This is a genomic window from Novosphingobium acidiphilum DSM 19966, from assembly GCF_000429005.1.
Lineage (GTDB): Bacteria > Pseudomonadota > Alphaproteobacteria > Sphingomonadales > Sphingomonadaceae > Novosphingobium > Novosphingobium acidiphilum.
Window position 1 is genome coordinate 1 of record NZ_AUBA01000018.1, and the last position, 56,806, is coordinate 56,806.

General features: G+C 63.9%; 57 protein-coding genes and 3 riboswitches (1 of these 60 cut by a window edge). Of the genes, 34 read left to right on the forward strand and 23 right to left on the reverse strand.

What is annotated here, in order from left to right:
• A partial coding sequence (locus G404_RS19170; protein ID WP_036521545.1) for an IS256 family transposase occupies window positions 1-301 on the forward strand: 301 nt, incomplete at its 5' end.
• Between the two features lie 115 nt (window positions 302-416).
• Here G404_RS19170 and G404_RS0114295 read toward each other — a convergent pair.
• Entirely contained in the window at window positions 417-1,352 is a 936-nt protein-coding gene (locus G404_RS0114295; protein ID WP_156906309.1) for a hypothetical protein, read from the reverse strand.
• Between the two features lie 407 nt (window positions 1,353-1,759).
• Between G404_RS0114295 and G404_RS0114300 the strand changes: the two genes are divergently transcribed.
• Both G404_RS0114300 and G404_RS0114305 read left to right on the forward strand, forming a co-directional pair.
• A complete protein-coding gene (locus tag G404_RS0114300; protein WP_156906310.1) occupies window positions 1,760-2,629 on the forward strand; it encodes a hypothetical protein in 870 nt (289 codons plus the stop codon).
• Window positions 2,626-3,600, forward strand: a complete 975-nt coding sequence (locus tag G404_RS0114305) for a class I SAM-dependent methyltransferase (protein WP_156906311.1) — start codon at window positions 2,626-2,628, stop codon at window positions 3,598-3,600. Before G404_RS0114300 ends, G404_RS0114305 begins: the two co-directional genes overlap by 4 nt.
• Before the next feature lie 6 nt (window positions 3,601-3,606).
• Here the strand turns inward: G404_RS0114305 and era are convergent, their stop codons facing one another.
• The 3 genes from era to lepB all read right to left on the reverse strand — a co-directional run bounded on the left by era (window position 3,607) and on the right by lepB (window position 6,164).
• Entirely contained in the window at window positions 3,607-4,527 is a 921-nt protein-coding gene (gene era / locus G404_RS0114310; protein ID WP_028641698.1) for a GTPase Era, read from the reverse strand.
• A gap of 63 nt (window positions 4,528-4,590) precedes the next feature.
• A complete protein-coding gene (gene rnc, locus G404_RS0114315) occupies window positions 4,591-5,310 on the reverse strand; it encodes a ribonuclease III (protein WP_245584542.1) in 720 nt (239 codons plus the stop codon).
• Window positions 5,265-6,164 (reverse strand): signal peptidase I, encoded by a 900-nt coding sequence (lepB, locus tag G404_RS0114320; RefSeq protein ID WP_156906312.1) that lies wholly within the window; start codon window positions 6,162-6,164, stop codon window positions 5,265-5,267. Before lepB ends, rnc begins: the two co-directional genes overlap by 46 nt.
• A gap of 196 nt (window positions 6,165-6,360) precedes the next feature.
• Here lepB and pgi point away from each other — a divergent pair, with 196 nt between their 5' ends.
• The 4 genes from pgi to G404_RS0114340 all read left to right on the forward strand — a co-directional run bounded on the left by pgi (window position 6,361) and on the right by G404_RS0114340 (window position 11,098).
• Window positions 6,361-7,878, forward strand: a complete 1,518-nt coding sequence (pgi, locus tag G404_RS0114325) for a glucose-6-phosphate isomerase (protein WP_028641701.1) — start codon at window positions 6,361-6,363, stop codon at window positions 7,876-7,878.
• A gap of 47 nt (window positions 7,879-7,925) precedes the next feature.
• A complete protein-coding gene (gene gorA, locus G404_RS0114330; protein ID WP_028641702.1) occupies window positions 7,926-9,290 on the forward strand; it encodes a glutathione-disulfide reductase in 1,365 nt (454 codons plus the stop codon).
• A 67-nt stretch (window positions 9,291-9,357) separates the two neighbouring features.
• Window positions 9,358-10,080 (forward strand): SDR family oxidoreductase, encoded by a 723-nt coding sequence (locus tag G404_RS0114335; protein ID WP_028641703.1) that lies wholly within the window; start codon window positions 9,358-9,360, stop codon window positions 10,078-10,080.
• Window position 10,081: 1 nt separating this feature from the next.
• Window positions 10,082-11,098 (forward strand): NAD-dependent epimerase/dehydratase family protein, encoded by a 1,017-nt coding sequence (locus G404_RS0114340; RefSeq protein WP_028641704.1) that lies wholly within the window; start codon window positions 10,082-10,084, stop codon window positions 11,096-11,098.
• A gap of 205 nt (window positions 11,099-11,303) precedes the next feature.
• Here the strand turns inward: G404_RS0114340 and G404_RS0114345 are convergent, their stop codons facing one another.
• From G404_RS0114345 to crtY, 8 genes are all read right to left on the reverse strand, one after another.
• Window positions 11,304-11,720, reverse strand: coding sequence for a DUF190 domain-containing protein (locus G404_RS0114345; RefSeq protein ID WP_028641705.1), 417 nt, complete (start codon window positions 11,718-11,720; stop codon window positions 11,304-11,306).
• The gene (locus G404_RS19175; protein WP_051280737.1) at window positions 11,720-13,117 is read right to left on the reverse strand and encodes a voltage-gated chloride channel family protein; all 1,398 of its coding nucleotides are present in this window, start codon (window positions 13,115-13,117) and stop codon (window positions 11,720-11,722) included. The genes G404_RS0114345 and G404_RS19175 overlap by 1 nt, the downstream gene beginning before the upstream one ends.
• A gap of 23 nt (window positions 13,118-13,140) precedes the next feature.
• Window positions 13,141-13,217: riboswitch (Fluoride riboswitch) on the reverse strand.
• A 264-nt stretch (window positions 13,218-13,481) separates the two neighbouring features.
• Window positions 13,482-14,237, reverse strand: coding sequence for a molybdopterin-binding protein (locus tag G404_RS0114355; protein ID WP_028641706.1), 756 nt, complete (start codon window positions 14,235-14,237; stop codon window positions 13,482-13,484).
• Window positions 14,234-15,043, reverse strand: coding sequence for a cytochrome b/b6 domain-containing protein (locus G404_RS0114360; RefSeq protein WP_036521578.1), 810 nt, complete (start codon window positions 15,041-15,043; stop codon window positions 14,234-14,236). Before G404_RS0114360 ends, G404_RS0114355 begins: the two co-directional genes overlap by 4 nt.
• A 64-nt stretch (window positions 15,044-15,107) precedes the next feature.
• Window positions 15,108-16,061: a phytoene/squalene synthase family protein gene (locus tag G404_RS0114365; RefSeq protein WP_028641708.1), complete on the reverse strand. Its 954-nt coding sequence runs from the start codon at window positions 16,059-16,061 to the stop codon at window positions 15,108-15,110.
• A 6-nt stretch (window positions 16,062-16,067) separates the two neighbouring features.
• Window positions 16,068-16,649, reverse strand: coding sequence for an LOG family protein (locus G404_RS0114370; protein WP_028641709.1), 582 nt, complete (start codon window positions 16,647-16,649; stop codon window positions 16,068-16,070).
• On the reverse strand, window positions 16,646-18,124 hold the full coding sequence (locus G404_RS0114375; RefSeq protein ID WP_028641710.1) for a phytoene desaturase: 1,479 nt from the start codon (window positions 18,122-18,124) through the stop codon (window positions 16,646-16,648). The genes G404_RS0114370 and G404_RS0114375 overlap by 4 nt, the downstream gene beginning before the upstream one ends.
• Before the next feature lie 30 nt (window positions 18,125-18,154).
• Window positions 18,155-19,336: a lycopene beta-cyclase CrtY gene (gene crtY, locus G404_RS0114380; protein WP_028641711.1), complete on the reverse strand. Its 1,182-nt coding sequence runs from the start codon at window positions 19,334-19,336 to the stop codon at window positions 18,155-18,157.
• A gap of 263 nt (window positions 19,337-19,599) precedes the next feature.
• Between crtY and G404_RS0114385 the strand changes: the two genes are divergently transcribed.
• Window positions 19,600-21,105, forward strand: a complete 1,506-nt coding sequence (locus G404_RS0114385) for a flavin-containing monooxygenase (protein WP_028641712.1) — start codon at window positions 19,600-19,602, stop codon at window positions 21,103-21,105.
• Window positions 21,106-21,168: 63 nt separating this feature from the next.
• Here G404_RS0114385 and G404_RS0114390 read toward each other — a convergent pair whose 3' ends face one another.
• The 4 genes from G404_RS0114390 to G404_RS0114405 form a co-directional block, all read right to left on the reverse strand.
• On the reverse strand, window positions 21,169-21,456 hold the full coding sequence (locus tag G404_RS0114390; RefSeq protein ID WP_028641713.1) for a hypothetical protein: 288 nt from the start codon (window positions 21,454-21,456) through the stop codon (window positions 21,169-21,171).
• 262 nt (window positions 21,457-21,718) lie between these two features.
• Complete coding sequence (locus tag G404_RS0114395; protein WP_028641714.1) at window positions 21,719-22,156, reverse strand: cupin domain-containing protein; 438 nt, start codon at window positions 22,154-22,156, stop codon at window positions 21,719-21,721.
• Window positions 22,149-22,985 (reverse strand): 2,3,4,5-tetrahydropyridine-2,6-dicarboxylate N-succinyltransferase, encoded by an 837-nt coding sequence (gene dapD / locus G404_RS0114400; protein WP_028641715.1) that lies wholly within the window; start codon window positions 22,983-22,985, stop codon window positions 22,149-22,151. Before dapD ends, G404_RS0114395 begins: the two co-directional genes overlap by 8 nt.
• 37 nt (window positions 22,986-23,022) lie before the next feature.
• Window positions 23,023-23,712 carry a pyrimidine 5'-nucleotidase gene (locus G404_RS0114405; protein ID WP_028641716.1) on the reverse strand — a complete coding sequence of 230 codons (690 nt, stop codon included), beginning with the start codon at window positions 23,710-23,712 and terminating at the stop codon, window positions 23,023-23,025.
• A 54-nt stretch (window positions 23,713-23,766) separates the two neighbouring features.
• Between G404_RS0114405 and G404_RS0114410 the strand changes: the two genes are divergently transcribed.
• The 3 genes from G404_RS0114410 (at window position 23,767) to folP (ending at window position 27,065) form a co-directional block, all read left to right on the forward strand.
• Window positions 23,767-24,378: a ribonuclease HII gene (locus G404_RS0114410; RefSeq protein ID WP_028641717.1), complete on the forward strand. Its 612-nt coding sequence runs from the start codon at window positions 23,767-23,769 to the stop codon at window positions 24,376-24,378.
• Between the two features lie 440 nt (window positions 24,379-24,818).
• Complete coding sequence (locus G404_RS0114420) at window positions 24,819-25,946, forward strand: site-specific DNA-methyltransferase (protein WP_028641718.1); 1,128 nt, start codon at window positions 24,819-24,821, stop codon at window positions 25,944-25,946.
• A 6-nt stretch (window positions 25,947-25,952) separates the two neighbouring features.
• A complete protein-coding gene (gene folP / locus G404_RS0114425) occupies window positions 25,953-27,065 on the forward strand; it encodes a dihydropteroate synthase (RefSeq protein ID WP_028641719.1) in 1,113 nt (370 codons plus the stop codon).
• A gap of 13 nt (window positions 27,066-27,078) precedes the next feature.
• On the opposite strand, the gene G404_RS0114430 is transcribed toward folP, so the two are convergent.
• Window positions 27,079-28,497 (reverse strand): sigma-54-dependent transcriptional regulator, encoded by a 1,419-nt coding sequence (locus G404_RS0114430; RefSeq protein ID WP_028641720.1) that lies wholly within the window; start codon window positions 28,495-28,497, stop codon window positions 27,079-27,081.
• Between the two features lie 227 nt (window positions 28,498-28,724).
• Here G404_RS0114430 and G404_RS20130 point away from each other — a divergent pair, with 227 nt between their 5' ends.
• The 11 genes from G404_RS20130 to G404_RS0114485 all read left to right on the forward strand — a co-directional run bounded on the left by G404_RS20130 (window position 28,725) and on the right by G404_RS0114485 (window position 39,915).
• Entirely contained in the window at window positions 28,725-28,847 is a 123-nt protein-coding gene (locus G404_RS20130) for an aa3-type cytochrome c oxidase subunit IV (RefSeq protein ID WP_084601363.1), read from the forward strand.
• Between the two features lie 8 nt (window positions 28,848-28,855).
• Entirely contained in the window at window positions 28,856-29,986 is a 1,131-nt protein-coding gene (locus G404_RS0114440; protein WP_028641721.1) for an NAD(P) transhydrogenase subunit alpha, read from the forward strand.
• Window positions 29,987-30,002: 16 nt separating this feature from the next.
• Window positions 30,003-30,287, forward strand: a complete 285-nt coding sequence (locus G404_RS0114445) for an NAD(P) transhydrogenase subunit alpha part 2 (protein ID WP_028641722.1) — start codon at window positions 30,003-30,005, stop codon at window positions 30,285-30,287.
• The gene (locus G404_RS0114450) at window positions 30,287-31,696 is read left to right on the forward strand and encodes an NAD(P)(+) transhydrogenase (Re/Si-specific) subunit beta (protein WP_028641723.1); all 1,410 of its coding nucleotides are present in this window, start codon (window positions 30,287-30,289) and stop codon (window positions 31,694-31,696) included. The genes G404_RS0114445 and G404_RS0114450 overlap by 1 nt, the downstream gene beginning before the upstream one ends.
• Before the next feature lie 7 nt (window positions 31,697-31,703).
• Window positions 31,704-32,873 (forward strand): deoxyguanosinetriphosphate triphosphohydrolase, encoded by a 1,170-nt coding sequence (locus G404_RS0114455; RefSeq protein WP_028641724.1) that lies wholly within the window; start codon window positions 31,704-31,706, stop codon window positions 32,871-32,873.
• Window positions 32,866-33,570, forward strand: coding sequence for an NAD(P)H-binding protein (locus G404_RS0114460; protein WP_051280739.1), 705 nt, complete (start codon window positions 32,866-32,868; stop codon window positions 33,568-33,570). Before G404_RS0114455 ends, G404_RS0114460 begins: the two co-directional genes overlap by 8 nt.
• Window positions 33,571-33,602: 32 nt before the next feature.
• Window positions 33,603-33,720, forward strand: a riboswitch (glycine riboswitch).
• A riboswitch (glycine riboswitch) is annotated at window positions 33,721-33,845 on the forward strand.
• Window positions 33,846-33,878: 33 nt separating this feature from the next.
• Window positions 33,879-35,039, forward strand: a complete 1,161-nt coding sequence (gcvT, locus tag G404_RS0114465; protein WP_028641726.1) for a glycine cleavage system aminomethyltransferase GcvT — start codon at window positions 33,879-33,881, stop codon at window positions 35,037-35,039.
• Window positions 35,039-35,410 carry a glycine cleavage system protein GcvH gene (gene gcvH / locus G404_RS0114470; protein WP_028641727.1) on the forward strand — a complete coding sequence of 124 codons (372 nt, stop codon included), beginning with the start codon at window positions 35,039-35,041 and terminating at the stop codon, window positions 35,408-35,410. Before gcvT ends, gcvH begins: the two co-directional genes overlap by 1 nt.
• The gene (gcvPA, locus tag G404_RS0114475) at window positions 35,410-36,768 is read left to right on the forward strand and encodes an aminomethyl-transferring glycine dehydrogenase subunit GcvPA (RefSeq protein ID WP_028641728.1); all 1,359 of its coding nucleotides are present in this window, start codon (window positions 35,410-35,412) and stop codon (window positions 36,766-36,768) included. The genes gcvH and gcvPA overlap by 1 nt, the downstream gene beginning before the upstream one ends.
• Window positions 36,765-38,291 (forward strand): aminomethyl-transferring glycine dehydrogenase subunit GcvPB, encoded by a 1,527-nt coding sequence (gene gcvPB, locus G404_RS0114480; protein WP_028641729.1) that lies wholly within the window; start codon window positions 36,765-36,767, stop codon window positions 38,289-38,291. Before gcvPA ends, gcvPB begins: the two co-directional genes overlap by 4 nt.
• Window positions 38,292-38,367: 76 nt before the next feature.
• On the forward strand, window positions 38,368-39,915 hold the full coding sequence (locus G404_RS0114485) for a long-chain-fatty-acid--CoA ligase (protein WP_028641730.1): 1,548 nt from the start codon (window positions 38,368-38,370) through the stop codon (window positions 39,913-39,915).
• Here G404_RS0114485 and G404_RS0114490 read toward each other — a convergent pair.
• From G404_RS0114490 to G404_RS0114505, 4 genes are all read right to left on the reverse strand, one after another.
• The gene (locus G404_RS0114490; protein WP_028641731.1) at window positions 39,912-41,861 is read right to left on the reverse strand and encodes an alpha/beta hydrolase family protein; all 1,950 of its coding nucleotides are present in this window, start codon (window positions 41,859-41,861) and stop codon (window positions 39,912-39,914) included. The two genes, G404_RS0114485 and G404_RS0114490, sit on opposite strands and share 4 nt — an antisense overlap.
• Before the next feature lie 69 nt (window positions 41,862-41,930).
• Window positions 41,931-42,890 (reverse strand): DMT family transporter, encoded by a 960-nt coding sequence (locus tag G404_RS0114495; RefSeq protein WP_051280741.1) that lies wholly within the window; start codon window positions 42,888-42,890, stop codon window positions 41,931-41,933.
• 69 nt (window positions 42,891-42,959) lie between these two features.
• Window positions 42,960-44,480, reverse strand: a complete 1,521-nt coding sequence (locus G404_RS0114500; protein WP_028641733.1) for a TadA family conjugal transfer-associated ATPase — start codon at window positions 44,478-44,480, stop codon at window positions 42,960-42,962.
• A 183-nt stretch (window positions 44,481-44,663) separates the two neighbouring features.
• On the reverse strand, window positions 44,664-46,241 hold the full coding sequence (locus G404_RS0114505; protein ID WP_245584540.1) for a hypothetical protein: 1,578 nt from the start codon (window positions 46,239-46,241) through the stop codon (window positions 44,664-44,666).
• A gap of 69 nt (window positions 46,242-46,310) precedes the next feature.
• Here G404_RS0114505 and G404_RS19180 point away from each other — a divergent pair, with 69 nt between their 5' ends.
• From G404_RS19180 to G404_RS0114560, 10 genes are all read left to right on the forward strand, one after another.
• Window positions 46,311-46,658 carry a hypothetical protein gene (locus G404_RS19180; protein WP_036521552.1) on the forward strand — a complete coding sequence of 116 codons (348 nt, stop codon included), beginning with the start codon at window positions 46,311-46,313 and terminating at the stop codon, window positions 46,656-46,658.
• Between the two features lie 131 nt (window positions 46,659-46,789).
• Window positions 46,790-48,238 carry a glucose-6-phosphate dehydrogenase gene (gene zwf, locus G404_RS0114515; RefSeq protein WP_028641736.1) on the forward strand — a complete coding sequence of 483 codons (1,449 nt, stop codon included), beginning with the start codon at window positions 46,790-46,792 and terminating at the stop codon, window positions 48,236-48,238.
• Window positions 48,231-48,842 (forward strand): 6-phosphogluconolactonase, encoded by a 612-nt coding sequence (locus G404_RS0114520; RefSeq protein ID WP_028641737.1) that lies wholly within the window; start codon window positions 48,231-48,233, stop codon window positions 48,840-48,842. Before zwf ends, G404_RS0114520 begins: the two co-directional genes overlap by 8 nt.
• A complete protein-coding gene (gene edd / locus G404_RS0114525; protein WP_028641738.1) occupies window positions 48,842-50,662 on the forward strand; it encodes a phosphogluconate dehydratase in 1,821 nt (606 codons plus the stop codon). Before G404_RS0114520 ends, edd begins: the two co-directional genes overlap by 1 nt.
• Before the next feature lie 27 nt (window positions 50,663-50,689).
• The gene (locus tag G404_RS0114530; RefSeq protein ID WP_028641739.1) at window positions 50,690-51,658 is read left to right on the forward strand and encodes a glucokinase; all 969 of its coding nucleotides are present in this window, start codon (window positions 50,690-50,692) and stop codon (window positions 51,656-51,658) included.
• Between the two features lie 69 nt (window positions 51,659-51,727).
• Window positions 51,728-52,510 carry an enoyl-CoA hydratase-related protein gene (locus tag G404_RS0114535; protein WP_028641740.1) on the forward strand — a complete coding sequence of 261 codons (783 nt, stop codon included), beginning with the start codon at window positions 51,728-51,730 and terminating at the stop codon, window positions 52,508-52,510.
• A gap of 204 nt (window positions 52,511-52,714) precedes the next feature.
• Window positions 52,715-53,014, forward strand: a complete 300-nt coding sequence (locus G404_RS0114545; RefSeq protein ID WP_028641741.1) for a hypothetical protein — start codon at window positions 52,715-52,717, stop codon at window positions 53,012-53,014.
• Between the two features lie 210 nt (window positions 53,015-53,224).
• Window positions 53,225-53,665 carry a response regulator gene (locus G404_RS0114550; protein WP_051280743.1) on the forward strand — a complete coding sequence of 147 codons (441 nt, stop codon included), beginning with the start codon at window positions 53,225-53,227 and terminating at the stop codon, window positions 53,663-53,665.
• A 50-nt stretch (window positions 53,666-53,715) separates the two neighbouring features.
• Complete coding sequence (locus G404_RS0114555; protein WP_028641743.1) at window positions 53,716-54,087, forward strand: tRNA-binding protein; 372 nt, start codon at window positions 53,716-53,718, stop codon at window positions 54,085-54,087.
• Between the two features lie 2 nt (window positions 54,088-54,089).
• A complete protein-coding gene (locus tag G404_RS0114560; protein WP_028641744.1) occupies window positions 54,090-54,527 on the forward strand; it encodes a DUF488 domain-containing protein in 438 nt (145 codons plus the stop codon).
• A gap of 99 nt (window positions 54,528-54,626) precedes the next feature.
• Here the strand turns inward: G404_RS0114560 and aroB are convergent, their stop codons facing one another.
• Entirely contained in the window at window positions 54,627-55,748 is a 1,122-nt protein-coding gene (aroB, locus tag G404_RS0114565; protein WP_245584541.1) for a 3-dehydroquinate synthase, read from the reverse strand.
• Window positions 55,739-56,308, reverse strand: coding sequence for a shikimate kinase (locus G404_RS0114570; protein WP_028641746.1), 570 nt, complete (start codon window positions 56,306-56,308; stop codon window positions 55,739-55,741). The genes aroB and G404_RS0114570 overlap by 10 nt, the downstream gene beginning before the upstream one ends.
• 74 nt (window positions 56,309-56,382) lie before the next feature.
• On the opposite strand from G404_RS0114570, the gene G404_RS19185 reads away from it, so the two are divergent.
• On the forward strand, window positions 56,383-56,562 hold the full coding sequence (locus G404_RS19185) for a hypothetical protein (RefSeq protein WP_036521556.1): 180 nt from the start codon (window positions 56,383-56,385) through the stop codon (window positions 56,560-56,562).
• A protein-coding gene (locus G404_RS0114580; protein WP_028641747.1) for a hypothetical protein crosses the window boundary here: on the forward strand, window positions 56,562-56,806 show its 5' portion. It continues 1,660 nt past the right edge of the window; 245 of the gene's 1,905 nt are visible here — the first part of the coding sequence; it begins with the start codon at window positions 56,562-56,564; its stop codon lies beyond the right edge, outside the window. The genes G404_RS19185 and G404_RS0114580 overlap by 1 nt, the downstream gene beginning before the upstream one ends.

Below are 56,806 nucleotides of genomic sequence, written 5' to 3' on the forward strand. Positions count from 1 at the left end.
CGCCATCGGCCAGAGCTGGCGGCGGGCATGGCAGGAAGTCATTCCATTCTTTGCATTTCCTGGGGATGTCCGCCGGATTATTTACACCACGAACGCCATCGAAGCCCTAAATTCCAAGCTGCGCAGGGCTGTTCGTGCCAGGGGGCATTTCCCCAACGATGAGGCCGCAGCCAAGCTGCTCTATCTCATCCTGAACCGATCGGAGAAAGAGTGGGTGATGCCAGCACGAGAATGGACTATGGCTAAAGCTCAATTCGCCGTCATGTTCGGCGATCGTTTCGTTCGGGCCATGGCGGCCTGATGTTCAACCGCCACCCCGCACACGAAATTCCTGACACTGCCGCGACTTTGGCCCCTGGCGTGATGCGATAGGAATAATCGCATCACGCCAGGCCACCGCAGGCAAACACCGTTGGCTACTTTTTCCCATCACGCGCCAGCAGATGGGCCAGCGCATACATGACCGCATGCGCGACGAGATTAAGACCGGACGCTGCCGCAAACAGCCCGCCGACTACCCCTGGCGCCAGCGCCATGCGTGCGCCCAGATTGATGGCGAGGCCGGCAAAGAACAGATCCTTGGCCGGCAGCAGCGGCAGACGCGAAATCGCCATCTGCAGCGCCAGAAACGTGACCCAGTTCTGCCACGCCACGGCTGGCACCGCGACGTGCCATTGCAGCGCCTGCAACACCAGAAACGTGCCCAGCCGCAGCAGATGCAGTGCGCCCACTGCCACGCACTGCCCCAGCGGCAGCGTCAGCAGCCATTTGCGGAACAACGCCGCCACTGCCATCAGGGCCAGCACGCTGCCACCGGTGAACAGCGCACCGCGGCGCAGCAATTGCGCATCGGCCGCCGCCAGCTTGTCGGCCTGCAGGGCGATCACCGCAACCAGGATCAGGCAGGTCGCCAGATTTCCCGCGATGGCTGACAGCACATTGACATCGCGCACAGTGCTGACAATCGCGCGGGGTTCCAGCCGGGTATGGGTTCGCGCCCAGGCATACAGCACTGTCTCGCCCGAATAATCGATCACCGCCTCGTTGAACACCCGTTTGCGGATCAGCACCGGCATGATCGCATAACCGGTCTTCCAAACCAGATTGTAGATCAGCCCCTCAAACAGCGGCAAACTGCAATAGTTGATGAAGAAGATCAGATAAAACAGCGGCGCAATCGGCAGATTTTGCCAGACCGCTCGCCACCCGACAACGCCAAGGTCACGGATCAGCAGTCCGACGATCAACACCAGCAAACAGGCACGGGCAGGTCGTTCGAGCCGCTGCCATAGTGCGCCCGTATGCCGGCGAACATGCGCCAGACGCTGACCGACGGTCAGTGCGACAGTCATTGCACCAGCCACAGGCACCGCGCGCGGTCAGAACGTGGCCTTGAAAGGGGCAGAAATCTCAAAAGATTCTCGAATTTCGCAAGCGCACAGGCAGGAACTCCCAAGCCTTGACCGTTAGCCAGCCACCGGATCAGCTGAAAGGAATTATTCCGACTGCGACAAATTGGCACATTATGTTTCGTCACAATGGGACAACCGGCACATAAGAGGCTGAATATGCACCGCCTTGCACCTAGCGCGGCGCCAACGGGCGCCTGGCATCGCCAATACCGGCAGATCAAATGTGAAGAATCCGTAACGTGCACGCGATTGGCATGTAAGCCATGACCCCTGCACCATGCGCCTGCACCATTCAGGAACGCCGCCACTTGCAAAAAAACAAAGAAGGTCGACGGACTATTCCATCCATGTCACAACGGCGCGTACTTCTGGTATATACCTGGGACGGTAATGGGGTGCCGCTGGGCCCGGTTGAAAAGGACCAGCCACCGCAATTCGATGTCGTAGTGTTCGATTACAGTGGCAAAGCATCGCCTGTTGACGGCATTGCGATGATTTCGGTCAGGACCGAATGCAAGGGCGAAATTTTCCGCGAAGTGCACCGCTGGGTGGCAGCATCGACTATCGACTATGAATATGTCGGGCTGCTGGATGACGATATCGAAACCAGCTGGTCCGATCTCAATCGTCTGCTGCGGATTGCCCGCGATCATCGGCTTGACATGTTTGTCGCCGCGCTAAGCCACGACAGTTATTATTCGCATCGTCAGTTTCTGGGGCGCCGGGGCGGCGATGTCCGGCCAACCGACTGGATCGAGGTGATGATGCCATTTTATCGCACCGAATTGTTCATGGCAGGCGGTGGTTACTATGCCGGATCGATTTCGTCCTACGGGATCGATCAGTTTGCCATGCCGACCTTGCAGATGCTCCGCGGTTTTTCACAGGTGGCGATCATCGACGCGGTGGTGGTGCGTCATCGCCGCCCGATCACCAGCGACGACAAGGTTTTTTCCAACGGCCGCAACGCACACCAGGAACGCCGCCTGGTACGGCGCAAGGCCATGGCGCAAGTGGCGGCAGAGCGGCCCGATCTGTTGGGTTCGGCGTGGTTTTTCCGGACGTTTGCGCCCTGGGATGGTCCGGTGCGATTTCTGCCGCTGCGCCTGCTGGCTCCCGTGCTGTGGCTGCGCGCGTACCTTGCAAAACAGCGGCTGCCGCTGACCATCCAGTCCCCGCCGGGCCTTGCCCCCCGGCAGGAGGATTTTCTGGCGTGATTGCCGACGCTGCGTTGCCGTGCCCGATGTGCGGCGCGCAGGGTTATATGCTGGAGCAGGGCGTTGACGATGTCTATTTCGGCTATCCGGGGCAATGGCGGCTGGATCGGTGCAGTGCTGCCGACTGCGCGATTGTATGGATTGCCAATCGCTTGCCCGATGATCAGCTGGCCGCATCCTATGCCCGTTATTATACCCATCAGGCGCGCCCGCCGGGGGTGCTGGAAACAGCCTTTGGCCGCTGGATCGCGCGGCGGTGCGCCACCCATGGCGACCGGTTCGCAGCCGTACCGTTCCTGTTTCGCGAGGCCGAGAACCGTCTGATCGACATGGGCGCGGTGCCTCCGCAAGGCGATGCACTGGTGCTTGACCTCGGTTGCGGATCGGGCGAGCGGCTGGATTATCTGCGCGCGATCGGCTGGGGCCGGTCCGAAGGCGTTGATCCCGATCCGACTTCGGTGGCGCGCGGTGTGGCCACCGGGCGCCGCATCCGCACCGGCAGCGCCGAACAGATCCCGTTCGCAGACAATGCGGCTGCGCTGGTGCTGATGCACCATGTGGTCGAACATCTGGCCGATATCCGCCCGGCGCTGGCCGAAGTGTCACGGGTGCTGTGCGATCAGGGCCATGTCGCGATCACCACGCCCAATCCCGATGCGGCGGGCCGCGAACGCTGGGGACGCTGGTGGCGCGGCTATGAAGCGCCCCGCCATCTGCGGCTCTATACCCAAGGCTCCCTGTGCAACGCGCTGCACCAGGCGGGATTTGCGGTGCGCATCGCCCGCACTTCGGCCCGTTCGGTACCGTTCATGACCCATGCCGCAGCGCGCGCCTCGGGCTCGCCGGTCGATCCCGCATGGATCCGCTGGTGGCGCGATGATCGCGCGATCCTGGCCATCGACCGGCGCATTCGCGGTGGCGAAGCGATCGGCGAGGAAGTGTTCGTCGTCGCGCGCAAGATGCCGCGTTGAACCGGTCTACTTGACCCAGTCGAGGCCGATCTCTTCGTAAAGTTCGCGGCTTTCGGCCCAGTTTTCTTCGACTTTGACATGCAGGTACAGATGCACCGTGGCACCCAGCAGCGTGCCCAGTTCCTTGCGCGCCGCCTCACCAATGGCTTTCAGCCGCGCGCCGCCCTTGCCCAGCACGATCGGCCGCTGGCTGTCGCGTGCGATCACGATCTGCTGATGGATCTCGACCGAACCGTCGGGCCGCGTCTGATAGCTTTCGGGGCGGACCGCGCTGTCATAGGGCAATTCGTCGTGCAACTGGCGATAGAGCTGTTCGCGGGTGATTTCGGTGGCCAGCAACCGTTCCGAAGCATCGGACACCTGGTCTTCGGGATAGTGCCAGGGCCCTTCGGGCATGGCCGCTGCCAGGCTCGATTTCAGCTCTGCCACGCCGTCGCCGGTCAGCGCCGAGACGAAAAACACCTCGTCAAACCCGCCGGCCGCGCTCAATTCCTGCGCCGCGATCAGCAAGGGTTCCTTGGCCGTCGAATCGACCTTGTTGAGCACCAGCACGCGTCGTTCGGGGCGCGTGGCCAGCGAGGCCAGGATCGGTTCGAGATATTCGCGGCGTTTTTTGCGCGCATCGACCACCAGCACGATCGCATCAGCCGCCTGTGCACCCTCCCACGCGGCATGGACCATGGCGCGGTCGAGCCGGCGGCGCGGTTCGAACAGGCCGGGCGTGTCGACCAGCATGATCTGCGCCGCCCCCTCGATCGCGATGCCCATCAGGCGCGCGCGCGTGGTCTGCGCCTTGTTCGACACGATCGCCACTTTCTGTCCGACCAGCGCGTTGACCAGCGTGGATTTGCCCGCGTTGGGCGCGCCGATCACCGCGATCAGGCCGCAGCGGCGCGGCGTGGTGGTGGGGGTCTGAAGGTCCGTCATGAAGCACCGATCTGTAAGTCTGGAAAAAAGGAAGGGCAGGGGTCTGCCCTGAAATAGCAGGTTTCAGCCGAAATCCTGCATGAACTGGCGCGCGGCGGCGGTTTCGGCATCCTGCTTGCTCGATCCGCGCGCGGTGGCTTCGCCAACTCCGCCCACGGCAACGGTCACGGTGAAGGTTGCCGCATGATCGGGCCCCTCGCGCGCGACCAGCGTATAGAGCGGCGGTTTGCGGCGGTTTCCGGCCGCCCATTCCTGCAAGGCGGCCTTGGGATGTTTGCGCTGTCCGGCGCCTGCTGCCATCGGCGCGGCCCAGGCGCGGCGCACGAAATCGCGCGCCACGTCATAGCCGCGTTCCAGGAACAGCGCGCCGATCAGCGCCTCCATCACATCGCCCAGGATATTGTCGCTGTCGGCCCCGCCATCGTCGCGGGCCTGTTTGCCCAGCCGGATATGCGGCACGATCGCCAGCACGCGCGCCAGGCTGGCGCAGGTTTCACGGCTGACCAGCACGTTCAGCCGTTGCGACAGCTTGCCCTCGTTGGCGCCGGCATCGGTGTGCAGCCATTCGGCGATGGCCAGCCCCAGCACCCGATCGCCCAGAAACTCCAGGCGCTGATAATCGCGCGCTTCGCCCAGCGAACCGTGCGTCAGCGCTTCACGCCACAGGCCTTCGTTGCGGGGGGAATGGCCGGTCAGTTCGGTCAGGAATTGCCGGGTCGCAGGCTCCAGCTCGGTACTCAGAACGTGCCCCCGATGCGGTTCCAGCGCGCGGCGGTAAACCAGGTCCAAGGCAGGAACCAGCTGGCGCCGCCATCGGTCGACCACATCACGATCGTCGCACGGCCCACCAGGTTGTCCTGCGGCACCAGGCCGATGCCGCCGCCTTCCATCGCGGGAAAACGGCTGTCCATCGAATTGTCGCGGTTGTCGCCCATCAGGAACATGCGGCCCGCAGGGATCGTAACCGGCGGCGTGTCATCCTGCGGGCGATAGCCAAGGTCGAGCACGTTGTAGCTTTTGCCTTCGGGCAGCGTTTCCCGGAACTGCGGGTAATGGCAGGTTGGCGTACCATCCTTTTCCAGCACTTCGAATTCGGCCGACACGCAATTGGTGTTGGGCGAAATGCGGATGACGAAATCGCTTTGCCGCACTTTGGGAACTGCGGTGCCGTTAAGGTACAGCGTGCCGCCCTTCATCTGCACGGTGTCGCCCGGCAGGCCGATCACGCGCTTGATATAATCGACATCGTTGCCCGGCGGGGCCTTGAAGATCACGACGTCGCCGCGCGCCGGCTGTGCGGCAAAGATCCGCCCGGGGATCAGCGGCAGGCTGAACGGCATCGAATACTTCGAAAATCCATAGGGCCACTTGGCCGCCAGCAGGTAATCGCCGTTTTCAAGCCGGGGCAGCATCGATTCCGACGGGATGTTGAACGGCGAAAAGATGAAACTGCGCAAGATCCCGACAAACAGCACCAGCTTGATCAGGAACACGAAGAAATTTTCTTCCTGCTTGGTATCCTGGGGCTTGCCGCTGACGATCTTTGCGGCAATGTCGGCCGCGGGATCACGGCTGGCAGGCTTGGCGGCGCCCGTTTCCGGGGTGTGGTCGGGCGTGTCGTTCATGGTCGCGGTCATGTTGGGCCGGGTGCGTTCCGTCAAGCTGGTTCTGGCAGGTGAACGCAATTCGTAGCGCTTTTGCTGCGCAGCGCATAGCAATGCGCAAGACGTTGGTCGAAGCGTGCAGGCGCTTGGCGGAATAGCCGCAAGCGGGCACAAGGGCGCCAGATCCCGCACCCCGGATACCGGAACCGGTGCGAACCAGGAGTAAGTGATGACCGATACCCCCGCGGCGCTGTGGACCCGGCTTGAGGCGATTGCCTTTCCAACGCTGGCGCAGCTGTTCGCAGCACCCGACCGCCTGGCGCACTATGCCACCACGCTCGATCTGCCCGGCGGGCCGATTCGCTTTGACTGGTCCAAGACGCACCTGCATCCCGAGGCAGAGGCGATCCTGGCCCTTGTCGCCGAGGCGCAGGGGTTCGCCGAAAAGCGCCGGCAGCTGTTTGACGGTGACCTGATCAACAACACCGAAGGCCGAGCCGCCGAACACACCGCCCAGCGCGGCGTGGGGGCACCCGCCAGCGTGGTCGAGGCCGAGGCGCTGCACGAACGCATGCAGGGCCTGGTCGAAGCGATCCATGAAGGCGTGTTCGGCGAAATCCGTTCGCTGATCCATATCGGCATCGGTGGATCGGCGCTTGGCCCGGCGTTGGCGATCGATGCGCTGACCCGCGACGGCGCGCGCGTGGCGGTGCACGTGGTGTCGAACATCGATGGATGCGCGCTCGAGGCGGCGATGAAGGCCTGTGATCCGGCCACGACCATGATCGCGCTGGCGTCCAAGACCTTTACCACCACCGAAACGATGACCAACGCCGCCTCTGCGCTCGACTGGCTGCGCGCGGGCGGGGTGGAAGATCCCTATGGCCGGGTCATCGCCCTGACCGCGGCACCCGACAAGGCGGTGGAATGGGGTGTGGATGACACGCGCGTGCTGCCCTTTGCCGAAAGCGTGGGCGGGCGGTATTCGCTGTGGTCGTCGATCGGCTTTCCCATCGCGCTGGCGCTGGGCTATGACGGATTTACAGAATTTCTGGCAGGCGCTGCGGCCATCGACCTGCATTTCCTGGAAACCCCGATTGCATCCAACGTGGTGGTGCGCGCGGCCTTTGCCGATCTGATCTACACCCAGGCGCTGCGCTGCCAGACCCGCGCGGTGTTCGCCTATGACGAACGCCTGGCGCTGCTGCCCGATTATCTGCAACAGCTTGAAATGGAATCCAACGGCAAGTCGGTCATGGCCGATGGCACACCGCTGACCCGGCCCAGCGCGCCGGTCACCTGGGGCGGGGTGGGCACCGATGCGCAGCATGCGGTGTTCCAGTTGCTGCATCAGGGCACGCATCTGATCCCGGTCGATTTTCTGGCGGTAAAGATCCCCGGCCACGATCTCGATCCGCTGCACCACAAGATCCTGCTGTCGAACTGTTTTGCACAAGGCGCGGCGCTGATGGCGGGCAAGGCATCCGATGACGGCGCGCGGGCCTATCCCGGCAACCGGCCTTCGGCAACGATGCTGGTCGACGATCTCAACCCCGCCAGCCTTGGCGCGCTGATCGCGTTCCACGAACACCGCACGTTTGTGTCGGCGGCAATGCTGGGCATCAATCCGTTCGACCAGTTCGGGGTCGAACTGGGCAAGGCGATTGCCAAGCAGATCGATGCAGGCGGCGGCGAAGGCTTTGATCCTTCGACCGAGGCCTTGCTCGCCTCGGCCGCAATTGGTTGAACGAAGGCTGCGGGCGCGCCATATCGGCGGCCCGCACCGCAAAAGGGATGACCATGGCGCAGCCGCAGTTTGACTATGATCTGTTCGTGATCGGCGCCGGATCGGGCGGCGTGCGCGCCAGCCGCATTGCCGCCGGCCACGGTGCGAGCGTTGCCGTGGCCGAGGAATTCCGCATCGGCGGCACATGCGTCATTCGCGGCTGCGTGCCCAAGAAACTGCTGGTCTATGCATCGCAATTTGCCGACGATCTGGCGCATGCCGCCGATTATGGCTGGACCATCCAGGGCGCGCGGTTTGACTGGCCCACGCTGCGCGATGCGGTGGCGCGCGATGTCGATCGGCTGAACGCGGCCTATACCCGCACGCTCGACAGCAACAAGGTTGCGCATTTTCTCGACCGCGCCGAAATCACCGGGCCCAACAGCGTGCGGCTGAAACAGTCGGGCCAGACCATCACCGCGAAAAACATCCTGATCGCCACCGGCGCCTGGCCGATGATGCCGCCGTTTGCAGGCGCCGAACACTGCATCACATCCAACGAGGTGTTTGGCCTGGACACCCTGCCGCAGCGCGTGGTGATTGCCGGGGCCGGCTATATCGCGATGGAATTTGCCGGCATTTTCAACGCGCTGGGCAGCACGGTGACCGTGGTCAACCGCAGCGATGCGATCCTGCGCGGATATGACATCGATTTGCGCGAACGCCTGCTGGCGATCACCCGCGCACGCGGCATCACCTATCGCTTCAACGCGCCGTTCGATCGCGTGGACAAGCACAGCGATGGCAGCCTGCGCGTGCACCTGCAGGACGGCGGCGAACCGATCGATGCCGATGCGGTGCTGGTGGCAACCGGACGCACGCCCAACACCGCCGGGCTCGGGCTTGACCAGGTCGGCATCGCGCTGGGCGCGCGCGGTGAAATCCCGGTCGATGCCGACGGGCGGACATCCTGCCCCAGCGTGTTTGCCGTGGGCGATGTGACCGACCGCGTGCAATTGACCCCGATCGCCATCCGCGAAGGGCAGGCCTTTGCCGATGGCCAGTTCGGCAAAAAGCACAGTGCGGTGTCGTATGACGCGATCCCCAGCGCGGTGTTTTCGCAGCCGCCGCTGGCCGCGGTGGGCCCGACCGAGGCCGAGGCGCGCGCCAGCCACGGCGATGTCAAAACCTACACCTCGGATTTCCGGCCGATGAAGAATATCTTCAGTCAGCGGATCGAACGCGGGTTCTACAAGCTGGTGGTGGATGGCGCGACCGATCGCGTGCTGGGCATTCACATGATCGGCCCCGACGCGCCCGAAATCCTGCAGGCGGCGGCGATTGCGGTAAAGGCGGGCCTGACCAAGGCCGATTTTGACGCGACCGTGGCGCTGCACCCGTCGATGGCGGAAGAGCTTGTGCTGATGCGCTGATCCGGTTGCATTGTGCAACCCGATCGCTACCCTTTGCAGCGACAAGACAAAACCTGCGGGGGACTTGATGCAGATTGCGGGCAAAATGGTGCTGGTAACCGGTGGCACCGACGGCATCGGACGACAGCTGGCGCTGCAATTGCTGGCGCGCGGTGCCGATGTGTGGATCACTGGGCGCGATCCCGAACGCCTGGCGCGCGCCCGGGCCGAGGGGATGGATGCCATCGCTGCCGATCTGACCGGGCCCGACGGGATCGAGGCGGTGCTGCGCGGATTGGCCGGTCGATCGCTCGACATCCTGATCAACAATGCCGGGATGGGCACCGATCACGATTTCCGGATCGCCACCCCCGATGTGGCGGGTGATGATCGCACCTTGTGGCTGAACGTGCATGCCCCGATCCGGCTGATCGTGGCATTGATGGCCACGCTGCAGACCCGGCCCGAGGCGATGATCGTCAATGTCACATCGGGCCTGGCGATTGCGCCCAGCGCGGGCGCGCCGGTCTATTGCGCAACCAAGGCCGCGATGCGCAGCTATACCCAATCGTTGCGCGCGCAGATGAAGGGCACGCGCGTCCACGTGCTCGAGGCTTTGCCGCCACTGGTCGATACCGCGATGACATCGGGGCGCGGCGGGCGCAAACTGTCGGCGCAGGATTGCGCCGCGCAGATCGTGGCCGCGATCGAGGCCAGTGCCGATGAAGCCAATGTCGGCATGGTGCGCATCCTGAAGGCGGTGAACCAGGTTGCGCCGTGGCTGGCGCGGCGAATCATGATCGGATTTTGACATGGCAGGCACGGTTCTGGTTACAGGCGGCAGCGGCTATATCGCCGGGTTCCTGATCAAACAGCTGCTGGAACAGGGCTGGCGCGTACACACCACCGTGCGCAACCCCGCGCGCGAAGCCGCCTTGCGCCCGTTGCTGGGCGGCGATGCCGATGCCTTGCGGTTCTTTACCGCCGACCTGATGCACGATGACGGCTGGGCCAAGGCGATGGCCGGGTGCAGCCACGTGGCGCACGTGGCATCGCCGTTCAGCACCAATGCCCCGCGCCACGAAGACGACCTGATCGTGCCCGCGCGCGAAGGCGTGCTGCGCGCGTTGCGCTTTGCCGGCGCCGCCGGGGTTACCCGGTTTGTCCAGACATCTTCGGTGGCGGCCATCGCCTATGGCCACGGCCGCGGCGTGCACCGCTTTACCGAGGCGGACTGGACCGATGTCAACGGCGCCGATGTCTATGCCTATGTCAAATCCAAGACGTTGGCCGAACGCGCCGCGCGCGACTGGATCGCGGGCCAGGGCGGGGCGATGGAATTCGTGTCGGTCAATCCCGCCGCGGTGCTGGGCCCGGTGTGGAGCGACGATTTCTCTGCCTCGATCGAAGTGGTGCGGCAATTGCTGGGCGGATTGCTGCCGGGATGCCCCGATCTGGGTTTCGGCATTGTCGATGTGCGCGATGTGGCCGATCTGCACGTGCGCGCGCTGACCGCGCATGGCATTGCGGGCGAACGCTTTATCGCGGCGGGCCCGTTCATGAAACTGATCGACGTGGCGCGCGTGCTGAAGGCGCAGATGCCGGCAGACGCGCGCAAGGTGCCCACCCGCACATTGCCCGACTGGCTGGTGCGCGTGTCCGCGCTGTTCAACCCGATGATCCGCCAGATCACCGGCGAATTGGGCAATGTGCGCGATGCCGATGCCGGGCACGCGTTGGCAATGCTGGGCTGGCAGACCCGGCCGGTGGAACAGTCGATCGTCGATTGCGCGCGCAGCCTGATCGAACGGGGTGTGGTGAAGGTTTAGGTGGGCGGATCTGATCTCCTGCCCGTTTGACGCAGCGTGAGCGACCGAGATCGCCCTGATATCGGTCGTTCAGCGCTCATGGTGGTGGCGTCGAAACCTGACTTAAATTTACACTGGTAGCAGTGCTGCCGAAAGACTGTGCCTGGGACAAAGCGGCCGATCCCGAAAACTATGATAAACGACGACCCTCGCCAAAACCGCGCGTTCATTCGACTTGTGCCGCAAGCTCCTCGGGCGCTGCATCCTCATGCCGCACACCGCCTGGGCCGATGCTCCAATGCTCAAGATGCTTGTAGACAATCACTTTGTCGCCGAGCAGGCCGCCATGTGCCTCACAAAAGCGCTCCAGTTCATGACGCTGGCCGATCAGCTCAACACACATCGTAAGGTGCGGATTGGATAGTTCAGCACCATCCTCCATCACCGGTCCGTGGTTGCTGAACCCATAATGGGTATGATGGGCGACGGCGTTCATGATGCCGTCGCGCTTCGCCTCCACGACCAACTGCCGGTATAGCGGCTTTCGAGTCCAGAAGCTGCGCGAGCCGTCGGTCGCCTTGTCCGATGGCTTCATATAGATGCGGATCATGCCGATCTCGCTGGGGGTGACCTTGTGAGACATCAGTGCTCCTTCTTGTTGATGAAAACGCCATCCCCCCGGCGGGTCCGCCGCGAGGCACGCGCATCGCGCAGGGTAGCTCCATGGGAATGGGCGCGTGTCGCTCGCTTCGAGACGGCGATACGCTGCGACAGGTAGATGCCGTTATGGCCCGAACAGATATAGGCGACGAAACAGGCCACTGCGATCGGAACGGCGTGGGTCGCACCGAACAGCTCGATACCCATGATCGTACAGGCGAGCGGCGTGTTGGCCGCGCCGGCGAATACGGCGACGAAACCAAGGCCAGCGAACAGATCGAGCGGTGCGCCGAGCAACCAGCCCAGCGCATTACCGAGCGCCGCCCCGATGAAGAATAGCGGCGTCACTTCCCCGCCCTTGAAGCCGGCGCTGAGGGTCACGATGGTAAAGACCATCTTGAACGCCCAGCTCCATGGATCGGCAGGGCCAGTGAAGAAGCCGGCGATGGTCGGGTCTCCAGGGATGGCCGACCAAACGCCAAGCCCGAGATAGGCGCGTGTCCCAACAATCCAGACCAGCGCGATGACCAATATGCCGCCGAAGGCCGCCCGCAGAGGACTGTACGGAATGCGCGTCTTCAGGAACCCGCCGAGCGCGTGATTCGCTTCGGCAAAGACTAGCCCCGCCAGGCCAAACGCCACGCCCGCTATGGCCGCCTTTGCGAGAATGAGCGGTTCGACAAGCATTGCGGCCGCGCCGCTGGCCATTGTACTGATGTGGTAGGGCGTGTGATGGATGCCCCAAGCGTGGCACGTCCAATCGCCGACCAACGCAGCAAGCAGACACGGTAAGATCCCGCTATATTCGATCCGGCCAACCGCTAGCACTTCGAGCGCAAACACGGTGCCAGCAAGCGGTGTGCCGAAAACGGCCCCGAAGCCAGCAGCGACCCCAGCCATCAACACGACGCGGATGCTGGGAGGATCAAGTTTGAACAACCGGGCCGCAGCGCTTGCAAGGCTGCCGCCGAGCTGTACCGCTGTGCCTTCGCGACCCGCCGATCCGCCAAACAGATGCGTAGCGATGGTCCCGATGAAGACCAACGGCGCCATTCGCAGGGGAACGCCGCCCCCTGGCTCGTGGATTTGCTCGACGATTAGATTGTTGCCCGCTTCGACCGTTTTGCCAGTGAGATGGTAAAGCAGGGCAATTGCCGCTCCACCTATCGGCAGAAGATAAAGAAGCCAGGGATAGTCGAATCGGGCCTGCGTTGCCGCGTCCAAGCTCCACAGGAATGCGGCACACAATGTGCCGATTAGCGCGGCCATGGGGACGAGGATCAACGTCCAGCGCATGGCTGACATGGCATGATCGTGCCGATCACGGAAGAAGGCCGCTACATTGAGTATACTGAACAGGTTACGAAAAGTCGCGCGCACAATTCCTCCTTGCTGCCTTGCGGCGCCAAGTAGGAATCATCGTCCCTTGCAAGGGCGGTTCGACCCGAAGGTCCGGTAGAAATCCATTACCGTTGTCCACACTATGATGGACGAAGGAAAAAAGATCAAGGGATGCTGACGGGCGAGCTACCACCAGTCGGAGCGGCAGAATTTGGCGTGGGCTGACATTCCCGCAGCCGCACCCGAACGGCGTATTTTGGTCGCGATCTGCCTCTGGCGCCAAACCGAGGGAACGGCAGCTTGAGGTCGTTTGGGTTTCCTAACCTGCCGTTCCGGATCGTCCCCATGCCAGCCCTTTCACCATGCTCCTGTTGTCAATTGACAGGCACATGTCCCGCCACGCCTAAATCCCCGCATACCACTGATAATCGTGGTTATCCTCCCAATACCCGCCTTTGCCGCCGTACAGCCCGTTCAGGCTGTCGACTGCCTGCACGCGCATCACGTATTTGGCCTGTTTGTAGCCCAGTTGGCGCTCGACGCGCAGGCGTAGCGGTGCGCCGTGGCCGATTGACAGGGGGGTGCGGTTCATCGTGTGGGCCAGGATTGTCTGGGGGTGGAACGCGTCGACCAGGTCGATGCTTTCGTAATAGGGTTTGCCCGACAGCGTGTCGGCGCAGTGAAACACGATATAGCGTGCGCGGGTCGACAGGCCGGCGTGGCGCAGCAGCAGGCCCAGCGGCACCCCAGTCCATTCGCCGATCGCGCTCCAGCCTTCGACGCAATCGTGCCGCGTGATCTGCGTGCGCGACGGCGCGGCGCGCAACGCGGGCAACGACAGGGTCATCGGCTGTGCCACCAGCCCGTCGACCACCAGGCGCCAGTCGGCAAAGCCGTTCAGTGTGTGGCGGGTATAGTCATCGGCCAAAGGCCGGGTTGAACCGTTGACACGGAACACCGGCGACAGATCGGCGCGGGTGAATTCGGGTGCCAGCGCCTGCCGATCGGCCACGAGCAGGCGCTGCGCGCTGCGTGTGGCCGTTTCGCCCAGCGAAAGCACGTTGCGCACTTGCGGCGCGGCGGTGATCCGGTCGCATCCCGCCAGCAGCAGGCTGCCGCTGCCGATCAGCAGATTGCGGCGGGTGACAATCGCGCTCATGCCGCGTCCTCCGCGCCGGGGCGTTCGGGGGGCATGCGGTACCACCCGGTGATCATCGAACGCAGTTCGTTGAACGGCCCGGCCAGAATGACCATCGCCAGATGCACCACGATAAACAGCGCCAGGCCCGCCGCGCAGATGAAATGCACCGACCGCGCCGATTGCCGCCCGTCAAACAGCGTCAACAGCCACGGCCACGCCGCATCCATCGCCGGCGACATCGCCAGTCCCGACAGGATCATCGCCGGTATGCCAAGCCCCAGCACGCCCAGATAGGCCAGTTTCTGCAACGGGTTGTAATGCCGCGCCGCTTCGCCCCGGGGCAGGCGCAGCCGGGCATGATCCTTGATATCCTGCCACAGATGCGCCGGTTTCATCTCTTCATATGTCAACAAAAGATCACGCCACAGGTGTCTGGAAACAATCGCATAAAGGGCAAAGATCAGCCATCCCGCCGCCAGCACCCAGGCAAAGGCAAAATGCCATTCGCGCGCGATCGCCAGGCCGTAATGGGTGGGGATTGTCACCAGCGGGGGAAACGCCTCGTCGGTGCCCATGGCATAGCCCAGCACGCCGGTGGTGGGGATCGTGATCCCGGCCACGGTCAGGTATCCGCTGGTGCCGTGGTTGCCGATTTCCAGCCAGGCATGATCGGGATTGGCGCCAAACGCCCCCCAATACAGCCGGGGGTGCGCGTTGAAAATCATCATCCCGCTCATCAACATGACAAACAGCGCACAGGCGTTGGTCCAATGCCACAGGCGGATGGGCAGACGCGTGCGATAGATCAGGGCAGGCTTTGGCATCGCGGGCGCTTTCACGACAGGGTTGGCGGCATCATTCCCTATTTCGCGCCACCGCGCCACCCGGTTACACCGGCGAATGCCGCAAACTGGCGTATGTCACGCGGCGTTGCGCCGCCAGATCGCGCTGCTGTGCCGTAACGGGCAACGTGGTCTGGATCAGCGCGCGCACGATCCACCACAGTTTGCGCCCGTTACTGACGACGGTCCGGCTGTCCCACGCCGATGTTCCGCGCGCCTCGACCAGCCGGGCGATATCGCCATAGATGCCCGCGGCCGACAGGATGGCCCATCGCTGCCGCAGTTTCAGCCGTTGCGCGCCGATCCGGGCCGACGCTTCGTGCGCCGCGGCCAGGTGGCACAACCGCTGCGCCAGCCCGGCCAGCGCGTTACGGTAACGCGGGCGCAATTCCTCGCCCGGGGGAATATCGGCCTCGGCCAGCCATTCGGACGGCACATAGCAGCGCTGCGCCGCGTGGTCTTCGGACAAGTCGCGCGCGATATTGGCCAATTGAAACGCCAGCCCCAGATCGCAGGCGCGTTCAAGCGAGGCCTCGTCATCGGGATCGACCCCCATCACCACCGCCATCATCACGCCCACCGCGCCCGCAACATGCCAGCAATACCGCATCAGATCGCGTTCGCTGCGCGGGTGCCATTCGCGCGCATCGAGCGCAAAGCCGCCGATCACCGCATCGGCCATCGCCTGCGTCAGCCCGGTTTCGGCCGCCACCACGCCCAGGCAATCGAACGCGGGATCGCCCGCATCGTGCCCTTGCAGCGCCAGCGTGGTCATCGCGCGGACTTGTTCCAGGCGCAACGTAACGGCGGTCTGATCGCCCAACGCGCCGCCCAGATCCTGTCCGTCGATCAGATCATCGCACCGCCGGCACCAGGCATAGAGCAGCCACACGCGTTCGCGCGTGGTGCGGTCGAACAGGCGGCTGGCCGCGGCAAAGCTTTTCGATCCTTTGCCGATCATGTCTGCGGCAAGCGTAACGAGATGATCGCGCCGATCCATGATACGTTACAGGTCCGCTGCCTTCATCGCAAAGATCGGCACATGCGGCGCATGCGCCTCCATCCGCGCCAGCAACAGATCAAGATCGGGTTCGGCGATGATGATCCCGGCATGGCTGCTGCGCACAAAGCCGGTGGCGATCATGTGATGGTTGAACGCCAGCAGGTGGTCGTAAAAGCCGAATGCGTTTAGCAGGCCGACCGGCTTGGCATGGTAACCCAGCTGCGACCAGCTGACCGCTTCCCACAGTTCATCCATCGTGCCCACCCCGCCGGGCAGCGTCAGAAACCCGTCGGACAAGTCGGTGAATGCCTGCTTGCGTTCGTGCATGCCCGTTACCACACGCAGATCGGTGCAGCCGGGATTGGCGATTTCGGACACGGCCAGCGCCTCGGGAATGATCCCGATCACTTCGCCGCCGGCATCCAGCGCACCTTGGGCCACCGCGCCCATCAGCCCGCGCTTGCCCCCGCCATAGACCACGCCGATCCCGCGCCGGGCCAGCGTCAGGCCCACGGTATGGGCCAGCGTCACGTAACGATCATCGGGGGGTGTGGCCGATCCGCAGTAGACCGCGATGCGTTTCAAGCAAGATCCTCCACCATCAGCTTCGCGGTGGCCTTGGCACTGCCGACGACGCCCGGAATGCCCGCCCCGGGATGGGTGCCGGCGCCGACCAGATACAGGTTGGGGATCGCATCGTCACGGTTGTGCGCGCGGAAAAACGCACTTTGCGTCAGCAGCGGTTCAAGGCTGAACGCGCTGCCCAGATGCGCCGACAGATCCTGGGTGAAATCGGCCGGGGTATAGTGGAATTTCGTTACGATACGGCTGTGGATATCGGGGATCAGGCGCCGGCCCACTTCATCGAGCACGCGCTTTTCCAGGATCGGGCCGATTTCGTTCCAGTCGAGCGGCAGCTTGCCGGTGTTGGCCACGGGCACCAGCGCATAGAACGTGCTCATGCCTTCGGGCGCCATGCTGGGGTCGGTCACGGTGGGGTGGTGCAGATAGATCGAGAAATCTTCGGGCAGCACGCCATATTTGTAGATATCGTCGAGCAGGCCTTTGTAGCGCGGCCCGAACAGGATCATGTGGTGCGCGATCCCCGGCCAGGTGCCCTGTACGCCGAAATGGACGACAAACAGGCTGGGCGAAAACCGCTTGCGCGTCAGCGCGCGGGCGTGGCGCTGGGCATAGACATTGTCGCTCAACAGATCGCGATAGGTGTGGACCAGATCGCCGTTCGACGCGACCGCATCGAAATTGGCGTGCCAGCCGCTGGCGGTGGTTACGCCCGTTACGCGATTGCCCAGCGTTTCGATCCGCGTAACGGCATCGCCCACGCGCATTTCGCCGCCGATCCGTTCAAAATGGCGGATCATACCGGCGATCAGCCGATTGGTGCCGCCCTTGGCCCACCATACCCCGCCATCCTTTTCCAGCTTGTGGATCAGCGCATAGATCGCGCTGGTGGTCATCGGATTGCCGCCGACCAGCAGCGAATGAAAACTGAACGCTTCGCGCAGCTTTTCGCTTTCGATATATTTCGACACCATCGAATAGACCGAACGCCACGCCTGGTATCGCATCAGCGCGGGCGCCGCCTTGATCATGCTGGCGAAATCGAGAAACGGCACCGAGCCCAGCTTCACATAACCTTCGCGGAACACGCCCGCCGAATAGTCCAGGAATTCGTCATAACCGGCCACATCGCGCGGATTGATCCGCGCGATTTCGGCGCGCAGCGATGCATCGTCGTTGGAATAATCGAAATTGGTGCCGTCGGGCCAGTTCAGCCGATAAAACGGCATCACCGGCATCAGTTCGACATCTTCCGACAGCGAATGCCCGGTCAGTGCCCACAATTCTTCAAGACAGGGCGGGTCGGTGATCACCGTCGGTCCGGCATCGAAGGTAAAGCCGTCCTGTTCCCAGTGATAGGCGCGGCCGCCCGGCTTGTCGCGCGCCTCGATCACGGTGGTGGCAATGCCTGCCGATTGCAGGCGGATCGCCAGCGCCATGCCGCCGAACCCCGATCCGATTACACAAGCCCGCTTCATCGTTGCATATTCCTTGTCACAAGCATCATGTCATTGGCCGAGCGGCCGGGGCCGGGCACCAAGCCCGGTCAGCACGCCGAGAGCTGCATGCACCGGAACCGGTGGCACGCCGGCAAGAATGCGAAATTGATCGGCCCATGTCGATTGGCCGGCATAGAACCGTTCGATCAGGCGCGGGTTCAGGCTGTAGAACCGTTGCATCACGCGGTACCGCTGGTCAGGCTTGGCCGCGGCAAACAGCAGCGCGCTGAGTTTGCGATAATACCACGATCCATTCCAATGACTTCGCGCATAATGTTCAGCAAAATTGCGAAGTGTGTCTGCGCCCAGATCGGGCTGCGCGGCCAGCGCCAGCGCAAACCGCAGCGCATCGGGCAACGAATAGCTGGTCAAAGGGTGGAACAGTCCCGCGCGCGTGCCCGCCAGCGCCGCGTCGTGCCCGGCCACCGCGCGCAGGCGGTCAAAATCACCGCCCGCCACCACCGGCAACACGCCATATTCCTCGGCCAGGATGTCCTGCGTGCGCCAACCTTTGGCGGCGGCATAATCGGCCACGCGACCCGCCAACAGATCCCGATCCAGGTCCGGCCCGTCGGAATAATAGGTGTCTTCGACAAAGATTTCGTCGGGCGCAAAGGGCAGGCAATAGACAAAGCGATAGCCATCGATCTGATCGACCGTGGCATCCATCACGATCGGTCGGGACAATCCGTGCGGCTGTGCCAGTTTCAGACGCTGGCCGAGGAATTTTTGCCAACCGCCTGTCATCGATGGGTAGCTCGATATGCCACGCGCATCGATGATCGCGCCTGCGTGGATGTCTTCGCCAGTGCCCAGGCGTGCCGTGGTGGGCGTGCATGACACCACCTCTGCGCCGGTGCGGATCATGGCCGCAGGCAGCGTCTGGCGCAATCGTGCGTCCAGCCGGTGTGAGGTCGTGGCGCGGTAATCGGTGGCCAAGGTGCGGGCATAGCCTGGAAAGCATACGTCATAGCCCGACCATTCGGCCTCGACCAGCGGCGCGATCAGGTCTTCGCCGCCTTGGGGCAGATCGCTGGAAAAGAACGACCACACGTGATTGCCGCCCAGCACCGCGCCGCGTTCGACCACCATCACCGAGATCTCGGGCCGATGGCGCGCCAGTGCCAGCGCGACCAGCCCGCCTGCCAGCCCGCCACCGAGGATTGCGATGTCAGCCCGTGCTGCGCCCATGCCTAGCGGTTAGGAGCATGGATGCGCGCGTGCAACAAACCCTTTCGGGAAAGCAGGTGACAGCGGTGCGCAGGCGCATTTTTGCGACCAGACGCGACGCCGTTACGCCACGCGCCCGCATCACGACCGGCGTTTCCGGTTGCATTTTGAGACGCGTCAAGGTTTCCTGTGCGCAAACAGGCAAAGCGGATGGGCTGGCGGGCCCGCGACAAAGGCGAATCGCGTAACGCCAGACCCCTACCGGACGGGACAAGGATGGCGGCATGACGACAGAGCATTTTGACGTGCTGATCGTGGGCGCGGGCATTTCGGGGATCGGCTCGGCCTATCACCTGCAGGACCAGTGCCCGGGCAAAAGCTATGCCGTGATCGAGGCGATGGATACCTTTGGCGGGACCTGGGTCACGCACAAATATCCAGGCGTGCGCTCGGATTCCGATCTTTATACCTTTGGCTACCGGTTCAAGCCGTGGGTCGGGGCGCCGATCGCCAGCGGCGCCGAGATCCTGAAATACCTGGGCGACGTGATCGCCGAAAACCATATCGACCGCCACATTCGTTACGGCACGCAGATCGTTGCGTGCGCGTGGTCGAGTGCGGACAATCTGTGGACCGTTACGACACGGCGCAAAACCGACGCATGCGTCCAGGTGTTGACCTGCCGGTTCTTGTGGATGTGCCAGGGCTATTACGACCACGAAACGCCCTATGTGCCCGACTGGGCCGGATTGTCGGACTATCAGGGACAGTTTGTGCATGCCCAGCTGTGGGACCCGGCGACGCAGGTGGCGGGCAAGCGCGTGCTGGTGATCGGATCGGGCGCGACCGCTGCCACGGTGGTGCCGGCGTTATGCGACGCGGGCGCCAACGTAACGATGCTGCAACGTTCGCCGACCTATTTCTATTGCCACCCCAACCAGAACGAGCTGGCCGACCGCCTGCGCCAGATCGGTATCGACGAGGAAACCGTGCACCGCGTGGTGCGCGCGCAGATCATGTTCGACCAGGACGTGATCAACCGGCGCTGTGTCGAAGAACCCGATGCGGTGTTTGAAGAGCTGAAGGCGCTGGTGCGTGCCTATGCCGGCGATGATTTCCAGTTCGAGCCGCATTTCACCCCCAGATACCGCCCCTGGCAACAACGGCTGGCGTTCTGCCCCGACGGCGATCTGTTCCGCCATGCCGCCGCGGGCCATGTGCGGGTGATAACCGACACGATCGAACGGTTTACGCCACAGGGCGTGCAAACCACCGGTGGCGAAGCGATCGAGGCCGATATCGTGCTGGCCTGCACCGGGTTTCGTCTGTCGGTGATGGGCGATATTCCGTTTTCGATCGATGGCACGGCGCTGGCCTGGCACGACACGGTCAATTATCGCGGCATGATGTTCACAGGCGTACCCAATCTGGTGTGGGTCATGGGCTATTTCCGCGCCAGCTGGACCCTGCGCGTCGACATGCTTGGGGATTTTGTCTGCAAGCTTCTGAAACATATGGATACAATCGGCGCAAAACAGGTTGCAGTGGCCTTGCGCGCCGAAGATCAGGGCATGGACCTGTTGCCGTGGATTGAAACCGACAACTTCAATCCCGGATACCTGGTGCGCGGGCTGGACCGGATGCCACGGCGCGGGTCAAAACCCGAATGGCGGCACAATCAGGATTACTGGCGCGAACGCGTCGAAATCCCCGCGATCGATCTGGACGGCACCGAATTTCGGTATGATGATCGCCCCGCCGCGCAGCATGCGCTGCAAGCGGCTGAATGATCGGCACAAAAAAAGGCCCCCGCGCCATACGCAGGGGCCCTGTTTGCACTCTGGCGACCGAACTCAGTTGCCGATGTCGATGCCCATCTTCTGCACGTCGGCCAGTTCGAATTCGACCGGCTTGTCGTTGAACGTGCCGGTCACGGTCTTTTTGTGGATGTGCAGTTCAAAGGGAACTTTGCCGGCATACGCGGTGCCACGCACGACTTTGTCGCCACCCTTGTCTTCGGTGGTGTAGCTGTAGTCGACGCCCTTGTGGGTGAACTTGCCCGCGTCATCGCCAGCGGCAAGCGCGACAGTGGGGACGGCAGCGAGAAGCAGGGTAGCGGTGAGCAGCGAAGACTTGATCATGGCAAACACTCCTGAACCAGAGGGGGTGACCCCTTCGCGAACCCAGTCGGGAACCCCCCGATGCGTTCTGGCATGTGCTCAGATTGATGTTGCAGCTGCGAAGTCGCAAATGCTTTGCGCGCACGCCAAGTTGCATTTCCTGCAACCACACTGAATTGACGCGGTTATATAGGATGCAAAATGCAACCTATTGCCCTTTGGGTCAGGCACTCAAGGCACTTTTTGCTGCATGCGCGATGTTGCCCTGCGGAAAAATTATGGCCTAGCTGCCCGGATGCCAGCCGGGCGGGGCCAGTTCGAATCCGGCAAAGTCGAACCCCGGCACCACCACGCAGGCGACTAGCGCATAACCGCAAGGGCCGGGCACTGGCGCAGCTGCCTGCCAGACGCCGGTTGGCACGACCGCCTGCAGGCTGTCGCCGTGAAATGCGTCGGGCCCGAGCGTGGTCTGCGTCGTCGGGCCTTGTGCATCGCAGGCCATCGACAGGTGCAGCCGGTCGCCACCCTGCCACAGCCAGATCTCGTCGGCATCCACCCGGTGCCAGTGCGACCTCTGCCCGGTTTCGAGCAGGAAATGGATCAGCGTGCCAGCAGGGCGCGCGGCACCGGCCGGATCTGCCCGCCAGGTCTGGCGATACCAGCCGCCTTCGGGGTGCGGCGCCAGCTGCAGCCGCGCAATCAGGGCCTGCGCGTCAGTCACGCAACAGGTCGTTGATCCCGGTCTTGCTGCGGGTCTGCGCGTCGACGGTCTTGACGATGACGGCACAATACAGCGACGGCCCCGGTGTGCCATCGGGCAGCGGCTTGCCCGGCAGCGATCCGGGCACGACGACTGCATACGGCGGCACGCGGCCGATATGCACCTGGCCGGTGGCGCGATCGATGATCTTGGTCGATGCGCCCAGGAATACGCCCATCGACAGCACCGCGCCGGTGCCCACGATCACGCCTTCGGCGACTTCCGAACGTGCGCCGATAAAGGCGCCGTCTTCGATGATCACAGGGCCGGCCTGCAACGGTTCGAGCACGCCGCCAATGCCGACGCCCCCTGAAATGTGCACATTCTTGCCAATCTGCGCGCACGACCCGACCGTGGCCCAGGTGTCGACCATCGTGCCTTCATCGACAAAGGCGCCGATATTGACGAAGCTTGGCATCAGCACGACGTTGCGGCCGATATGCGCGCCACGCCGCGCCACCGCGCCCGGCACGACGCGAAAGCCGGCTTCGCGAAAACGGTGTTCATCCCACCCGGCAAATTTCGAGGGCACCTTGTCAAAGGCCGGGGCACCGCCCGCGGCATGTTCGACCACGGCATTGTCGTTCAACCGGAACGACAGCAGCACGGCCTTTTTCAGCCACTGGTTGACCTGCCACTGGCCATCGATCTTTTCGGCCGCGCGCGCCTTGCCGCTGTCCAGCAGTTCCAGCGCCGCATCGACCACCGCGCGCACGTCGCTGCTGGCCGGGGTCACCTCGGCGCGGTTGTCCCAGGCGGCTTCGATCGCGGCAACAAGGTGTTCGGTCATGGACAGGATCTTTCGGTACGAATAAGCCTTTTGGCGGTTAGCCGAGCGGGCGGGCTTGGGCAAGTTCGGCCAGAACACCATCCAGCCACTGCGCCATGTCGGTGATCATCGCGTCGATCGCACTGTCGTCCTTGGCACGGTGGCCCCAGTCGGTGGCCATGTCGATCCACACCGTCTGCATGCCCAGCGTCTTGGCCGGGGTCAGGTTGCGCGCCGAATCCTCGATGAACACACTGCTGGCGGGATCGATGGCAAAGGCCTCGATCAGCCCGGCATAGGCGCTCATCTCGGGCTTTGGCCGATAGGTCATCGCGTGAATATCCCACATGCCGTCGAAACAGTCGGCGATGCCCAGCGCATCGAGCGCACGCGCCGCATAAGCGGCATCGGCATTGGTAAAGATCAGCCGACGCCCGGGCAAAGCCATCAGCCGGTCGCGAAGGCGCGGCGCATCGGCCAGCACACCCATGTCGACGGCATGGACATAATCGAGAAATTCGCGCGGTTCGATCGCATGGTAATGCATCAGACCGGCCAGCGTGGTGCCATGATCGTGAAAATACATCTTTTGCACGCGCTTGGCCTCGGCCAGGTCGCACCCCAGCAATTCGGCTATGAACCGGCCCATCAGCACATCGATCTGGCTGAACATGTCGATGCTCGAAGGGTACAATGTGTTGTCGAGGTCAAAGATCCAGCAATCAACACGGGTGGGATCAAACGGCATGGGCTGAGATCTCTGCTTGCTGGAGGGTTGTCTTGCGCGTTAGGGGCAGGGGCCATGTCCTGTCCATCCATCTTGCTCTATGAAGCGCTGGTCATCGGCGTCGATGAAGCCGGGCGCGGGCCTTTGGCCGGGCCGGTGGTGGCCGCAGCGGTCATGCTGGGCCCCGATGCGCCCCACGGGCTGGCCGATTCCAAGGTGCTGTCTGCCAAACGTCGCGCTGAACTTGATCCGCGGATCCGGCTGACCTGCCGCTGGGGTATCGGCGTGGTCGAAGCCTGCGAGATCGACCGGATCAACATCTTTGCGGCCACCATGAAGGCGATGACGCTGGCGGTGGCCGCGTTGGTGGGCAACGACAAGAACGTGACCATGGTGCTGATCGATGGCAACATGACACCGCAGGGCCGCGTGGCCGAATGGTGCTGGCCCGCGCGCGCGATCGTCGGTGGCGACGCCAGCGAACCGGCGATATCTGCGGCATCGATTCTGGCCAAGCAGCACCGTGATGCGATCATGCAGGCGGCAGCACAGCAATGGCCGCACTATGGCTGGGATCGCAACGCCGGGTACGGCACGCGCGAACATCTCGATGCGCTGCAACGCCACGGTCCATGCCCGCTGCATCGTCGCAGTTTTCGCCCGGTGGCGCACGCGCTGCTGCCTTGACATGCGCACATCAATCGCAAGCGCGGTTGACGATCCGGCGGATTTGCGCGCCGATGGCCTTGGGCGCAAGCCCATGGTCGATACAGCCCGTTTCGATTGCGGTGATGGGCATATCGGGCGAACCGCGCGGCTTTGAAATCGGTGCAAGCCGAAAGCCGCCGTTCTGACGGACACTGCACGGGGGGCATTTTGCGTGCATAACGCCGTTCACGTAGGGAGCGGATAGACGCAGAACCCACCGGGCAAATATTTTCCTGCGCCGTGGCCGGCACAACATGTGGTGTGCGTCGCGCGGGCGTCACTCAAAATAGCCCGCCCGGACTCGTTTCGTTCCTGCTTTTGAATCACCGCGACTCGTGGGTTGAGCACGAGTCGCCGCTTGACGACCGGTCCCGGATGATTCAGAATCCGGCCGGCAACGCAAGGATAGGGTTTCGATCATGGCAGTCTTGGTAAAAGAACGGACACGCGCGCGGGCTGTGCCTGCGGCAAGGCCCGCACTGCCGCTGAATCGGATCCTGCGCGGTGATTGCATCGAAAGCATGCGCGCGCTTCCCAGTGCGTCGATAGACATGATCTTTGCCGATCCGCCGTACAATCTGCAGCTGGGCGGTGATCTGGCGCGCCCCGATGGCAGTCATGTCGATGCGGTAACGCAGGAGTGGGACAAGTTCGCCAGCTTTGCCACGTATGACACATTCAGCCGCGAATGGCTGATCGAGGCGCACCGCCTGCTGAAACCCGATGGCTCGATCTGGGTGATCGGCAGCTATCACAACATCTTTCGCGTTGGCGCGATGCTGCAGGATATGGGGTTCTGGATTCTGAACGACATAGTCTGGCGCAAATCCAACCCGATGCCCAATTTCAAAGGCACCCGGTTTACCAACGCCCACGAAACGCTGATCTGGGCCTCGAAAAGCGAAAAGTCGAAGTACACCTTCAACTATCGCGCGATGAAGACGCTGAACGACGAATTGCAGATGCGCAGCGACTGGGTTCTGCCGATCTGTTCGGGCGCCGAGCGTATCCGCAAGGACGGGGTCAAGGCGCACCCCACGCAAAAGCCCGAGGCGCTGCTGTATCGCGTGCTGCTGGCCACGACCAATCCGGGTGACGTCGTGCTCGATCCGTTTTTTGGCACAGGCACCACCGGCGCGGTTGCGCGCCGGCTGGGCCGCGACTGGATCGGATGCGAACGCGACGAAGGCTATATCGCGGTGGCCGAGCAACGCATCGAGGCGGCATTGCCGCTCGATGAATCCGCGCTCAAGACGATGCAAAGCCGCAAGACCGCTCCGCGCGTCGCGTTTGGCGCGCTGGTCGAGGCTGGCTGGATCCGTCCCGGCGCCGAACTGGTCGATCGCAAAGGCCGGTTTCGCGCCACCGTGCGTGCCGACGGCTCGATCGAGGCGGGCGCCGAACCGGGATCGATCCACGGCCTTGGCGCAAAGATGCAGGGTGCGCCATCGTGCAACGGCTGGACATTCTGGCACGTGCTGCACGAGGGCGAGGTGAAACCGATCGACACGCTGCGCCAGTTGTACCTGCTCGCAACCGAAGATTGATCGGGCATGACCGAACGGGTCTACATCCGCCCCATCGCGCTCGCCGAAAGCCCGCAAAGCGAAGCGGGTGCCGCGATCCGGCTGGGCGGGGGGCTGGTCTGGGCCAGCCGGTTTGCGCTGATCCGCCGCAGCCGGGGCCGGGTGGTATCGCGTGACCTGTTTGACGCGCGCGACGCCGCCACAGCGATCGCCGGCTTGCCCGGGGACCTGGCGCGCGATGCCATGGTGCAATGGCAGGATCTGGCCAAAGTGCATGCGCCATTGCGGTGCGGCGCGCGCATGGTGCGGCTCGATCAGCCGCAGGTGATGGGCATTTTGAATGTCACGCCCGACAGCTTTTCCGACGGCGGCACGTTTCTCGACAAGCCCGAGGCTGCGCTTGAACACGCGCACGCCATGCTGGAAGCAGGGGCAGGCCTGATTGACGTCGGCGGCGAATCAACCCGGCCTGGCGCTGCTGCGGTGTGGGAAGGCGACGAGGAACGCCGGGTCGTGCCGGTGATCGAAAACCTGGCTGCGGCGGGTGCCGCCATCTCGATCGACAGCCGCCGCGCCAGCGTGATCGGCGCAGCCTTGCGCGCCGGCGCGCATCTGGTGAATGATGTGTCCGCGATGCGGCACGATCCGCGCACCGCTGCGCTGGTGGCGCAATCCGGGGTGCCGGTGGTGTTGATGCATGCGCCTGGCGAGGCGAGCGATCTGCATGCCGATGGCGCCTACGGTGATGTCGTGCTCGATGTGTTCGATATGTTGCGCGAACGGCGCGATGCCGCTTTGGCAGCGGGGATCGAACGGTCGCGCATCCTGCTTGACCCGGGTATCGGCTTTGGCAAGACGCTGGCGGAAAACCTGTCGCTGATCAACGCTTTGCCGATATTCCATGCGCTGGGTCAGCCGATCCTGTTCGGCGCCAGCCGCAAACGCATGATCGGCGCTTTGGCGGGCGAAGTGCCCGCGCACAGGCGGATGCCCGGATCGGTGATGCTGGCAATGCGCGCCGCCGAATGCGGAGCGCATCTGCTGCGCGTGCACGATGTGCCCGAAACGGTGCAGGCCTTGCAGGTGTGGCGCGGCCTGCGCGATGCGGCGCTTACCGATTTCAGCCAGATCGTCGACTAGACGGTGGTGTTGCCTAGGCGGCGTTGTCGATGCCCAGTTCCGAAAGCTTGCGATAAAGCGTTGAACGCCCAATCCCCAGGCGCCGTGCAACCTCGGTCATGCGGCCACGGTAATGGCCGATGGCCAGGCGGATCACGTCGGCCTCGATCTCTTCGAGTGGACGCAGGTTTCCATCGGGGCCAAACAGCATCACCCCCGCGCCATCGCTGATCGATTGGGGCATGCGCATGGTTTCGCCGACCATGTTCGACAGTTTCGGAAAATCCGCCGCGGTCAACGCTTCTCCATCGCAGAACACCGCCGCGCGAAACAGCGTGGCCTGCAACTGGCGCACATTGCCCGGCCAGTCATAGGCGGCCAGCAGCGACAACGCGCCATCGGTGATGCCCAGCGGGCGCAACCCCGGCTGTTCGCCGATGCGCGCCAGAAAATGGCGCGCAAGCGCTGCGATATCGGCCGCGCGTTCGCGCAAGGCGGGCAGCCGCACCTGGGTTCCGGACAGACCGGTCAACAAGTCGGCATCAAACAGGCCGGCCTCGACCAGCACCTTGAGCGGGGCATTGCTGCACACGATCAGCCGCACGTCCAGCCGGAACGAATGGCGCGCGCCAATCGGTTGCACATCGCCGCGGTCAACAAATTGCGCCAGCCGGGTCTGGACCACAGGCGGCAACCGGTCGATTTCATCGATCACCAGGGTGCCGCCGTCGGCATGCTGCAACGCACCGACATGGCGTTCGAAGGCACCGGCAAAGGCGCCCTTTTCATGGCCGAACAGCACCGATTCGATCTGGTTGGGGGCAATCCCCCCGGCGTTGACGATGCGCAACGGCAATTTGGCGCGCGGGCTGGCGGCATGCATTGCACGCACCAGCATTTCCTTGCCCGTGCCGCTTTCCCCTTCGATCAGGACATGCGCGTGCGTGCGCGCAGCCTTTGCCGCCACGGCAAGCGCCGCACGAAACGACGGTGCCGCACCGATCATCGAATCAAAATCAAGCGCCGCGCCCAGCTTTTCGGTCAGCGGATGCAATTCGCTGCTTTGCACTTCGGGCGCGGTTGCCGCGCGCAACGCACTGACCAGGCGATCGGGTGCGACCGGCTTGACCAGGTAATCGGTCGCACCCGCACGCATCGCTTCGACCGCCAGCAACGGCGAGGAACTGGTGGTCAGCATCAGGATCGGCAGCGCCGGGCGCCGCGCCTTCAATTCCGCGATCAGATCGCAGGCCTGATCCCCCGGCACCCATTGATCCAGGATGATCGCGCCCAGCCGCATGCCCTGGCGCGTGCCGAGCATGGCAATGGCGGTTTCCGAATCGCGCGCGACAATCGAGCGCCACCCTTCGCGCGCGGCCAGTGCCGAAACGAGCCGGATCTGGGCCGGTTCGTCATCGATCAGCATCAACAGACGATCTTCGATGTCAGACATGCGCCATCCGGTCAGGTTCTTTCAGACGACCGGCGTCGGCAATGCGCGGGTTTGGCGCATGACGACACGGGCCTTGATCGATCCTTGATAGCGGGATTGGGTAAAAACCGGATTAAGGCCGGCGAACACGCTTGACGCTTGAGCCGCGCCGCACAGGGCGATACAGCATGGCATGAAGGCGCGCGGAACAGGCGCTGCCAACCGGTCTGAACACCAAGGGGTATAACATGGCTTCGGCAAACGACATGAAAGCGGCGCAGGCAACCTACCAGGGCTTTGTCGGCATGATCAAATATGCGGTGCCTGTGATCGTGGTGCTGGTCGCCTTTGTCATCTATCTGATTCACTGACGCACGCAGTGGTGCAATCGGTCAGCATCGCGGTCCTGCGCGAGCGCGCATCGGGCGAGACCCGTGTTTCGGCAACACCTGAAACGGTGAAAAAGCTGATCGCGCTGGGTGCTTCTGTAACGGTCGAGGCCGGGGCAGGCCTTGCCGCTTCGATTGCCGATGCCGATTATGCCGCTGTCGGCGCGCAGATCGCGCAAGCCGGCGCGGCGCAGGGTGCGGACATCGTGTTCGGGGTCGCGGGGCCGGAAATCGATATGCTGGCGGGTGTAAACCCTGGTGCATGGATTGTGGCCGGGCTGGACCCGTTTGGCCGGCGCGACCGGGTCGAGGCCTATGCCGGTGCCGGGCTTGAGGCGCTGGCCATGGAATTCATGCCGCGCATCACCCGTGCGCAATCGATGGACATCCTGTCGAGCCAGGCCAACCTGGCCGGGTACAAAGCGGTGCTGATCGCGGCAAACCTGTATGGCCGCGCCTTTCCGATGATGATGACTGCGGCCGGTACGGTCAGCGCGGCCAAGACATTCGTGATGGGCGTGGGCGTTGCCGGATTGCAGGCGATCGCCACCGCGCGCCGCCTGGGTGCGCAAGTGTCGGCCACCGATGTGCGGTCGGCGACCAGGGAACAGATCCAGTCATTGGGCGCCAAGCCGATCTTCGTTGAAAACGTTGCAGGCATCGAGGGCGAGGGCGCGGGCGGCTATGCCACCGAAATGAGCCCCGAATATCAAAAGGCGCAGGCAGAGCTGGTCTCGAGCCATATCGCCAAGCAGGATATCGTGATCACCACCGCGCTGATTCCCGGCCGCGCGGCACCACGATTGATCACCGACACACAGATCGCGACGATGAAGCCGGGCAGCGTGATCTATGACCTGGCCGTGGCGCAGGGCGGCAATGTCGAAGGATCGGTGCCCGATCAGGTGGTGGAACGCCATGGGGTCAAAATCGTCGGCTATGCCAACACGCCGGCGCAATTGCCCGCCGACGCGTCGGCGCTGTATTCGCGCAACCTGTTCAATTTCCTCAACGCGTTCTGGGACAAGGATGCCGGGCGCCCGGTGCTGGACGAAGAAATCGGCAATGCCATCCGCCTGACGCAAGGCGGCAAAGTGGTGCACGAGCGGTTGCTCGGATAAGCAGGAGCGCTCGGAAATGGACTTTGTCAGCATTCTGTCGATTTTCGTGATGGCCTGTTTTGTGGGCTATTACGTGGTGTGGTCGGTGACGCCGGCGCTGCACACGCCGCTGATGGCGGTGACCAATGCGATTTCTTCGGTGATCGTGGTGGGCGCGCTGATCGCTGGCGCAGCGCAAGGGTCGCAGGTGTCGAAATGGCTGGGGCTGCTGGCGGTGGTGCTGGCCAGCGTGAACATCTTCGGCGGGTTTGCGGTGACCGAGCGGATGCTGGCGATGTACAAGAAGAAGGACAAGAAGTGATGGAATTGTCCGCTTCTTCGGCCTGGGTGCCGCTGGCATATCTGATCGCCGGTGTGCTGTTCATCATGGCCTTGCGCGGGCTGTCCAGCCCGGCAACGTCGCGCAGCGGCAATCGCTATGGCATGATCGGCATGACGATCGCGATGGTCACCACGCTGGTTACGCATGGCCTGGCCAGCATGACGGAAATCGTCGGCGCGATCGCGATCGGCGGGGGTGTCGGCTTTGTGACCGCCCGTCGCATCAAGATGACCGACATGCCGCAGCTTGTCGCCGCGTTCCATTCGCTGGTCGGGCTTGCCGCGGTGCTGGTGGGCTGGGCCGCCTATCTCAACCCCGGCGCGTTCGGCATCCTGGAAGGCGCGCAGATCGCCAGCCACAGCCGGGTCGAAATGGGGCTTGGCATTGCCATTGGCGCGATCACCTTTTCCGGATCGATCATCGCGTTTCTGAAACTGGCGGGCAAGATGAGCGGTTCGCCGATCATGCTGCCGGCGCGCCACGCCATCAATCTGGGCACGCTGGCGCTGATCATCGGGCTGGTCGGCTATTTCACGCAGGCGCAGGACTTGTGGGTGATCGCGGCGATCACCGCGCTGTCGTTCGCCATCGGGTTTCTGCTGATCATCCCGATCGGTGGTGCCGATATGCCGGTGGTCGTGTCGATGCTCAATTCCTATTCGGGTTGGGCTGCGGCGGCCATGGGCTTTACGCTGCACAATACCGCGATGATCATCACCGGCGCCCTGGTCGGATCATCGGGCGCAATCCTGTCCTATATCATGTGCAAGGCGATGAACCGCTCGTTCCTGTCGGTTATCGCGGGCGGGTTTGGCGCCGATGCCGGGCCCAGCGGCGGACCGGCCAAGGAACAGCGCCCTTGGAAACGCGGCAGCGCGGAAGACGCGGCCTATATCATGAAAGAGGCGGAAAGCGTTATCATCATCCCCGGCTACGGCATGGCCGTCAGCCAGGCGCAGCACGTGCTGCGCGAAATGGGCGACCAATTGAAAGCCAAGGGGGTCAGCGTGAAATACGCGATCCATCCCGTTGCAGGCCGCATGCCCGGGCACATGAACGTGCTGCTGGCCGAGGCCAACGTGCCGTATGACGAAGTGTTCGAACTGGAAGATATCAACGGCGAATTTGCCCAGGCCGATGTCGCCTTCATCATCGGCGCCAACGACGTGGTCAACCCGGCGGCCAAGACCGACAAGTCTTCGCCGATCTACGGCATGCCGGTGTTCGACGTGGACAAGGCCAAGACGATCTTTTTCGTCAAGCGCAGCATGGGCGGCGTCGGTTATGCCGGGGTCGACAACGACGTGTTCTACATGGACCAGACCATGATGCTGCTGGCCGACGCGAAAAAGATGGTGGAAGACATCGTCAAGGCTTTGGCCCACTAGACACGCGATGTTTGTCAGGTCTTCTTATGCCAGCGATCCGGAACGGTCGCGCGGCCGCGAATTCGGTTTGGAAAATGCCAGCGCGCGCGGCCCGCGCAGCGTGTTTCAGCGCGATCGCGACCGGATCATCCATTCGATCGCATTCCGCCGGCTGCGCCACAAGACGCAGGTGTTTGTCGCACCCGATGGCGATCATTATCGCGTGCGGCTGACGCACAGTCTGGAAGTGGCGCAAATCGGCCGGGTCATCGCGCGCGCGCTGGGGCTGGACGAAGATCTGACCGAGGCGCTGTGCCTGGCGCACGATATCGGCCATCCGCCGTTTGGCCACGCGGGCGAAGACGCGTTGCAGGCGGCATTGGCCGACCACGGCGGGTTTGACCACAACGCCAACACCTTGCGCGTGCTGATGCGGCTGGAAAGCCCCTATGTCGAACACGATGGCCTGAACCTGAGCTGGGACATGCTCGAAGGGCTGGCCAAGCACAACGGTCCGGTGCGCAATGCACCGTGGGCGCTGGCCGAACTCGATGCCGCGTTTCCGCTTGATCTGCACAGCCATGCTTCGCTCGAGGCGCAAGTGGCGGCGATTTCCGACGATATCGCCTATGACAACCACGATATCGATGATGGCTTGCGCGCAGGGTTTCTGACGCTTGATCACCTGATGGAGCTGCCGTCGCTGGCCGAACAATGGCATGCGATCGAGGCGCGGTTTCCAGCAGGATCGAACGACCGGCGCCTGCGCGAACTGGTGCGCGGGCAGATCGGGCGGATGGTCAACGATGTGCTGGATGAAACCCGCGGCCGGATCGTGCGGGCCGGTGTGGCCAGTGTCGACGATGTCCGGGCAGCAGGCCATGCGCTGTGCGGTTTTTCCTCGGCTATGCAGGCCGAAGAGCGCGTCCTGAAGAAGTTCATGTATGCCAGGCTGTACCTCCATCCCGAACAGGTCGCCACCGCGCAGGTCGCGCGCAATGTGATTGCCTGTCTGTTTGAGGCTTATGCCGGCGATCCGGCGTTGCTGCCGCCCGATTGGCGCGCGCGTCTGCCAACCGGCGAACCTGCGCGCGCCCGCACCATTGCCGATTATATTGCGGGCATGACCGACCGGTTTGCCATTGAACAATACGCCCGCCTGACCGGCGAGGCGCCGGAAGGATTGCGCAATGTCTGAAGCGCCCGCGATTGATGGGCCGCGCGTGTCGCTGTTGCTGGTGGGCGCAACCGGCCTGGTCGGCGGCGCCTTGATTGCCGCAACAGCAACGCACCCGCAGTTGCACCTGGCGGCACTGGCGCGGCGAGAGGCCGCTATCCCGCTGGGTGCCAGGCTGGAATTGCTGGTGGCCGATCCCGCCGATTGGCCCGAAGCCATCATCCGCGCACGGCCCGAAGTGGTGGCAATCGCGCTTGGCACCACGATCGCGGCGCAAGGCGGCGACCGCCAGGCATTTCGGGCGGTCGATCACCACCTGGTGGTCGATGTGGCGCGCGCCGCGCGCAACGCGGGCGTGCGGCAGGTGATCCTGGTGTCATCGGTCGGCGCCGACGCCGCATCACGCAATTTCTATCTTTCGGTCAAGGGCCAAGCCGAAGCATCTGTAAACGCGCTGAATTTTCCGCGGCTTGATATTTTGCGGCCAGGTCTGTTGCGCGGTGCCCGGCAGGGCCCGGCGCGTCCGGCGGAGCGGGCAGGGCAGATCGTATCACCGCTGATCGACCTGCTGTTGCGCGGCCGCCTGGCAAAATACCGTTCGGTCCATGCACGCGATGTGGCAGCCGCGATTGTGGCACTGGCCGGCCGGCCGGGACGCGGGCGGCAGGTCCACGCCAGCCCAGATATCCACAATCTGGCGCGCAACGGGTTGACGTAAATAATCAAATTGATGCAGGGGCATAAGCGTCACTGATCGACGCGGGAGAGTTCTTTCGCGATTCGTGCCCTGCAACGGGCCGCATCGTGTGGGACGCCGAAGGAGCAACCGCCCCGGAAACTCTCAGGCACCAAGGACCGTGTCGATCAACAGTGATGCTCTGGAAAGTGTATCGGCCCTGCGGGGTTGGTGCCGCCGAAGGGGTAACCCCGCCGAATGCCCTTCGTGGCGCGGCCTTGGGGAAAACTCTCAGGTTCCGTGACAGAGGGGGCTCCGTTTGACGCCCTCAAAGCGCGGAGCCTGTGATTGTGAGTGTTACCGACAGTATCGAAGCCTTGCGGCCGTTGCCGCTGGATGCCTGGCACCGCGCACGCGGTGGCCGGATGGTGGCCTTTGCCGGCCACGCCATGCCCGTGCAATACGACGGGATCATTGCCGAACATCTGTGGACGCGCGAAAGCGCCGGGCTGTTCGACGTGTCGCACATGGGGCAGCTGCTGATATCGTCTGCCGGTGCCGACCAGACACCGGCGGCGCGCGCGCTTGAAGCGCTGATGCCGGTCGACCTGTCCACGCTTGCGGTGGGTGGGCAACGCTATTCATTGCTGTTGAATGGCGATGGCGGCATCCTGGATGATCTGATGATCACGCGCTGGCCCGGCGGCTTTTTCGTGGTGGTCAACGGCGCGATGCGCCAGGCCGATCGTGCGCATATCGCAGCACATCTGCCCGCAGGTGTCACGTTGACCGAGCGCAGCGATCACGGCCTGCTGGCGCTGCAGGGGCCGCGCGCGGTCGAGGCTTTGGCGGCGATGGGGCTGACACCCGCGCTGCCGGGGATCGTGCCGGTTGAACAGCTGTGGTTCATGGCCGCAGGGCCTTATCGCTGGCACGGGGCCGATCTGCATGTCAGCCGGTCGGGCTATTCGGGCGAAGACGGGTTCGAGATTGCGGTGCCGACGACCGCGATCAGCGCGTTTGCCGATGCGCTGGCGGCGCACCCGGCGGTTCGCCCGATCGGGTTGGGCGCGCGCGATTCGCTGCGGCTTGAGGCGGGTTTGCCGCTTTATGGGCACGATCTGACACCCGATATCGATCCGGTAGAGGCGGGGCTTGGCTTTGCGATCGCACGCCGCCGCCGTGCCCAGGGTGGCTACCCCGGCCATGCCCGTATTGCAGCCGCGCTGGCGCATGGCCCGGCGCGGCACCGGGTCGGCCTGACGATCGAAGGGCGGCTGGCCGCGCGCGAAGGCGCCGCGGTGCTGGATGGCGACACCGCCATCGGCACGGTGACGTCGGGCGGATTTGCCCCCAGTCTTGGCCACCCCGTCGCCATGGCGCTGATCGATGCCACGCATGCTGCGCCCGGCTCCGCGCTGGTGCTCGATATGCGTGGCCGGCGCGTGCCGGCCACGGTCGTGCGGCTGCCTTTCATCCCCCACCGTTACCACCGCCAAGGAGAAGCCTGATGCCCCGTTATTTCACCCGCGATCACGAATGGATCGAGATTGACGGCAGCACTGCCCGCGTCGGGATCACCGATTTTGCCCAGGCGCAGCTGGGCGACATCACCTTTGTCGAATTGCCCGCCCCCGGCACCTTGCTGACGCGCGGCGGCAGTGCGTCGGTGGTCGATTCGGTCAAGGCGGCAAGCGACGTCTATGCCCCGGTTGGCGGCACGGTGACCGCGATCAACGCATCGCTCGAAGACGCGCCCGATCTGGTCAATTCGGCGCCCGAAAGCGATGGCTGGTTGTGGGACATGACACTGGCGGACCCGGCCGAGCTCGACGGCCTGCTTGATCACGCGGCCTATGCCGAGCTGGTGGCGGGTCTGTGATGCGGCTGCTGCCTTTGCAACCGGCGGATCGGTCCGCCATGCTGGCCACGATCGGTGCCGCCACGATCGATGATCTGTTTGTCGATGTGCCTGCGGATGCCTTGCAGAACGGTCCGATTGCAGGCCTGCCGATGCATGCCAGCGAACGCGCGGTCGAACGTCATATGGCGGCACTGTCGGCACAGGCGCTGACCGCAGATCAGGCTCCATTCTTCTGCGGGGCCGGGGCCTATCGCCACCATATTCCCGCCAGCGTGGATCATCTGATCCAGCGCGGCGAATTCCTGACCGCCTATACCCCGTATCAGCCCGAAATCGCGCAGGGCACGTTGCAAGTGCTGTTCGAATTCCAGACCCAGGTGGCGCGGCTGTTTGGATGCGATGTGGCCAATGCCTCGATGTACGACGGATCGACCGCCTGTTGGGAAGCGGTGGCGATGGCGACGCGCATAACGCGGCGCGCGCGCGCGGTGATTTCGGGTGGCCTGCATCCCCATTATGTCCAGACCGCGCAGACGATGGCGCGGTTTGCCGGGGATGACGTGTGCCTGTTGCCCCCGCGCGCGACGCAACACAGCGACGATGCAGCGGTGATCGCCGCGATCAATGCACAGACCGCCTGCGTGGTGGTGCAATACCCCGACGTCATGGGTCGCATTCCCGATCTGGCCGCGATTGCCGCAGCCGCGCATGCACAAGGTGCGTTGCTGGTCGCGGTGGTGACCGAGCCGGCAGCGCTTGGCCTGATCGAAAGCCCGGGCACGCTCGGTGCGGATATCGTGGTGGGCGAGGGGCAGTCGCTCGGCGTCGGCCTGCAGTTCGGCGGGCCTTATCTGGGGCTGTTTGCATGCTCGGCAAAGTTTGTGCGGCAGATGCCGGGGCGCTTGTGCGGCGAAACGATGGACGCCGACGGCCGGCGCAGCTTTGTCCTGACGCTGGCGACGCGCGAACAGCATATCCGCCGCGAAAAGGCGACTTCGAATATCTGCACGAATTCAGGGCTGTGTGCGCTGGCCTTCAGCATTCATCTGACCTTGCTTGGCGGCAGTGGCCTGTCGCAGATGGCCCGCCTGAGCCATGACCGCGCGGTCAGGACGGCGCGGGCGCTGGCTGCGATCGAGGGCGTGGAGGTCATCAATCGCACCTGGTTCAACGAATTCGCGGTGCGCCTGCCCTTGCCCGCAGCCGAGGCGGTGGAGACGCTGGCCCGGCGCGGTATCCTGGGTGGCGTGCCGATGTCGCGGCTGTGCCCCGAACGCGCCGATCTGGCCGATGTGCTGCTGATCGCGACGAGCGAATGCACCGAACTTGATGATATCGCGGCGCTGGCCGCTGCGCTGAAGGAGATTGTGGCGTGAACGATTTCAGCCCCGCCGACTGGCGCGCCGCATCTGACACCGTGACCGGAAACCGCGCGCTCGACCTGGAAGAACCGCTGATCTTTGAACTGGGCGACGTTGGACGCAGCGGTGTCGATTTCGACGGCGATGCAACCGAAATGCTTGAGACTTTGCCGCGCCGCACCGCGCCGGTCGACCTGCCAGGTTTGTCAGAGCCCGAATGCGTGCGCCACTACACGCGGCTGTCGCGGCAGAACTATGCGATCGATCTGGGTCTGTTTCCGCTGGGTTCGTGCACGATGAAGCACAATCCGCGGCTGAACGAAAAAGTCGCGCGCATGCCCGGCTTTGCCGCGGTGCATCCGCTGCAACCCCAATCGACCGTGACCGGCGCGTTGACCGTGATCGCCGATCTGGCCGACTGGCTGGTCCGGCTGACCGGGATGAGCGCCGTGGCGATGAGCCCGAAGGCCGGTGCGCATGGCGAACTGTGCGGCCTGATGGCAATCCACGCCGCGCTCGACGCGCGGGGAGAGGCCGCGACGCGCCGCGTGATCCTGGTGCCCGAAAGCGCGCACGGCACCAATCCGGCAACGGCGGCGTTTGCCGGTTTCGACGTGGCTGCGATACCCGCCGGTGCCGATGGGCGCGTCGATCTGCCGGCACTGCTGGCACGGCTTGGCCCCGATGTGGCGGGTGTGATGATCACCAACCCGAACACTTGCGGTCTGTTCGAACGCGACATGAAGGCCATTGCCGATGCCGTGCATGCCGCCGGCGGCTATGTCTATTGCGACGGGGCCAATTTCAACGCGATCGTCGGCCGCGTGCGGCCCGGCGATCTTGGCGTCGATGCCATGCATATCAATCTGCACAAGACGTTTTCCACGCCGCATGGCGGGGGGGGGCCGGGGGCAGGCCCGGTGGTGCTGTCGGCGGCGCTTGCGCCGTTTGCGCCGCTGCCGCATGTCGTGCGCGATGGCGGGGGCTGCGTGGGTCTGGTCGAACACGCCGTTGACCGGCCCGAGGCGTTCGGGCGGATGTGCGCGTTCCATGGCCAGATGGGCATGTTCACCCGCGCGTTGGCGTTTATCCTGACGCACGGCGCCGATGGGCTGGCGCGCGTGGCCGAGGATGCCGTGCTCAATGCCAACTATCTGTTGGCGCGGTTGCGCGATGTGCTCGATGCGCCGTTTGCGCATACCGGCCCCTGCATGCACGAGGCGCTGTTCAGCGATGCCGGATTTGCCGAAGGGTTCTCGACGATCGATCTGGCCAAGGGCCTGATCGACGAAGGGTTCCACCCGATGACGGTCTATTTCCCGCTGGTGGTCCACGGCGCGATGCTGGTCGAACCGACCGAGACCGAGGGCAAAGCCGCGCTCGACCAGTTCGTCGACGCGATGCGCGATCTGGCGCAGCGGGCCAAGGCCGGCGATCCGGCATTGCGCAGTGCGCCGCACCATGCGCCGCGGCGCCGGGTGGACGAGACCCTGGCCGCGCGCAAGCCCCGCCTGGTGTTTGAGGCGCCAGTGCAATAGCGCTTGCGGTTTGGCCCGATCGACTTAATCATCTGGTTAACGATCGGGCCAGACCGATCCGGCACCGGGAGTGGTCATGCGCGAGACCGCCGAGTTTCTGACGTTTGACGCGTTTTTTCGCCACTGGGCGCAACAGCGCGGCGATGCAATTGCCCATGAGGAGGGCGATCGCACCACCACTTTTGCCGAAATGGAGCGACGATCGCGCCAGATTGCGGCGTTTCTGGCCGATCTGGGCGTGGTGAAGGGCGATCGCATCGCCTGGATCGGCAAGAATGCCGACCTTTATTTTCAGCTGTTCTATGCCGCGGCGCGCATCGGGGTGGTGATGGCGCCGATCGGCTGGCGGCTGGCGCCTGTGGAAATGGCCTATATCCTGCGCGATACCGGCGCAAAGATCGTATTTGCGGGACAGGGCTTTGGCGACCTGGTGCGGGGTCTGCCGGTCGAGGTGGCGCACGTGTTCGACGAAGACGCTGCGCGTGCCGCGATCGAGGCCTGTCCTGCCATCGACATTGTGGCCGCTGGACCCGAAGATGCCGCGTTGCAGCTGTACACGTCGGGCACCACCGGCCATCCCAAGGGCGCGGTTCTGTGCCAGCGCAATTTCTTCGGTTTGCGCAAACCGGCGCTCGACGCAGGGCTGCCCTGGGCCGAATGGCGCGATGACGAGGCGATCCTGGTGTGCATGCCGTGTGCGCATATCGGTGGTACCGGGCTTGGCGTCATGGCGTTCAGCGGTGGGGTGCGCGCGATCATCCAGGCCGAATTTTCGGCCGAGGGCGCGTTGCGCGGGGTGGCGCAGGGGATCACGCGATTTTTTATCGTGCCCGCCGCTTTGCAGATGCTGATCCAGCACCCGCTGGCCCGGTCCACCGATTTTTCCCGCCTGCAATATGTGCTTTACGGCGCAGCCCCGATTCCTCTCGATCTTCTGCGCGAAGCGGTGACGACGATCCCCAATGCCCAGTTCATGCAGTGCTATGGCATGACCGAAACCACCGGCACCTTTTGCGTGCTGCCGCCGTGGGATCATGACATGGCGGGCAATGCGCGGATGCGTTCGGCCGGCCGCGCGGTGCCCGGGGTGGAAATTCGCATCGTCGATGCCGAGGGCACGGTGTTGCCGAACGGAACCGTGGGCGAAATCGAAACCCGCAGTTCGAACAACATGCTGCATTACTGGAACCTGCCCGACGCCACGGCCAAAACGATGGACGGGCAGGGCTGGGTGCGCACCGGCGATGCCGCCTATATGGACGACGATGGCTATGTCTTCATCCAGGACCGGATCAAGGACATGATCATCACCGGCGGCGAAAACGTCTATCCGGCCGAAGTCGAAAGCGCGATCTATGGCCACCCCGATGTGGCCGAAGTGGCGGTGATCGGCGTGCCCGACGCACGCTGGGGCGAGGCGGTGAAGGCTTGCGTGGTGGCGCGGCCCGGGCACACCGTCGATCCTGAAAGCGTGATCGCCTGGGCCCGCGCGCGCATCGCCGGGTTCAAAGTGCCCAAATCCATCGACGTGATCGATGCCCTGCCGCGCAATCCGACCGGCAAGATCATGCGCCGCACGTTGCGCGAACCTTATTGGGCGACGATGGAGCGCCGCGTCAATTAGCCTGCCTTGAGATAGGTATCAAACCAGCCCAGCGCGCCATCGTTGACCTGGCGGACGTGTTCGGGCTTGCGGATGCCGTGGCCTTCGCCTTCGAGGATGAGCAGCTTGTTCTTCACGCCCATCGCATTCAGCGCGTGCCAGAATTCCACCGATTGCGGGGTCGGGCATTCGACATCGCGTTCACCGACATAGATGAAGGTGGGTGTCCTGGCCTGCTTGATCGTTTCGAGCGGGGACAGCTGGCGGTAGATCGCCGGATCGTCATAGGCCGATGCGCCAAAGAACGGGATCATCCAGCGATCGATCCCGTTTTCGCCGTAATAGCTGATCCAGTTGGCGATGCCCGCGCCTGCCACCACCGCATGGAACCGCTGGCTGTGGGTGACGGTCCACATTGCCATGAACCCGCCATAGGAATGGCCGAACAGTCCAAGCCGCCGGTCATCGACCGGCGCGATTTTCTCCACCGCATCGATGCCGGCCAGAATGTCGCGCAGATCACCCCCGCCGAAATCGCGGACATTGGCGCGCGTAAATGCCTCGCCCTGGCCATAGCTGCCGCGCGGGTTGGGGAAAAACACGAAATATCCCTTTTCCAGCAGCTTGCGCGCAAGGCCGCCGCGGAAATCGTTGGCGAAGAATGCAGGTGTCGAAGCGGCACTGGGCCCGCCATGGACTTCAACAACCATTGGATAGGTTTTGCCTGGCTCGATCCGGGCGGGTGCCAGAAGCCAGCCCTGAACGCTGCGGCCGTCGCTGGTCCAGATCACGCTGCGGGCGGTTCCTGCGGCGACAAGCGCCGCATTGGCATGGGTCAGGCCATTGTCGACACCCAGTTTCCCGATCGGGCCGGCGGTAATGTCCTGCGCATGGGCATAATCCTCGATCAGCGCGGCCGCCCGATCGCCGCGCGCATCGAGCGCAACATTGGCGTCGCCGGCGCGGATCGTGGCAGGCGCCGACCACAGCGTGCCGGTCTTGCCCGTGGCGGGATCGACCGACAGGATCGTCATGCGATCGCCGACCAGTGCGGTCGCCACCAGGTGATTGCCCCGCCACATCAGCGATGTGAACGATCCGGCAAAGCCCGGGGTAAGGTTGCGCGCCGCGCCGCCGGTCGCCGGCACCAGCCAGAGATCGCCCCCGACCGAGCCGAAATCGCTCATGATTCCGCCGATATAGGCAACCGCATTGCCATCGGGCGACATGCGTGGATAGTTAAGCTGATCCTTGGGCGCGGTGATGGGGGTCAGCGTGCCGCTGGCCAGATCGACCCGGTCGAGCGTTGCAATCCACCAGTTGTTGTCGCCATCGCCCTTGGCGGCCGTTGCGACAAAGCCGCGCCCGTCGGGGGTCCAGTCGTATTCATAGACGAACGTGTCTGCGGGCGAAACCGTGCGCACAACAGCATCGCCTTCGACCGGGATCACCATGATACGCTGCTCATCAAAGCTTTCGCCGATTTCGCCGACCTGGGGTGCTGCGGCCTGCGTGGCGCCAACGTCCTTGTGCGCGCCAACCACGGCCAGCATGGCCAACGTCTTGCCATCGGGCGAAAAGCGCGGCCGCCCGGCCACGCCCTGGATCATCGTGCGCGCAGCCAGCACGCCATCAGTGGCCAGCCACAGCGTGGTGGTGCCGGCCTTGCGGTCGCGCGCCAGAAACGCAATGCGATGGCCATCGGGCGAAAATGCCGGGTCCTGGTAATCGCACGTGGCACACGGATCGTGGGTCGCCAGCACCGCGCCGGTCAGCGCAGAGCGCAAGACAACGCGCTTGTGCGGTTCGGCTGCGGCGTTTTCAACCTGGTCGGCCTCGATCACGGCCAGACGATCGCCTGCAGGGGCCATGGTCAGACCGGCAAAAGTGCGGCGGGTCTGTGCAACCGGAGCGGGCGCAGCAGGCTGCGCGGCGGCCAGAGCAAGTGCAATCGCAACAATCGACATGGTCGTTCAGGCTCCCGGAGAAAACGGTCCGTTTGAAACGTGGTGTGCGATTTGCCGCGGCACGTCAATTCATGCCGGTTGGGCCTGCAGGGCGATGCGCTGGCCACGCAGATGTTCGCGCCGGGCGATGATCACACCTGCGGCGATGATCGCGGGCGCCCCCAGCCAGGTGCTGGCCGGGGGCAGGTGGCCAAACACCAGCCAGCCCCACAACAAAGACCAGCCGAACTGCGCATAATCCATCACGATCACGCTCGACACACGGCCAAAGCGCAAGGCCGCGGTCATCAGCAATTGCGAAAACAGGCCCAGCACGCCAATTCCGCCCAGCATCAGCCAGCCCACCGCGTCATGGTGAAACGGGTGGTCATAACCCGCCGGGGCAAAGGGCAGGGCGATGGCCAGCAACGGCAGGCTCATCGCGGAAAAATAGAATACGATCGTCACCGGTTCCTCGGTGCGGCCAAGATCGCGCAGCTGGATCGACACCAGCGCCACCATGAACGCAGCGCCGATGCCGACCGCAAGGCCGAACAGCGGCAGATGCGCGGTGGTGGGATTGGCCATGATCGCCACCCCGATCAGACCGAGTGCAACCGCGCCGATCCGCCAGGGCCCGACTTTCTCGTGCAGCAACAGCACCGACAGAAACACCGCAAAGATCGGCGCGGTAAAGCCGAGCACGGTCGATTCAGCCAGCGGCAGCAACAGCACCACGCCCAGCGTCAGGAACATGCCCGCCGATCCGATCAATGTGCGGCGAAAATGGACCAGCGGCCGGGCGGTGCGCAGGCGATGCAGTTGCCCTTGCGCGGCGAGCCAGACCAGCAGCACCAGCGTCGGCACCGCCTGACGCCAGACCAGCGTTTCGGGCAGCCACAGCCCGCGTTCGCCGCTAAGCTTGACCAGCAGCAGCAAGATCGAAAACAGGAACGCCGACCCCAGCCTCAGGCCAAGCGCCAGCATCGGCCGTTGTTGCACCGGTGCCGCGGCATGGAACGTGCGCGGATGGGGGCGAGGGGCGTTCATCGTGCCGCCGCCCTAGGGTGAGCACGGCGGCGCAATCAAGCGAAACCGTGCACCCTTTTGGTGCGACTGTTACAGGCAGGCCTCGAGGAACGCCTGGTCAAAGCCGTACTGGCGTGCCTTTTCCAGCGTGTAGGGGCGCAGGCCCGAGGCGCGAAATTCGCCGATGATCTTGCCGTCGTCAGTTTCATCCAGATATTCGAAACGGAACAGTTCCTGCGTGACGATCACATCGCCTTCCATCCCGATCACTTCGGTGACGTTGGTGGTGCGGCGCGATCCGTCGCGCAGCCGCTTGACCTGCACGATCAGATCGACCGATTCGGCGATCTGGCGGCTGATCGCCTCTTTCGGGATCTTGATGTCGCCCATCAGGATCATGTTTTCCATACGGCCCAGGCATTCGCGCGGGCTGTTGGCGTGGAGCGTACACATCGATCCGTCGTGGCCGGTGTTCATCGCCGCAAGCAGGTCAAAGCATTCCGCGCCGCGGATTTCGCCCAGGATGATCCGGTCTGGCCGCATACGCAGCGCGTTCTTGACCAGATCGCCGATGGTGATCGCGCCCTGGCCTTCAAGGTTCGGCGGGCGGGTTTCCAGCGGCAGCCAGTGCGGCTGTTGCAGCCGCAATTCGGCCGCGTCTTCGATCGTCAGCACGCGTTCGCCGGGGTCGATCATTTTCGACATGGCGTTCAGCATGGTGGTTTTGCCCGAGCCGGTACCGCCCGAAATCACGATATTCATCCGGCTGGCGCCCGCGATTTTCAGCGCGGTGCACATCTTGTCGCTCATCGAACCGAAATCGCGCAGCATGTCGAGCGTGATCGGCTTTTCCGAGAATTTGCGGATCGAGATGGCGGTGCCGCGCAGCGACAGCGGTGGCACGATCACGTTGACGCGGCTGCCGTCTTTCAGGCGGGCGTCGGCCAGCGGCGTGGTCTGGTCGACGCGGCGGCCGACCTGGTTGACGATGCGCTGGGCGATCTGGAACAAGTGGCTTTCATCGCGGAACCGGATCGGCGCCAGCGTCAGCTTGCCCTTTTTTTCGATGTAGGTCTGATCGGGCCCGTTGACCATGATGTCCGACACGTCGGGATCGTTGAGCAGTTCTTCGAGCGGGCCAAAGCCCAGCAATTCGTCGATCAGCACCTTTTCCAGCGCGAACTGTTCACGCCGGTTGAGCGTGACCTTCAATTCGCCCAGCACTTCCATGATGATCGGGCGGAATTCCTCCGACAGTTCTTCCTTGGTCAGCGTGGCGGCGGCTTCGGGATCGACGCGTTCGAGCAGGTGCGGCAACACCTGCTCCTTGATCTTGTGGACCGAGGCTTCGAACCCTTCGGCGTGGTGATGGCTTTCCACCACATTGTTGGCGCGATCGGCCAGGCGCGCCAGCGCGTCGGAATTCTTGTCCGATGGCGCGCTGTTGTCAAAATTGCCACGCGCGTCGCCGCCGGGCAGGGGTACCGCGCCATTTCCGGGATTGTGCGCAGGCGCACCTTCGGAACCCTTCATCGGACGCGCAACGCCGAACGAGGGGCGCATTGCGGCATTGCCCCCTCCCGCACCAGCTTTGCGACCAAAAGCGCTCATACCCGAAATCCCGTTTGCTGTTTGCCCACCATTTCAAGACCGACGGGCAAATATGTCGGATGCATGAGCGCAATAGACCGAAAAATGCTTAGAATTTGCTAAACGCACCGTAACGAATGCCAAACGCCCGGCGAAAATGCCGGTTTTTGGCCGAAAATCAGCGGGCGTGAGCGGGGCCACGGCTCAGCGCTGCCGCAACGGGGCCAGCGGGGTGATGCAGGGCCGGCCGTGCGGTCGGGCATCGGCATGGCCTTCGCCGACGATATAGAGATAGAAATCCTGCCCGTCATAGCCATGCGCAACCGTGCCGACGCGCCGCATCAGCGGCGCCTGATCGGGGATCGGCAGCCAGGTCAGCAGGTAAAACCGGCCATCTTGCGCAACCTTGCGCGCAAGCCTTTGCTTCAGCGACGCAATATCCCTGATCCGGTGATCGTCGAAGGCATTCCAACGGACCAGATCTTCGCTGCAATGTTCGGCCAGGCGTTCAAACTGCATTGCGTTGATGGCGGCCACCGATTGACCCGCAGAGTGCGGAAACGGCACCCAGGTCCTGTCATGCAGACCCAGCCGGTTGATCAGTGCCGCTGCCTCGGGCGCGGTGTCAAAGGGCCGCGCCAGATTGATGCCGGCGGTCATCAGGCCGCACACCGCTGCGATCATCAGCCAGGTGCGCCACCACACCGATCGGGCTACGCCCTGGTCGGCCAGGCGCCAGACCAGCACGATCAACAGCGCCGCCGCGAGCATAAGATGGCGGATCGACAGCTGATAGACGGCCATGCTGAACACCAGCGTCGTGGCGACAAACACCGCAAACACCGTCAGATAGGCCGGCCGGCGACGCAGTTCGACCCAGGCCACAGCCAGAAATCCCACCAGCGCCGGTCCACCCAGACCCGGTGGCGGGGGCCAGTTCCACACCGGCTGCCCCTCGTTCCATTGCAGCGGCAGGCCCAGCGTGGAAAAATTGGCCATCCACAAGGTGATGTCGTGGACAAACCCCATGGGCACGAGCGACGGCACCAGATCGGGCATCGGGCGGATCGACCATGCGGCAAACAGCCCGCTGATGAGCCACACCACGGCAAACGGCCAATCGACACGCCGCTCGCGCCACAAAAGCGCCAGGAACAGCAACGAGATGACGCCAAACAGGAAATCGCATTGCGGCAGAACCGCAAGCAGCAGCCACACCACCCGCGTGCGTTTCCACAGTGCGCCGATGGCCAGCATCAGCGCAAAGCCAAGCGTCATGCTGCGCGAGATGGTCAGATATTCGATCAGCACGAATTGCGACAGCGCAATCATCAGCCGTTCGGCCCGGCTGAACGGCGCAGCCAGCAATACGGTCAATTGTACGGGGATCGCGATCAGCAGCGCCGCCACCGGCAGCGCGGTTGCCGGATCGGCAAACCATCCGGCCAGGCCACGCAGGATCAGATACCAAAGCGGTGGATGCCCCTCGTAACGCACGTTGAACATCAGGTCGGACAGGTGCGGCGATTGCACCGACAGCTGCAACGCCTGCCATTCATCCAGCCACGGGCGATGGTCGAGGGTCAGCACGATCTGCAACGCCATCGCCAGCACGACTGCGACCAGCCAGACCATCCGACGCGCCAGCAGGCGATCCAGCGCGGCAAAGCCTGCACCCAGCCACGCCCCCGCGCGATCGCGGATACGGCGCAGCCGTGCGGTTTGATCCACCGGCTTTGCCATGCCCGGACTTGCCGGTGTGTCCACCTGTGCAGTAGTCATGCGTCCCCCGGCTATGGTGCAGCTTGGCCCCACACGGTGAAATCGCAAAACAAGGTTAGCAGAACGTTAATGGCAAAACGCGACCGCCGCAGGGCAGAGGCCGACTTTGACCTCGACAGTGACGATGAACGCGAAGCAGGCCCGCCGCCGGCCTGCTGGCTGTGCCTGCGTCCGCTTGGCGAAAAAGTGGACCAGTATCACCCGGTGCCCAAAAGCAAGGGCGGCCGCGCGACAGTGCCCTTGCACCCGATCTGTCGCCGGACGATCGAGACGGTGTTTACCAATGCCGAACTGGCGCGCACGGCCGGAAATCGCGACACGCTGATCGACCATCCGGAAATCGTCCGGTTCCTCGGCTGGGTCGCCGAAAAGGCCCCCGATTTCGACGCGCCGACCGCACCCAGACGCAAACGGTAACGGGCGGCGCATAAATATGCGCATAGGGTGAACCGCATACTTATGCATGTTTTATGCGCGCGGTTTCGCTCCTAGGGGGGTAGGGTTTGGGGGACGGGCGTCCTTCGAAGCTTGCTGGGAGTTATGCGTCAATGGCCGCGACAAGTTGTACCGCCCTGCTGCTGTTCGGCGCAACGGGTGACCTGTCCCGCCGGATGCTGCTGCCTTCGCTGTTTGCGTTGCACGAGGACGATCTGATTGCGCCGGGCCTGCGTATTGTCGGCACCGCCCGGTCCGATCTGGACGACGCCGGCTTTCGCGAATTTGCCAAGGCCGCGCTTGATGAATTTCTGCCCGAGGATCGCAAGGATATTGCCCGGTTGAGCGGGTTTCTCGACCGATTGCAATATCAGCCGCTGGATGCGTCGAACATCGACGGCTTTGGCGCGCTGGCGGAAAAGCTGGGCGATACGTCGGGCGGCCTGGCCATTTTCCTGTCGACCGCACCCGCCTTGTTCGAGGCGACCATCAACGGGCTGCGCCATGCCGGCCTGGCCCATGGCCAGGTCCGGATCGGGCTGGAAAAACCGCTTGGCAACGATCTGGCCAGCAGTGCGCGGATCAACGATGCGGTCGCAGCCGGTTTTGCCGAAAAGCAGATTTTCCGCATCGATCATTACCTGGGCAAGGAAACCGTCCAGAACCTGATGGCGCTGCGGTTTGGCAATGTGATGTTCGAACCGTTGTGGAATGCGGCCCATATCGACCACGTGCAGATCACCGTCAGCGAAACCGTGGGCCTGGAAGGGCGCAAGGGGTTTTATGACGACACCGGTGCGCTGCGCGACATGGTGCAGAACCACATGCTGCAATTGCTTGCGCTGATCGCGATGGAGCCGCCGGGCAATTACGATGCCACGTCGATCCGCGATGAAAAGGTCAAGCTGCTGCGCGCCTTGCGCCAGGTTGCGCCCGAGGAAATGGTGCGCGGGCAATATCGCGCAGGCGCTGTGGGCGGGCACGGTGTCGATGGCTATGTCGAGGATCTGGGCAAGGCGTCCGACACCGAGACGTTTGTCGCGATCAAGGCGCATGTCGACAATTGGCGCTGGCAGGGCGTGCCGTTCTATCTGCGCCACGGCAAACGCCTGGCTGAACGGCGCAGCGAAATCGTGATCCAGTTCAAGGATGTGCCGCACAACATCTTTTCCTCGCGCGGGGGGCGTCCGCGCGCCAACCGGTTGGTGATCCGGCTGCAGCCCGAGGAATATGTCCGCCTGCAGGTCATGGCCAAGGAACCGGGCCTCGATCGCGGCGGGATCGTGCTGCGCGAGGTCAATCTTGATCTGTCGCTGACCACCGCATTTGCCAAGGCGCGCCGGCGTATCGCCTATGAAAGGCTGCTGCTCGATCTGATCGAGGGCGAACAGACTCTGTTTGTGCGTCGCGACGAAGTTGAGGCACAATGGCGCTGGATCGATGCGATCCGCGGCGTGTGGGCCGGCGACGATGAGGAAATCAGGGCCTATGCCGCGGGCGGCTGGGGCCCCAACGCCGCCATCGCACTGACCGAGCGCGACGGGAGAAGCTGGAATGACTGAGCTGCATTGGGCCAGGCCCGGCGATGCTGCGGCCGTGGCCGAACGGATCGAGGCCGAAGTGCGGCGGCCCGGCCCCAAACGGATTGCGTTCACCGGTGGATCGACCCCGCTGAAGGTGCTGGCGCTGTTGACCGCACGCGATCTTGACTGGCACGACGTGACCATCGCGCTGACCGATGACCGGTGTGTGCCCGACGATCACCCGGCGTCGAATTTCGGCAAGATCTATGCGGCACTGGGGCATAGCGGCGCACAGTTCGAACGCCTGGTCGAAGGGGCACAGGTGGCCCCGTTCGATCTGGTGTGGCTGGGCATGGGCGAAGACGGCCATGTCGCATCGCTGTTTCCGACCATGCAGGCGCTGGTACGGCCCGGGGCCACGGTGATTGCCACCACGCCGGTCCCGCTGCCGCCCGAGGCGCCGTTCGACCGCCTGACGCTGAACGAAAAAGCGCTGAAGGCCAGCGACGAAATCATCCTGGTGGTCACCGGCGCATCCAAACGCGCGCTGATCGAGGATGTTCTGGCGGGGAATGACACGTACCCCGTGGCGCAATTCCTGCACGGCGACGGACCGCCGGTTACCATTTACTGGAGCGAATAATGGCTCTTCACCCTGTTGTCGCCAAAGTCACCGACCGGATCATCGCGCGTTCTGCGCAAACGCGCGCCGCCTATCTCGATCTGATCGGGCGCGCGCGGCATGAAGGGCTCGACCGGCCCCGGCTGTCGTGCGGCAACCTGGCGCACGGCTTTGCCGCCGCCGGAGAGGACAAGGCCGCGATCCGCGGCGGTCGGGCGATGAATATCGGCATTGTGACGGCATACAACGATATGCTGTCGGCGCATCAGCCCTATGGCCGCTATCCCGAACAGATCAAGATTTTCGCGCGCGAAGTGGGCGCCACCGCCCAGGTTGCAGGCGGCGTTCCGGCGATGTGCGACGGGGTGACCCAGGGCCAGCCATCGATGGAACTGTCGCTGTTCAGCCGCGATACGATCGCGATGGGCACCGCGGTCGCGCTCAGCCACGGCATGTTCGAAGGCGCGCTGTTGCTCGGCATCTGCGACAAGATCGTGCCCGGCCTGCTGATCGGTGCCTTGCGCTTTGGCCATTTGCCCACGATCCTGGTACCGGCGGGGCCGATGCCCTCGGGCCTGCCCAACAAGGAAAAGGTGCGCATCCGCCAGCTTTATGCCGAGGGCAAAGTGGGCCGCGACGAATTGCTGGAAAGCGAAAGCGCAAGCTATCATTCGGCAGGCACCTGCACGTTTTATGGCACCGCCAATTCCAACCAGATGATGATGGACATGATGGGGCTGCACCTGCCGGGCGCCAGCTTTGTCCACCCCAATACCAAGCTGCGCCAGGAATTGACGCGCGCGGCCACGCACCGCATCACGCAGATCGGCTGGGACGGCGATGAATACCGCCCGCTTGGCGAATGCATCGATGAAAAGGCCATCGTCAACGCGATCGTCGGCCTGCTGGCGACCGGCGGATCGACCAACCACGTGATCCATCTGCCCGCCATCGCGCGTGCCGCGGGCATTCAGATCGACTGGACCGACATGGATGACCTGTCGCGCGCGGTCCCGCTGATCGCCAGTGTCTATCCCAACGGTGCAGGCGATGTGAACGCCTTTGCCGAAGCGGGCGGCATGCCCTATGTGATCGGCGAACTGGTGGGTGCGGGCCTTGCGCATGGCGATATCCGCACCGTCTATGGCGCATCGCTGGCCGAAGGCGCGCAACACCCTTCGCTGGATGGCGATGCCTTGCGCTGGGACCCAAGCCCTGTGTTCAGCGGCAACGAAGCGCTGTTGCGGCCGGTTTGCGCGCCCTTTCAGCCCGAAGGCGGCTTTGCCCTGGTGCAAGGCAATCTGGGGCGCGGCACGATCAAGACCAGTGCGGTCGATCGGTCGCGCTGGACGATCGAGGCGCCGGCGCGGGTCTTTTCCGACCAGGACGATGTGCTGCGCGCGTTCAAGGCGGGCGAACTTGAACGCGATGTCGTGGTGGTGGTGCGCTTTCAGGGCCCGGCCGCCAATGGCATGCCCGAATTGCACAAGCTGACCCCGTCGCTTGGCGTGTTGCAGGATCGCGGGTTTCGCGTGGCGCTGGTCACCGACGGCCGCATGTCGGGCGCATCGGGCAAAGTGCCCGCGGCCATCCACGTTTCGCCCGAGGCAAAGCGCGGCGGCGCGCTGGCGCTGCTGCGCGATGGCGACCGGGTGCGGGTCTGTGCGCTGACCGGGCAATTGACCGCGCTGGTCGATGCCGACGAATGGGCCGCGCGCCTGCCTGCGGTGGCACCGGACGATGCATTGGGTGTGGGCCGCGAACTGTTTGCATTGATGCGCGCACACGCCGATGATGCCGAACGCGGCGGATCGGCGATGCTGGCTGCGGCCGGTCTGTAATCAAAAAGACGTTCGGGGGATTGGTGGATGCGTCTGGTTGCTGTCGATATCGGAGGCACGCATGCGCGCTTTGCCATTGCCGAAGTGGCGGGTGGCAAAGTGGTCGCGCTGGGTGAAGCGGTAACGCTGAAAACCGCCGAACACGCCAGTTTTCAACTGGCGTGGCAGGAATTCGAACGGCTGAGCGGCGGGGCCCAGCCCACCGCGGCGGCGATCGCGGTGGCAGGACCGGTGGGCGGCGATATCATCCGTTTTACCAACAATCCGTGGATCATCCGCCCCGCCTTGATCCCCGAAAAGCTGGGCGCCGGCAAATTTGTCGTGGTCAACGATTTCGAGGCGGTCGCCCATTCTGTGGCGCAAGCCGATGCGGCGCATTTTCTCCACGTGTGCGGGCCCGACCGGCCGCTGCCCGATCACGGCGGGATCAGCGTTGTCGGCCCGGGCACCGGGCTTGGCGTGGCGCTGCTGTTGCGCCATGCGCATGGCTATCACGTGCAGCCGACCGAAGGCGGGCATATCGATTATGGCCCGCTCGACCGGATCGAGGATCAGATTCTGGCGCATCTGCGCCGTCGCCATCGCCGGGTTTCGGTGGAACGCGTGGTGGCAGGGCCCGCGATCGTGGATATCTATGAAACGCTGGCCGCGATCGAGGATCGCCCGGTGGCGCGGCTGGATGACAAGACGCTGTGGGCCGCGGGCATGGACGGCACCGACCCGTTGGCGGCAGCGGCGGTCGACCGGTTCTGTCTGTCGCTGGGCAGCGTGGCGGGCGATCTGGCGCTGGCACACGGGTCCAAGGCGCTGGTGCTGGCCGGCGGTCTTGGCTACCGCATCCGCGACACGCTGGTGGCGTCGGGCTTTGCCGACCGGTTCCGCGCCAAGGGACGGTTTGACGCGTTGATGGCGGCGATGCCGGTCAAACTGATCACCCATCCGCAACCCGGGCTGTTTGGCGCGGCGGCGGCGTTTGCCCAGGCGCATCTGGATTGACCGCTTGCCAAAGCCGCGGGCAGGCGATAGCCCCGCCTTAATCATTCGGTTAAGACGGGAGATCGCGTCGTGAGCTTCGAAACCATTCGTCTGGACCATGTCGGCCCGGTTGCGAAAATCGTGCTGAACCGGCCCGAACGGCTCAACGCCTGTCCGCCAACCATGGCGGTTGAAATTTCCGACGCGCTGGCGATGCTGGGCCAGGCGCGCGCAGTGCTGTTGACGGGCGAGGGGCGTGCATTCTGTTCGGGCGCCGATCTGGCCGCCAAAGGCGATCGCAGCATCACCGGCGGCGCGGGCAGCTACAAGGCCTTGACCGAGGCGTACAACCCGATGATCCTCAAACTGTCGCGGGTGCCTGTCCCGGTGGTGGTGGCGGTCAACGGCCCGGCGGCGGGCGTCGGATGTTCGCTGGCACTGGCGGGTGATTTCACGATTGCCGCCAAAAGCGCCTATTTCCTGCAGGCTTTCGTCAATATCGGGCTGGTGCCCGATGGTGGCGCAAGCTGGATCCTGCCGCGCCTGATCGGCAAGGCAAGGGCAATGCAGATGATGATGCTGGGCGAACGCATCCCCGCCGACACGGCCGAAGACTGGGGCCTGATCTACAAGGCGGTCGATGACGCCGCATTGCAGGACGAGGCGCTGGCGCTTGCTACGCGTCTGGCGAACGGGCCGACAGTGGCGCTTGGCACCCTGCGCCAGACCGTCGCACGCGCGCTTGAAAGCGATCTGGCCAGCACGCTGGTGATCGAAGCCGAAGGCCAGCACAAGGCCGGCGACAGCGCCGACGCGGCCGAAGGCATCGCCGCGTTCCTGGCTAAGCGCAAGACGCAGTTTACCGGCGCGTGAGTCCAGTGACGCGATAAAAGCGGGTCAGGATCGGGGCGATATCGGCTGTGGCGGGCTCAGATTCGGCCCGTGCGGGCATGGTTTGGCGCCAGATCGCAGTTTTTTGCCTTCGGCCGCGCGGCAGGACTTGAAAAAGCGGGCGATCCGGGGCATTTTTGCTGCGCTGCACAACAACGGGTTTGCCAGCAGATGGATGATCCTGCGATGAGCAATACGCGGCTGAAGGTGATGGAGGGCATTGCCCGTCAAAAGGCGGTCACTGCGCTGTATAACGACCAGTTGATCAAGCTGGCACCGCATATGCTGTTTGAGCGTCATGGTGAACTGTACCTGAGCGCGCTGAACCTCAGCAAAGTGTGGCGCAGCGCCGAAGAGCGGCGCCTTGGCCAGTTCAAGCTGGCCGGTCTTAGCGAACCGTCCGTGCTGGACGAGGGCTTTGAGCCATTGCCTTCGTTTCGTCCCGCTGTGCCGCGCAGCGACGACACGCTTTTGCTGGCGGTCTGATCAGGCCCGGCTGTGGCATCTGCTGCAATTGCAATGCCGGGTTCTGCACAATCAGCGCTAGAGTGCGTGTCGGCGCAACACCGGATTCGCATGCCGCGCCGTGATGAAAGGGTGTGCCATGGCTCGCGACGACGTTTGCGCGCTTCGATCGGTTAACCGGCGCTGGTTCGCGGGCGGGTGCGCGGCTTCGCGTTGCCCGATCAGCCGCACATGAAAGACTTTGGCAGCTCCGCCGGCACAATTGCCGCCGAACCGTCGATTGCGTTCCAGGTGCGCCGCGACCAACCGCGGCAGCCGGGCGATGGCATTCGCGTTCTGGTCATCGAAGATTCCTTCATGATCGTCAGCATGCTGGAAATGGTGTTCGAAGGTTTCGGATGGACGATGGCTGGGCCGGCCACGCGCGTGGCGACGGCTTTGGAACTCGTGCAAAGCGAAACCTATGACGTGGCGCTGTTGGACCTCAATCTTGACGGCGAAATGTCCTGGCCCGTCGCCGCGGCGTTGCGCGCGCGCGGCGTGCCGTTCGCGCTGTGCACCGGCTACGACATCGGCCCGGAATTGCCCGATGCGCTGACAGACATTCCGGTCATCCGGAAACCGTATCTTGCGGCCGAACTGCAGCGCGTGATCGAAGGCCTGCTGGCCTAGCTGTGGCCTGGCACTTGTCACGGGCGCCGGTTCGTGATCGAACGAGGCCCATGCATCTCAATCACGATCCCGCCGCACCGCCTGCCGACACCATCGGCTTTGACCAGTTTCTGCATGTCGATATCCGTATCGGCACGGTGATCGCCGCCGAACCGTATCCCGAGGCGCGCAAGCCAAGCCTGAAACTGCGTATCGATTTCGGCCCCGGCATCGGCGAGAAAAAGACCAGCGCGCAAATCGCCGCACTTTACGCGCCAGAGGACATGATCGGCCGCCAGGTTGCCGCCGTCGTCAATTTTCCGCCGCGCCAGATCGGCAGGTTCATGTCCGAGGTGCTGACCGTCGGCTTTGCCGATGCTGCGGGCCAGGTCGTGCTGTTCAAGCCCGACCGGACAGTGCCCAATGGTTCAAGGTTGTTCTGATCATGGCGCGGATGGTTTGGACCATCGGGTATGAACAGACGACGATGGCCGCGTTTCTGGCCGCTTTGACCGGCGCCGGGGTCGAAGTGGTGGCCGATGTGCGTGCGTTGCCGCTGTCACGGCGGCCCGGGTTCTCGAAATCCGCGCTTGCCGCCAATCTGGGCGAAGCGGGCATTGCCTATGTGCATTTTCGTGCGCTGGGCACGCCGGCAGAGGGGCGCGCGGCAGCGCGGCGCAACGATCATGTTACCCTTGAACGGATTTATGCCGGACAGTTGCAATTGCCCGAAGCGATGGCCGCGATGGGTGCGTTGGCCGACCTGGCCGATGCCAGGCGCACTGCGCTGTTGTGCTATGAACGCGAAGCTTGCGGCTGCCACCGCACACTGCTGCGCGCGGCGGCATTGCCGGATTTTGCAGCGATCGATCTGCTGCCTTAAAGCGTAGTGCGTTTGATCTGCACGCAATACGCTTTGGGAGCGTTTGTTTTCGCGTGGTTTATTGCAAAAAAACCGGTGCCGACTTTTTTGCACGATGCTTTAGGTGCAAAGTTCCCCGTCAAGGAACGCAGCCACGTCCTGCAGATCGATGTCCCTGGCCAGAAATGTCTGGCCGATCCCGCGCATCAGCAGAAACGGCAAAGTGCCGGCATCCATCTTCTTGTCGTGCAGCATGTGATCGGCCAGTTGCCGCCCATCGCAATCAAGGTCCAGGCCGCCAAGGGTCGCGGGCAGGCCGACTGTGCGCAAGTGGGCGTCCAGACGCGCGGCATCGTGCGCGTCCATCAGACCCTGCCGCACCGAAAACCGCGCTGCCAGCGCCATGCCCAGCGCCACACCTTCGCCATGCAGCAGACGACTGGAAAACCCGGTCTGCGCCTCGAGCGCATGGCCAAAGGTATGCCCAAGATTGAGCAGCGCGCGCGTGCCGGTCAGTTCCTTTTCGTCGGCGGCCACAATCCGCGCCTTGGCGGCAACGCTGCGCGCGATGGCGGTTACGCGCGCCTGCGAGTCACCGGCGATCAGGCTGGCCCCGTGCGCTTCGCACCAGACAAAAAAGTCGGCATCGTCGATCAGGCCGTACTTCACCACTTCGGCATAGCCGGCGCGGGTTTCGCGCGCGGGCAATGTGTTCAGCGTGTCGGGATCGGCCAGGACCAGTGCGGGTTGGTGAAATGCGCCGACCAGGTTCTTGCCCGCAGCGGTGTTGATCGCGGTCTTGCCGCCCACGCTTGAATCGACTTGCGCCAGAAGCGTGGTGGGCACCTGGATGAAACCGCAACCGCGCTTGACCATGCTGGCGGCAAAACCGGTCAGATCGCCGATCACGCCGCCACCCAGCGCAATGACCCGGTCGCGCCGTTCGATATCCTGCCCAATCAGGAAATCGACCACTTGCGCCAGATGCGCCCACGACTTTGTCGACTCACCGGCCGGCAGCACCAGCCACTGCGCGGTGAAGCCCGCCGCGCCCAGCGCCGCATCGACGCGCAACCGCCAATGCGCGGCAACATGCGTGTCGGTCACGATCGGCACGGTGTCCTTGCGCACAAAAGCGCGCACTTCATGGCCCAGGCGGTCGATCAGGCCCGGCGCAATCCGCACATCATACGGCGCACCGGCAATATCGACACTGATCGTTGCCGAAGGGGTCATAGCCATGCGTCGATTGCCTTCAGTATCGAGTGTGCGGTCATGCCATGGGGCTGATGCGCGCTGATCACGCGGATCGGCGCCTGGCGATAGTGCGGGCTGCGTTCGGCGTGGAGGCGGGTGAGTATTTCGCGCGCATTGCCGCCGCGCAGCAGCGGCCGGTTGTCCTTGCGTCCGACCCGTTCGACCAGCGTGTCGATATCGCTGTCGATCCACACCGCAATCGCGCGGTCGAGGATCAACTGGCGCGTTGCCGGATCGACAAACGCGCCGCCGCCGGTTGCGAGCACCTTGCGCGCCGACCCGTCGCTGACCAGGCGGGCGATCACCCGGCGTTCGCCATCGCGGAAATAGGGTTCGCCAAATTGCGCAAAGATATCGGGGATCGGCATTTGTGCGGCGCGTTCGATTTCCTCGTCCGCATCGACGAACGGCAGGCCGATCAGACCTGCCAGTTTGCGCCCGACAGTGGTCTTGCCCACCCCCATCATGCCGATCAGCACCACCGAACGGTCAAGCCGTGCGACGATCCGCTGAATTTCGGCGTGCGAGAGGGTGTCGTGCTCCATTGCCGCGTCGCCTATACTTGGGTTAAAGCCGAGCGCAAGCGGCGCGAAACCGGTCACGGCCGGGTTGGTGTTGCATGGGAAAGATCGAACGCAAAGGCCTGCCCTTGAAGATTGGTTTCGGATTGACCTCTGGTGTGATGATCCTGGTGATATTGGCGATCGTTGCAACGGCATGGATCAAAGGCGGCGTGCGGCCTGCAACACCTGTGGAAATTCCGGTCAGCGTGAATTCCGGCGCGGCAGGCGGCGCGTGATGCGGCGGGGTTCGCGTCTTGCGCTGGTGGTGCTCGGCCTGGGCCTTTCGGCGGGTCTGACCGGCATATTGGCGGCACAGGAATCGCTGCTGCCGCCGGGTTTTGACGAACGCCCGGCACCGCGCCCGCGTCCGACCGCAACCCCGCGGGCCACGCCGGCGCCGCGCCCGGGCGCAACCCCGGCGGCCCGCCCCGTGGCGCCGGCGCCGCGCGCTGCCGCCAGTACGGCCCCCGCGCGCGTGGC

Bases quoted from the DNA above. Each gene is read 5' to 3' on its own strand.
- G404_RS0114300 (WP_156906310.1), top strand. From the start codon at position 1,760: ATGTCACAACGGCGCGTACTTCTGGTATATACCTGGGACGGTAATGGG.
- G404_RS0114500 (WP_028641733.1), bottom strand. From the start codon at position 44,480: ATGAGCGCTTTTGGTCGCAAAGCTGGTGCGGGAGGGGGCAATGCCGCA.
- era (WP_028641698.1), bottom strand. From the start codon at position 4,527: ATGACGGACCTTCAGACCCCCACCACCACGCCGCGCCGCTGCGGCCTG.
- G404_RS0114355 (WP_028641706.1), bottom strand. From the start codon at position 14,237: ATGAGCGCGATTGTCACCCGCCGCAATCTGCTGATCGGCAGCGGCAGC.
- gorA (WP_028641702.1), top strand. From the start codon at position 7,926: ATGACCATGGCGCAGCCGCAGTTTGACTATGATCTGTTCGTGATCGGC.
- G404_RS20130 (WP_084601363.1), top strand. From the start codon at position 28,725: ATGGCTTCGGCAAACGACATGAAAGCGGCGCAGGCAACCTACCAGGGC.
- G404_RS0114570 (WP_028641746.1), bottom strand. From the start codon at position 56,308: ATGGAGCACGACACCCTCTCGCACGCCGAAATTCAGCGGATCGTCGCA.
- G404_RS0114550 (WP_051280743.1), top strand. From the start codon at position 53,225: ATGAAAGACTTTGGCAGCTCCGCCGGCACAATTGCCGCCGAACCGTCG.
- G404_RS0114390 (WP_028641713.1), bottom strand. From the start codon at position 21,456: ATGATCAAGTCTTCGCTGCTCACCGCTACCCTGCTTCTCGCTGCCGTC.
- pgi (WP_028641701.1), top strand. From the start codon at position 6,361: ATGACCGATACCCCCGCGGCGCTGTGGACCCGGCTTGAGGCGATTGCC.
- G404_RS0114555 (WP_028641743.1), top strand. From the start codon at position 53,716: ATGCATCTCAATCACGATCCCGCCGCACCGCCTGCCGACACCATCGGC.
- G404_RS0114405 (WP_028641716.1), bottom strand. From the start codon at position 23,712: ATGCCGTTTGATCCCACCCGTGTTGATTGCTGGATCTTTGACCTCGAC.
- G404_RS0114445 (WP_028641722.1), top strand. From the start codon at position 30,003: ATGGACTTTGTCAGCATTCTGTCGATTTTCGTGATGGCCTGTTTTGTG.
- G404_RS0114295 (WP_156906309.1), bottom strand. From the start codon at position 1,352: ATGACTGTCGCACTGACCGTCGGTCAGCGTCTGGCGCATGTTCGCCGG.
- G404_RS0114530 (WP_028641739.1), top strand. From the start codon at position 50,690: ATGCGTCTGGTTGCTGTCGATATCGGAGGCACGCATGCGCGCTTTGCC.
- lepB (WP_156906312.1), bottom strand. From the start codon at position 6,164: ATGACCGCGACCATGAACGACACGCCCGACCACACCCCGGAAACGGGC.
- G404_RS0114345 (WP_028641705.1), bottom strand. From the start codon at position 11,720: ATGTCTCACAAGGTCACCCCCAGCGAGATCGGCATGATCCGCATCTAT.
- G404_RS0114340 (WP_028641704.1), top strand. From the start codon at position 10,082: ATGGCAGGCACGGTTCTGGTTACAGGCGGCAGCGGCTATATCGCCGGG.
- G404_RS0114420 (WP_028641718.1), top strand. From the start codon at position 24,819: ATGGCAGTCTTGGTAAAAGAACGGACACGCGCGCGGGCTGTGCCTGCG.
- G404_RS19180 (WP_036521552.1), top strand. From the start codon at position 46,311: ATGGCAAAACGCGACCGCCGCAGGGCAGAGGCCGACTTTGACCTCGAC.
- crtY (WP_028641711.1), bottom strand. From the start codon at position 19,336: ATGGGCGCAGCACGGGCTGACATCGCAATCCTCGGTGGCGGGCTGGCA.
- gcvPA (WP_028641728.1), top strand. From the start codon at position 35,410: ATGCGGCTGCTGCCTTTGCAACCGGCGGATCGGTCCGCCATGCTGGCC.
- zwf (WP_028641736.1), top strand. From the start codon at position 46,790: ATGGCCGCGACAAGTTGTACCGCCCTGCTGCTGTTCGGCGCAACGGGT.
- dapD (WP_028641715.1), bottom strand. From the start codon at position 22,985: ATGACCGAACACCTTGTTGCCGCGATCGAAGCCGCCTGGGACAACCGC.
- G404_RS0114495 (WP_051280741.1), bottom strand. From the start codon at position 42,890: ATGAACGCCCCTCGCCCCCATCCGCGCACGTTCCATGCCGCGGCACCG.
- edd (WP_028641738.1), top strand. From the start codon at position 48,842: ATGGCTCTTCACCCTGTTGTCGCCAAAGTCACCGACCGGATCATCGCG.
- folP (WP_028641719.1), top strand. From the start codon at position 25,953: ATGACCGAACGGGTCTACATCCGCCCCATCGCGCTCGCCGAAAGCCCG.
- G404_RS0114560 (WP_028641744.1), top strand. From the start codon at position 54,090: ATGGCGCGGATGGTTTGGACCATCGGGTATGAACAGACGACGATGGCC.
- G404_RS0114410 (WP_028641717.1), top strand. From the start codon at position 23,767: ATGTCCTGTCCATCCATCTTGCTCTATGAAGCGCTGGTCATCGGCGTC.
- G404_RS0114450 (WP_028641723.1), top strand. From the start codon at position 30,287: ATGGAATTGTCCGCTTCTTCGGCCTGGGTGCCGCTGGCATATCTGATC.
- G404_RS0114360 (WP_036521578.1), bottom strand. From the start codon at position 15,043: ATGCCAAAGCCTGCCCTGATCTATCGCACGCGTCTGCCCATCCGCCTG.
- G404_RS0114375 (WP_028641710.1), bottom strand. From the start codon at position 18,124: ATGAAGCGGGCTTGTGTAATCGGATCGGGGTTCGGCGGCATGGCGCTG.
- G404_RS0114455 (WP_028641724.1), top strand. From the start codon at position 31,704: ATGTTTGTCAGGTCTTCTTATGCCAGCGATCCGGAACGGTCGCGCGGC.
- G404_RS0114545 (WP_028641741.1), top strand. From the start codon at position 52,715: ATGAGCAATACGCGGCTGAAGGTGATGGAGGGCATTGCCCGTCAAAAG.
- G404_RS0114365 (WP_028641708.1), bottom strand. From the start codon at position 16,061: ATGGATCGGCGCGATCATCTCGTTACGCTTGCCGCAGACATGATCGGC.
- aroB (WP_245584541.1), bottom strand. From the start codon at position 55,748: ATGGCTATGACCCCTTCGGCAACGATCAGTGTCGATATTGCCGGTGCG.
- G404_RS0114460 (WP_051280739.1), top strand. From the start codon at position 32,866: ATGTCTGAAGCGCCCGCGATTGATGGGCCGCGCGTGTCGCTGTTGCTG.
- G404_RS0114520 (WP_028641737.1), top strand. From the start codon at position 48,231: ATGACTGAGCTGCATTGGGCCAGGCCCGGCGATGCTGCGGCCGTGGCC.
- G404_RS0114490 (WP_028641731.1), bottom strand. From the start codon at position 41,861: ATGTCGATTGTTGCGATTGCACTTGCTCTGGCCGCCGCGCAGCCTGCT.
- gcvH (WP_028641727.1), top strand. From the start codon at position 35,039: ATGCCCCGTTATTTCACCCGCGATCACGAATGGATCGAGATTGACGGC.
- G404_RS0114485 (WP_028641730.1), top strand. From the start codon at position 38,368: ATGCGCGAGACCGCCGAGTTTCTGACGTTTGACGCGTTTTTTCGCCAC.
- G404_RS19185 (WP_036521556.1), top strand. From the start codon at position 56,383: ATGGGAAAGATCGAACGCAAAGGCCTGCCCTTGAAGATTGGTTTCGGA.
- G404_RS0114335 (WP_028641703.1), top strand. From the start codon at position 9,358: ATGCAGATTGCGGGCAAAATGGTGCTGGTAACCGGTGGCACCGACGGC.
- G404_RS0114430 (WP_028641720.1), bottom strand. From the start codon at position 28,497: ATGTCTGACATCGAAGATCGTCTGTTGATGCTGATCGATGACGAACCG.
- G404_RS0114505 (WP_245584540.1), bottom strand. From the start codon at position 46,241: ATGACTACTGCACAGGTGGACACACCGGCAAGTCCGGGCATGGCAAAG.
- G404_RS0114385 (WP_028641712.1), top strand. From the start codon at position 19,600: ATGACGACAGAGCATTTTGACGTGCTGATCGTGGGCGCGGGCATTTCG.